Origin of the sequence: Psychrobacter sp. bablab_jr014, assembly GCF_016464015.1 — a bacterium.
GTDB lineage: Bacteria > Pseudomonadota > Gammaproteobacteria > Pseudomonadales > Moraxellaceae > Psychrobacter.
Genome location: NZ_JACDXT010000022.1, coordinates 1 through 46915, shown reverse-complemented (window position 1 = coordinate 46915; position 46915 = coordinate 1). Strand labels below are relative to the sequence as shown.

41 protein-coding genes and 1 pseudogene are annotated in these 46915 nt (G+C 47.7%); 23 read left to right on the top strand and 19 right to left on the bottom strand.

The window, feature by feature from the left end:
* Positions 1–187 precede the first annotated feature (187 nt).
* On the top strand, positions 188–1057 hold the full coding sequence (locus JIE71_RS06990; protein ID WP_199508019.1) for an SDR family oxidoreductase: 870 nt from the start codon (positions 188–190) through the stop codon (positions 1055–1057).
* A gap of 424 nt (positions 1058–1481) precedes the next feature.
* Entirely contained in the window at positions 1482–2432 is a 951-nt protein-coding gene (locus tag JIE71_RS06985) for a hypothetical protein (protein ID WP_199508018.1), read from the top strand.
* Between the two features lie 106 nt (positions 2433–2538).
* On the opposite strand, the gene JIE71_RS06980 is transcribed toward JIE71_RS06985, so the two are convergent.
* Positions 2539–3141: a cob(I)yrinic acid a,c-diamide adenosyltransferase gene (locus JIE71_RS06980; protein WP_199508017.1), complete on the bottom strand. Its 603-nt coding sequence runs from the start codon at positions 3139–3141 to the stop codon at positions 2539–2541.
* Positions 3142–3455: 314 nt separating this feature from the next.
* Here JIE71_RS06980 and cysS point away from each other — a divergent pair, with 314 nt between their 5' ends.
* From cysS to pdxH, 5 genes are all read left to right on the top strand, one after another.
* Positions 3456–4913, top strand: coding sequence for a cysteine--tRNA ligase (gene cysS, locus JIE71_RS06975; protein WP_199508016.1), 1458 nt, complete (start codon positions 3456–3458; stop codon positions 4911–4913).
* Between the two features lie 136 nt (positions 4914–5049).
* A complete protein-coding gene (locus JIE71_RS06970) occupies positions 5050–7011 on the top strand; it encodes a mechanosensitive ion channel family protein (protein ID WP_199508015.1) in 1962 nt (653 codons plus the stop codon).
* Positions 7012–7203: 192 nt separating this feature from the next.
* Entirely contained in the window at positions 7204–8676 is a 1473-nt protein-coding gene (gene guaB / locus JIE71_RS06965; RefSeq protein ID WP_199508014.1) for an IMP dehydrogenase, read from the top strand.
* A 335-nt stretch (positions 8677–9011) separates the two neighbouring features.
* Positions 9012–10376, top strand: coding sequence for a phosphoglucosamine mutase (gene glmM, locus JIE71_RS06960; RefSeq protein WP_199508013.1), 1365 nt, complete (start codon positions 9012–9014; stop codon positions 10374–10376).
* 90 nt (positions 10377–10466) lie between these two features.
* Complete coding sequence (gene pdxH / locus JIE71_RS06955) at positions 10467–11114, top strand: pyridoxamine 5'-phosphate oxidase (RefSeq protein WP_199508024.1); 648 nt, start codon at positions 10467–10469, stop codon at positions 11112–11114.
* An 87-nt stretch (positions 11115–11201) separates the two neighbouring features.
* Here the strand turns inward: pdxH and JIE71_RS06950 are convergent, their stop codons facing one another.
* The 8 genes from JIE71_RS06950 to JIE71_RS06915 all read right to left on the bottom strand — a co-directional run bounded on the left by JIE71_RS06950 (position 11202) and on the right by JIE71_RS06915 (position 19867).
* A complete protein-coding gene (locus tag JIE71_RS06950; RefSeq protein ID WP_199508012.1) occupies positions 11202–12506 on the bottom strand; it encodes an HlyD family secretion protein in 1305 nt (434 codons plus the stop codon).
* A gap of 99 nt (positions 12507–12605) precedes the next feature.
* Complete coding sequence (locus JIE71_RS06945; RefSeq protein WP_199508011.1) at positions 12606–14297, bottom strand: MFS transporter; 1692 nt, start codon at positions 14295–14297, stop codon at positions 12606–12608.
* Between the two features lie 198 nt (positions 14298–14495).
* Positions 14496–15131 carry a glutathione S-transferase gene (locus JIE71_RS06940; RefSeq protein ID WP_199508010.1) on the bottom strand — a complete coding sequence of 212 codons (636 nt, stop codon included), beginning with the start codon at positions 15129–15131 and terminating at the stop codon, positions 14496–14498.
* 40 nt (positions 15132–15171) lie between these two features.
* Positions 15172–15846 carry a type 1 glutamine amidotransferase domain-containing protein gene (locus JIE71_RS06935; RefSeq protein ID WP_199508009.1) on the bottom strand — a complete coding sequence of 225 codons (675 nt, stop codon included), beginning with the start codon at positions 15844–15846 and terminating at the stop codon, positions 15172–15174.
* Between the two features lie 177 nt (positions 15847–16023).
* Positions 16024–17073: an NADP-dependent oxidoreductase gene (locus JIE71_RS06930; RefSeq protein WP_199508008.1), complete on the bottom strand. Its 1050-nt coding sequence runs from the start codon at positions 17071–17073 to the stop codon at positions 16024–16026.
* A gap of 48 nt (positions 17074–17121) precedes the next feature.
* Positions 17122–18321 (bottom strand): iron-containing alcohol dehydrogenase, encoded by a 1200-nt coding sequence (locus JIE71_RS06925; RefSeq protein WP_199508007.1) that lies wholly within the window; start codon positions 18319–18321, stop codon positions 17122–17124.
* Between the two features lie 284 nt (positions 18322–18605).
* Entirely contained in the window at positions 18606–19208 is a 603-nt protein-coding gene (locus tag JIE71_RS06920) for a TetR/AcrR family transcriptional regulator (protein WP_199508006.1), read from the bottom strand.
* A 428-nt stretch (positions 19209–19636) separates the two neighbouring features.
* Entirely contained in the window at positions 19637–19867 is a 231-nt protein-coding gene (locus JIE71_RS06915) for a hypothetical protein (protein ID WP_199508005.1), read from the bottom strand.
* 436 nt (positions 19868–20303) lie between these two features.
* Here JIE71_RS06915 and JIE71_RS06910 point away from each other — a divergent pair, with 436 nt between their 5' ends.
* On the top strand, positions 20304–22349 hold the full coding sequence (locus JIE71_RS06910; protein WP_199508004.1) for a BCCT family transporter: 2046 nt from the start codon (positions 20304–20306) through the stop codon (positions 22347–22349).
* 136 nt (positions 22350–22485) lie between these two features.
* Complete coding sequence (gene dusB, locus JIE71_RS06905) at positions 22486–23505, top strand: tRNA dihydrouridine synthase DusB (protein WP_199508003.1); 1020 nt, start codon at positions 22486–22488, stop codon at positions 23503–23505.
* Between the two features lie 22 nt (positions 23506–23527).
* On the opposite strand, the gene JIE71_RS12495 is transcribed toward dusB, so the two are convergent.
* The 5 genes and pseudogenes from JIE71_RS12495 to lipB all read right to left on the bottom strand — a co-directional run bounded on the left by JIE71_RS12495 (position 23528) and on the right by lipB (position 26250).
* Positions 23528–23662 (bottom strand): hypothetical protein, encoded by a 135-nt coding sequence (locus tag JIE71_RS12495; protein WP_266095953.1) that lies wholly within the window; start codon positions 23660–23662, stop codon positions 23528–23530.
* A gap of 15 nt (positions 23663–23677) precedes the next feature.
* Positions 23678–23859: pseudogene (locus tag JIE71_RS12490) on the bottom strand (DUF1622 domain-containing protein); the annotation flags it as partial.
* A 213-nt stretch (positions 23860–24072) separates the two neighbouring features.
* Complete coding sequence (locus JIE71_RS06895; protein WP_199508002.1) at positions 24073–24537, bottom strand: hypothetical protein; 465 nt, start codon at positions 24535–24537, stop codon at positions 24073–24075.
* A gap of 226 nt (positions 24538–24763) precedes the next feature.
* Positions 24764–25294 (bottom strand): inorganic diphosphatase, encoded by a 531-nt coding sequence (locus JIE71_RS06890; RefSeq protein ID WP_199508001.1) that lies wholly within the window; start codon positions 25292–25294, stop codon positions 24764–24766.
* Between the two features lie 185 nt (positions 25295–25479).
* Complete coding sequence (gene lipB, locus JIE71_RS06885; RefSeq protein ID WP_199508000.1) at positions 25480–26250, bottom strand: lipoyl(octanoyl) transferase LipB; 771 nt, start codon at positions 26248–26250, stop codon at positions 25480–25482.
* 488 nt (positions 26251–26738) lie between these two features.
* On the opposite strand from lipB, the gene JIE71_RS06880 reads away from it, so the two are divergent.
* From JIE71_RS06880 to pncB, 3 genes are all read left to right on the top strand, one after another.
* Entirely contained in the window at positions 26739–28217 is a 1479-nt protein-coding gene (locus JIE71_RS06880; protein ID WP_199507999.1) for a coniferyl aldehyde dehydrogenase, read from the top strand.
* A 192-nt stretch (positions 28218–28409) separates the two neighbouring features.
* Positions 28410–30212 (top strand): bifunctional peptide-methionine (S)-S-oxide reductase MsrA/peptide-methionine (R)-S-oxide reductase MsrB, encoded by a 1803-nt coding sequence (gene msrAB / locus JIE71_RS06875; protein WP_228284577.1) that lies wholly within the window; start codon positions 28410–28412, stop codon positions 30210–30212.
* A 264-nt stretch (positions 30213–30476) separates the two neighbouring features.
* On the top strand, positions 30477–31694 hold the full coding sequence (gene pncB / locus JIE71_RS06870) for a nicotinate phosphoribosyltransferase (RefSeq protein WP_199507998.1): 1218 nt from the start codon (positions 30477–30479) through the stop codon (positions 31692–31694).
* An 89-nt stretch (positions 31695–31783) separates the two neighbouring features.
* On the opposite strand, the gene xseB is transcribed toward pncB, so the two are convergent.
* From xseB to JIE71_RS06855, 3 genes are all read right to left on the bottom strand, one after another.
* Positions 31784–32050 (bottom strand): exodeoxyribonuclease VII small subunit, encoded by a 267-nt coding sequence (gene xseB, locus JIE71_RS06865; RefSeq protein WP_199507997.1) that lies wholly within the window; start codon positions 32048–32050, stop codon positions 31784–31786.
* A 71-nt stretch (positions 32051–32121) separates the two neighbouring features.
* Positions 32122–33678: an exodeoxyribonuclease VII large subunit gene (xseA, locus tag JIE71_RS06860; RefSeq protein ID WP_199507996.1), complete on the bottom strand. Its 1557-nt coding sequence runs from the start codon at positions 33676–33678 to the stop codon at positions 32122–32124.
* Between the two features lie 213 nt (positions 33679–33891).
* Positions 33892–34272 carry a hypothetical protein gene (locus tag JIE71_RS06855; protein WP_199508022.1) on the bottom strand — a complete coding sequence of 127 codons (381 nt, stop codon included), beginning with the start codon at positions 34270–34272 and terminating at the stop codon, positions 33892–33894.
* 301 nt (positions 34273–34573) lie between these two features.
* On the opposite strand from JIE71_RS06855, the gene JIE71_RS06850 reads away from it, so the two are divergent.
* The 11 genes from JIE71_RS06850 (at position 34574) to purF (ending at position 45345) form a co-directional block, all read left to right on the top strand.
* Entirely contained in the window at positions 34574–35218 is a 645-nt protein-coding gene (locus JIE71_RS06850; RefSeq protein WP_199507995.1) for an alpha/beta hydrolase, read from the top strand.
* 113 nt (positions 35219–35331) lie between these two features.
* A complete protein-coding gene (gene zapE / locus JIE71_RS06845; protein ID WP_199507994.1) occupies positions 35332–36429 on the top strand; it encodes a cell division protein ZapE in 1098 nt (365 codons plus the stop codon).
* 201 nt (positions 36430–36630) lie between these two features.
* Positions 36631–37251 carry a nitroreductase family protein gene (locus JIE71_RS06840; protein WP_199507993.1) on the top strand — a complete coding sequence of 207 codons (621 nt, stop codon included), beginning with the start codon at positions 36631–36633 and terminating at the stop codon, positions 37249–37251.
* 96 nt (positions 37252–37347) lie between these two features.
* Positions 37348–38655 (top strand): NAD(P)H-dependent glycerol-3-phosphate dehydrogenase, encoded by a 1308-nt coding sequence (locus JIE71_RS06835; RefSeq protein WP_199507992.1) that lies wholly within the window; start codon positions 37348–37350, stop codon positions 38653–38655.
* Between the two features lie 127 nt (positions 38656–38782).
* Positions 38783–39244 carry a phosphohistidine phosphatase SixA gene (sixA, locus tag JIE71_RS06830; protein ID WP_199507991.1) on the top strand — a complete coding sequence of 154 codons (462 nt, stop codon included), beginning with the start codon at positions 38783–38785 and terminating at the stop codon, positions 39242–39244.
* A gap of 117 nt (positions 39245–39361) precedes the next feature.
* Positions 39362–40573, top strand: coding sequence for a type II secretion system protein GspL (gspL, locus tag JIE71_RS06825; RefSeq protein ID WP_199508021.1), 1212 nt, complete (start codon positions 39362–39364; stop codon positions 40571–40573).
* Positions 40570–41115, top strand: a complete 546-nt coding sequence (gene gspM / locus JIE71_RS06820; RefSeq protein WP_199507990.1) for a type II secretion system protein GspM — start codon at positions 40570–40572, stop codon at positions 41113–41115. Before gspL ends, gspM begins: the two co-directional genes overlap by 4 nt.
* A gap of 321 nt (positions 41116–41436) precedes the next feature.
* Positions 41437–41838 carry a DUF4870 family protein gene (locus JIE71_RS06815; protein WP_199507989.1) on the top strand — a complete coding sequence of 134 codons (402 nt, stop codon included), beginning with the start codon at positions 41437–41439 and terminating at the stop codon, positions 41836–41838.
* 177 nt (positions 41839–42015) lie between these two features.
* Complete coding sequence (locus tag JIE71_RS06810) at positions 42016–43050, top strand: quinone-dependent dihydroorotate dehydrogenase (RefSeq protein WP_199507988.1); 1035 nt, start codon at positions 42016–42018, stop codon at positions 43048–43050.
* A 100-nt stretch (positions 43051–43150) separates the two neighbouring features.
* The gene (locus tag JIE71_RS06805) at positions 43151–43648 is read left to right on the top strand and encodes a CvpA family protein (protein ID WP_199507987.1); all 498 of its coding nucleotides are present in this window, start codon (positions 43151–43153) and stop codon (positions 43646–43648) included.
* Positions 43649–43809: 161 nt separating this feature from the next.
* Positions 43810–45345 (top strand): amidophosphoribosyltransferase, encoded by a 1536-nt coding sequence (gene purF / locus JIE71_RS06800; RefSeq protein ID WP_199507986.1) that lies wholly within the window; start codon positions 43810–43812, stop codon positions 45343–45345.
* A gap of 74 nt (positions 45346–45419) precedes the next feature.
* On the opposite strand, the gene JIE71_RS06795 is transcribed toward purF, so the two are convergent.
* Positions 45420–45773 carry an AzlD domain-containing protein gene (locus JIE71_RS06795; protein WP_199507985.1) on the bottom strand — a complete coding sequence of 118 codons (354 nt, stop codon included), beginning with the start codon at positions 45771–45773 and terminating at the stop codon, positions 45420–45422.
* Positions 45763–46404: an AzlC family ABC transporter permease gene (locus tag JIE71_RS06790; protein WP_199508020.1), complete on the bottom strand. Its 642-nt coding sequence runs from the start codon at positions 46402–46404 to the stop codon at positions 45763–45765. The genes JIE71_RS06795 and JIE71_RS06790 overlap by 11 nt, the downstream gene beginning before the upstream one ends.
* Positions 46405–46915 lie beyond the last annotated feature (511 nt).

Genomic DNA, 46915 nt, shown 5'->3' with positions numbered 1-46915 from the left:
GTTGGGGCTGATGCTAAAATTGCCCCATACTGCGTTACAAATCTCGCTAAGACATCTGCATTATCGTCGCTTTGCGCCTTGTCTGGAACAATTTTAGCGATCAGCAGTGCCTATTTGCGAATGTTCAACACGCCCTAATAACAATACATCATAACAATCATTTTCAGACCAGTGATAGGACTGCTTTATGCGCAATACGTTAGTAAACTTGGTGGGCAAAACAGCAAAAAAAGGCAAGACGTATGCTTATAGCGCGCTACAGCCAGAGCGCTATTTGGCAGGACTAAAAAAGCAGCAAGCAGGCAAAAATAAAACGGTACTCATTACAGGCGCAAGTTCAGGTATCGGCGAAAACATGGCGCGTGTGTTTGCCAGTCTGGGTTATAACCTTGCGATTTGCGCACGTCGCGAGTCTCGTTTAGAGCAGTTAAAGGGCGACTTAAGCGCTCAGTATCCCGATATCCGTATTGAATATCGTACATTGGATGTGGCGGATTACGATGCAGTGTTTGAGGTTTTTCAGGCGTTTAATGAAGACTTTGGTTCGATTGAAAAAGTCGTGGTCAATGCAGGGGTGGGCGAGAGTCGCCGTATTGGTAAAGGGCGTTTTGAGACCAATCGCCGTACAGCCGAGATTAATTTTGTAGCGGCATTGGCACAATGCGAAGCTGCAATGCAGATTTTTCGTGCACAAAACAGCGGGCAGTTGGTAGTGATATCGAGCATGTCAGCGATGCGCGGGTTGCCGCGTCACATGACAACTTACGGCGCGTGTAAGGCAGGTTTGGCCTATTTGGCAGAAGGTATCCGCGCGGATATGATTTTGACCAACCTACCGATTAAAGTCAGTACCATTTATCCTGGCTATATCCGTACTGAAATCAATACCAATGCCAAGCCACTGCCATTTGAAGTTGATGCCGATACGGGCTCAAGAGCGATTGTCGCGGCGATTGAGGCAGAGGTAGATGAGGCGTGCGTGCCAAGTGTACCGTGGTCATTGGTGGGTCAGATGATGAAGCACTTGCCACTACCACTGGTAAATAAAATCAGCTAGCAGGTGCATGTAACGCATAAATAGACTGCTTTTGTTAATCATAAAAAAAGTGGATAGATAGAAAAACCTGACTTTGTTCAGGTTTTTTATTGTTTTTTTTTAAATAAAAAGCAGCTTATTTGTATCTGAAAACACGCTGTATCGCTGTGCGTTTGTTACTGTTTTGCAATCATAGCCTGATTTTTACGCAATAAGCGGTTTTTATGAGCATATCAACGTGCTGCGCTGATGACCCTTGTCTACAAACACCGTATAATAGACTGATTTTCTTATCCTTATCATCCGCCATATGGTGCGGAGTTTATTTTTTATTTATAGATGTGATATGGGCGCGCACCAATTTAAATGCGGTTCTGATACTTGGTTGAGATATATTCACGATAAGAACAGCAGTCGCCTATAAAAGAGCTTGGGAGTAAGCGGTATGAGTACAGTCAATCATCAGTGGAAAAAGTGGCAGCAGCTGGCAGGTATTACAGTAATGTGTGGTCTAGCGGTCGCAGGCTGTAACCGCTCAGAGGATAAACCTGAAGAGACGGCTGAAGAAGCCCCTGTGGTGGTCGAAGAGCCACAAGCGCCACTGATTGAATGTAATGATCCGATGATTGAAGATCGCCTAAAAAGTGCGCTTGAAAATGGCCTTAACCAGCAGGCACAGCGTGCTCTAGCAGATTATGCTGACCGTGCAGATATCAGCGTAGATAGTAATGCGCTGAGCACCAAAAGTAACCGCGTAATGATTGACATCAACCATGCCACTATGTTGTCAGACGCAAGCGATAGCAACACCACTACTTGTCGTGCCAGTGTTAGTATGACCCTATCTAGCGAAGACTTGTACCAAGCGAGTACATTTGGTGCGGCGAACAATCTGCCAAACTTGCCAAATCGCTTAGCAGAACAAAATATCAGCATCAATAACAACATGTTGATAGATGACGCCTTTACCTATGTGGTGGGTATGCAAAGCGGACAGCTACAGATGCGTATCGCAGGTCGTCCAGTCATCGTGAACAGCGTGGCCGATATCCTTGCGAGTGCGGTGGTTAAAGAGCGTATCGATGAGCTAAATGCTGAGCGTCAGGCAGCAGAGGCGACGCGCCGCAATGAACGCCGCGCTGATCAAGTCCAGCAAACCCCAACGCCACCACGTGTGGAGCCACTAGAGCCTATCGAGCCAACATCCGCGCCTGAACCAAGCAGCACAAATAGCGGTAATAGCAGTAATAACAGCAGCGCAAGTAATAGCAATGCAAACAGCAGCAATACCAGCAGCGCAAATAACAATAATGGCAACAAACCTGCACTGAGCCAAGTGCCAACGGACAAGCAAACCGAAATGGTCATTACTTATGACAATGAAGCCACGTACTAATCACTATCATGGTTAAGTGAGTTGACGCCTCACGTCTTTAATAAAATAAAACGCCCAGTAGGCTTGCTTGCTGGGCGTTTTGCTATTCGCGCTATTCGATAACGGGTTAGTCTGTTTCGTTAAATTCTGCTAAAACGGAAGCATTCCATAATACCTCTGTATGATCTGTATCAGTACAAAAGCGCGCTGCCACAAACAGCCAATCGGACAAGCGATTGATAAAGCTAAGCGCCGTCTGGCGAATGGCGTCATGACGCTCGGCGTGTAGAGCGACGGCTTGACGTTCAGCACGGCGGCAGACACTACGCGCAATGTGTAATTGGCTAACGAGCGCTGAGCCTGTTGGTAGGATAAAGTCTTTTAAAGGCGGTAAGGTGCTGTTTAAGCGGTCAATCTGCGTCTCTAGCCATGTGATGTGTTTGTCATTGACACCTTGGTATTCGGGCATGGCCAGCTCGCCGCCTAGGTTGAACAGCAAGTGCTGAATGATGGTTAAGGTGTGCATCAAATCATGGTTGGTCGTCTCGTCATGGTGCGTAGGCGCTTTGGTTAATAAAGTGCGCACCATACCAAGATGGGAGTTTAGCTCGTCAATATCACCCATGGTATTAAAGAGCGCATCGGCTTTACTGAGGCGCGAGCCATCTGCCATCCCTGTCGTGCCATCGTCGCCTGTACGTGTGTATATCTTGCTTAAGCGATTGCCCATAACTGTCCTTGCTTATAAATTTGAGTATTTGTGCGTCATTGTAGTATTTTATGCCCAAGTTCGCTAAGATAATCGGCGACTTGTTTGGCGGTCGCTGTTTTATAGTAAAACCTAAGTAAAACTGATATGGCATCAGAAACACGCTCGATTAAATGCTATTTCCCTCGCTTTCTGTGACTTCGTCTCCAGAGGCTGCGAAAAATAGCCTTTAATCTCGCTGTATCATTTCTAAGTTGACTTAACTATATCTTAGCTGAGCGCTGGCAAGGACTTTTTTGGCTTTACTTTGATTTTTACCAAAAGGCGATACCTTTATGACCACATCTCTTGCCGATGCTGCCAAGCAGCTCGCTATCTACGACTCATTGACTGGACAAAAACGTCAGTTTCAGCCGCTTGTTGCTGGGCAAGTGGGTATGTATGTCTGCGGCATGACGGTGTATGACTATTGTCATATTGGTCATGCGCGTGTAATGGTCGCCTTTGATATGGCGGTGCGCTGGATGCGTACGCTCGGCTATGACGTTAACTATGTGCGCAACATCACTGACATTGATGACAAAATTATCGCCCGCGCCGCAGAGAATAACGAAGACATCAGCAGCCTAACCGAGCGCTTTATCGAGGCGATGCATGAGGACGCCGCAAGACTTGGCTGTGAGCGCCCGAATGCTGAGCCACGCGCCACTGACCATATCGATGATATGCAGTCGATGATTCAAAACTTAGTAGACAATGACTACGCCTATAGCGCGGATAATGGCGATGTGTATTACGCGGTCGACAGTTTTGCCAATTATGGCAAGCTCTCAAAGCGCAACCTTGATGAGATGCAGGCAGGCTCACGCGTCGATGTGGACAATGACAAGCGCAATGCCTTTGATTTTGTGCTATGGAAAGCAGCAAAGCCAAACGAGCCGCATTGGGCATCACCGTGGGGTAAAGGGCGTCCTGGCTGGCATATCGAATGCTCGGCGATGTCGACTAAGTGCCTTGGACACACCTTTGATATTCATGGCGGCGGGCATGATCTGCAATTTCCGCATCATGAAAATGAGATTGCCCAATCTGAAGCCAGCACAGGCTGTGAGTATGCGCGCAACTGGATGCACGTGGGCTTTATCAATGTCGATGGCGAAAAAATGTCCAAGTCACTTGGCAACTTTTTTACCATTCGCGATGTGATGCAGCAGTATCTGCCTGAGACCATCCGCTTTTTCTTATTGTCCAGCCATTACCGCAGTCAGGTCAACTTCTCGGACAGTGCCTTGACCGAAGCGCACAATAGCCTAAGTCGTCTGTATCATGCACTTAAAATCGTTGAGCAGCAAGACAGCGACATTGTCATTGACGATGCGATTATTGCTGAAGCGTATGCCAGTGAAGCAGGTCAGCAATTTATCAGCGCGATGAATGATGACTTTAATAGCGCGGCGGCAATCAGTGTGTTGTTCGGCTTATCACGCGAGGTTAATCGCGGTATTAAGGCTGATGATATCGACAGCGCCCGCAAGGCTGCAAGCCACCTCAAAGCCTTGGCAGGCGCGTTAAATCTATTGCAGCAGCCTGTGGCGCAGTTTTTACAAGCGGTGGTCGGTGAGGATAAATCAGATGGCTTGAGTGACAGTGCCATTGATGACTTTATTGCTGAACGCGCCACTGCGAAAAAGGACAAAAACTTTGCGCGCGCAGACGAGATTCGTGAGCTGCTCAAAGAAGCAGGCATTGAGCTTGAAGACAGCCGTAGCGGCACCACATGGCGACGGGCGTAAGACCATATAGGTCACAGCCAGCGCGCTTGAATAAAGCTGCACTACCAACAACATATCAACAAAAAGAGCCTGCGATTGCAGGCTTTTTTTTGTACAGTGAGTACATTGTATTATTTCGTGACTTAGAGTAGATGTTATGCCTTTTTTTTCTTGCCACCAAAGCCCATCTACTGGATTATCTTTTATCAGAAAAGTATTGAGCGCTTGTGTCGTTGCCTCGGCGGTAACATTGGCATATGCCGCACCCGAAGATTCAGCCAGACAAGATACCAAGACCACACAAACGGCCGCGCCCGACAGTTTTACCGCTTATGCTGAGCAAAAGCTGCAAGAGATCGACAAGGCGTTAGATAACCCTGCCGACATCAAACAAGAAATCCTAAACCCTGTCAATAATGCTGCGCAGCAAGCAGGATATCTGCAAGGTGACACAGGGCTAAAGGGGGACTTTAATGAAAGCTATTATGAATTAGAGATGTTAAATAAAGGGCTGCCAGAGCTGCCAGAGCCGCCCAATTTAGCAACCCCGTTATCCACCTTAGAGTTTTTTCAGTCGGCAATGGTACAAAAGCGTTATGACTTAGCCGCCTATGCGCTCAATTTAAACCTGCTTGATGAAAGATTACAGCGTAATCGAGCGCTAGAGCTGACTAAGCGTTTGGATTTTTTATTAACCAAAAAAAAGCTCTATAACTTTGATGATATGCCTGATCGCTCCGATGGTTTGATTGAACCGCCGATTGGCGATACCAGTAGCGTGATGGGTGTGCCAAGACGCTCAATAAAGCTTGGCTACATTGATTATCGTGATCGCCGCTTGCCTATTTACTTGGAGCGGGTGCGCGTTGATGATGCGCAGCCTGTATGGGTATTTTCGGCACAAACTGTTGAAAATATCGATATCTTATATGAGCAATACCATCCTGCACAGTTTGAACGCTATCTACCCGATTGGATGGAGCTGCGTTTTTTTGGCATTGCGGTGTGGGAGTTCATCGCCTTACTGGTGTTTATCAGCTTGACGTTAGGGATTGGTTGGATACTTAGTAAAGGTGCAACCAAGCTGTTAAATTGGTATGTCATCGATGAAGAAAATACCTATCACGTACAGGGGCGTAAGGGTATTGTTGATTTATTGAGTAAATTAACCGTACCGCTGACCTTTACGATTAGTGCGTCTTTGGTATTCACGCTGGTCTCAGGCGGTTTTCCGTATATAGATGCAATGGCGTCTTCCTTACGTCCGATTGTGTGGATTGCTTTGGTCGTCAGTGCAATATGGCTGGGCGTCCGCGCGATTAACTTTTTTGCCAACCGCTACCAAGATTTGCAGATTGATATCTTAGGCTCAGAAAACTTTGATAAAGAGCGCCGCCGCCGTACCTATGTGTCGGTTTTTCGGCGGATATTTATCTTTGTCATGATACTGGGTGGGTTTTGGGTTGGACTCAGTGAATTTACCAATATTGAAGGGCTGGGCAAGACGCTTTTAACCTCGGCGGGGATTGCAGGGGCAGTGATTGGTATCGCAGCGCAGCCGATTTTAGGCAATATTATCGCAGGTATGCAGGTCGCTATTACGCAGCCTGTGCGTATTGGGGATAGTGTGATTTTGGATGGCAACTTTAGCACCATCGAGGATTTGCGCTACACCTATGCGGTACTTAAGACGTGGGATGAGCGGCGTCTGATTGTGCCGATGCGTAATTTTAGTACCGATGTGATTGAAAACTGGTCACATACAGAGGCACACCAAACCTGTCCTGTGTTTTTATACGTCGATTATGGCGCAGACATTGAGGTCATTCGCCAAAAATTCATTGAAGTCACCAAGAGCAGTGAATTGTGGGATGGCAAGACGGAACCTGAAGTATACGTGGTCGAAGTGACCGAGCGCACCATCAAGCTGCGTGGCGCGGTATCAGGTATTGGCCCTATTGAGGGCTGGACGCTCTCTTGTAATGTGCGTGAGGCGATGCTCAGCTATCTGTTCCGTGAACAAAATGCCTATCTGCCTATGGAACGTATCAGCTTAACCCGCGAAAAGAAGCCTGATGATGAGGATTATCATGATAATAGCGTTATCTTGGACAAATAATCTGACAAATTTAATGTGTCAGCACAGGGCTTATTTGTTATAATGTGGCGTTATTTTTATAGGATAACTGAGCAAAGACAGTTTGCACGCATAAAGAGGACTGTAATAGGTCTGCTGCTGTAATATGTCTTGATGAAGCCATTCACCACGCTTGGTTCCTGCCCACCAAAATAACCACCGCTAGGGGTATGTATGTTGCGAATTGTCGATGACGCGTTTACTTTCGATGACGTTTTATTGTTACCAGCTTATTCTGAAGTGTTGCCAAAGACGGCAGACCTCACGACACGTTTGACGAAAGATATCTCGCTAAACTTGCCACTTATTTCAGCGGCAATGGATACGGTCACAGAGTCTGAAATGGCCATTACCATGGCACAACTGGGTGGTATGGGTATTTTACATAAGAACATGGATATCGAGCAACAAGCGCGCCAAGTTCGCCGTGTGAAAAAATTTGAAGCAGGCACGGTTGTTGACCCAATCACGGTTACGCCAGAGACGACTATCGGTGAGTTGATTCAGTTGACCAAGGCCAATAATATCTCAGGCGTGCCTGTAGTGACGCCAGGCACCAATCATGTGGTCGGTATCGTGACGCATCGCGACTGGCGCTTTGAGACCAATCTGTCTCAGCCTGTCAGCAACATCATGACGCCAAAAGACCAGCTGGTTACCGTACAAGAAGGCGAGAGTAACGAAAACATCAAGCGCCTATTGCACGAGCATCGCATCGAAAAAGTTGTGGTCGTCAGCGACGACTTTAGCTTACGTGGTCTGATTACTGTCAATGACTTTGCGAAAGCAGAAAATAACCCAAATGCCTGTAAGGATGCCAAAGGCCGTCTACGCGTTGGCGCTGCGGTAGGTACGGGCGCAGACACCCAAGCTCGCGTTGAAGCGTTGGTTGCGGCGGATGTTGATGTTATCGTGGTTGATACCGCGCACGGTCATTCTCGCGGCGTGATTGAAAAAGTCTCTTGGGTGAAGAAAAACTTCCCGCATATCCAAGTTATCGGTGGCAACATTGCAACAGGCGATGCCGCAAAAGCGTTACGTGATGCTGGCGCAGATGCTGTAAAAGTAGGTATCGGCCCTGGCTCTATCTGTACCACACGTATCATCGCAGGTATCGGTGTGCCACAAATCTCAGCCATCGACAGCGTGGCCAGCGCGCTACAAGATACCATCCCATTAATCGCTGATGGTGGTATCCGCTTCTCAGGCGATATGGCAAAAGCCATTGCCGCAGGCGCCTCATGCATCATGGTTGGTTCACTGATGGCAGGTACAGAAGAAGCCCCAGGTGAAGTGGAGTTGTTCCAAGGTCGCTACTACAAAGCGTATCGCGGCATGGGTAGCCTTGGCGCAATGTCAGGTCAAAACGGCTCATCTGACCGTTATTTCCAAGACGCCAAAGACGGTGTTGAAAAATTAGTACCAGAAGGTATTGAAGGCCGTGTACCGTATAAAGGCCCTGTTGCAGGTATCGTCAACCAGTTGGTTGGTGGCTTACGCTCATCAATGGGTTATACGGGCTGTGCCACTGTTGAAGAAATGCGCACCAAGCCGCAGTTCATTAAAGTAACGTCAGCAGGTATGAAAGAGTCACACGTACACGACGTGCAAATCACTAAAGAAGCGCCAAACTACCGCGTGAACTAAGGGTTAGGGCGTGTGCCTAATTTAAACGTTTATGACTAAATGGGCTAAAAATGGCTAAATCTTTGGCAAACGGTGTCAAATAGCTGGTCAATATCTTGATATTGCCTGTGCTATTTTCCTTGTTTGCCTTTGATTTACCTCATTTTTATCACCATTTTTAAAATAGGCACACGCCCGAGTGACAATTTGTCTATAAAATAGCCAACAATGCAGGTTCATTGTTGGCTTTTTTTTTGTACAATACGCTATGGCATTATTCAGCGCCAGACGAATAACGATAAAGACGGACAAGCGTGTCCGCGATTGATGGTTTTTATAAAAAAGGAGTGTTTACGATGAGTTATTTTGGTACCGACGGTATTCGCGGTAAATTTGGTCAAGCACCAATCAGCCCTGATTTTATTTTAAAGTTAGGCTATGTGACAGGCCGTGTACTCATTGAAAACAATCAAAAATCTACCCGCAAGCCCAGTGTCGTTATTGGTAAAGACACACGTCTGTCAGGCTATGTGATTGAAGCGGCGCTGCAAGCTGGATTTAACGCGGCGGGCGTTGATGTGCATATGCTTGGGCCATTACCAACACCTGCTATTGCTCATTTGACCCGCAGTTTTCATGCAGATGCTGGCGTGGTTATCTCAGCCTCGCACAATCCTTATTATGACAATGGCGTAAAATTCTTCTCTGCTGAAGGCAAAAAGCTGAGCGATGAGATGCAAAATGCCATTAATGATAAGCTTGATGACATCATGAGCGCGGATAGCGATGCGGTTATTATGCCCATTATTGACCCTGCTGAACTGGGTAAAAACCATCGCACCGCCGATGCCAAAGGGCGCTATATTGAGTTTTGTAAGGGCAGCTTTCCCTATCAGTATGACTTAAGTCATTTAACCGTCGTTGTCGACTGTGCCAATGGCGCAGGCTATAGTGTTGCGCCGCGTGTATTGCGTGAACTTGGCGCAACGGTTATTGCGATTCATAATCAGCCAGACGGTATTAATATCAATGCTGATTGTGGTTCTACGCATCCTGAATCTCTACAACAAGCAGTCGTTGAGCACAATGCCGATGTGGGTATTGCGTTAGATGGTGATGGTGACCGCATTATTATGGTGGATGAGCTGGGTCAGTTGGTTGATGGCGATGGCATCCTATACATTCTTGCGACCAAAGGCGCGAACAAAGCGGCTGGCGTGGTAGGCACACTGATGAGTAATATGGGACTGGAGCTGGCGCTACAGCGTGAAGGTATTGCCTTTAAACGTGCCAAAGTTGGCGATCGTTATGTGATGCAAGACTTAGAAAAAGAGGGCTGGATATTGGGCGGTGAGCCGTCAGGACACATTCTTTGCTTGGACAAAAGTCGCACAGGCGACGCCATCATCGCGGGGTTACAAGTGCTTGCGATTATGCAGGCTTCGGGTAAGGCGCTCAGTGAGCTTACCGAAGGCTTCGACGTGTTGCCGCAAAAACTGGTCAATGTGCGTCTAGCTCAGATGCAAGACCCGTATGATAATGACGAGTTGGTCGCCGCCTTTGATAAAGCCCGCGTCAGTCTGGTCGGTCGCGGTCGTTTACTGATTCGTAAGTCAGGTACTGAGCCGATGATTCGTGTCATGGTTGAGTCAGATGACGAGATTGAATGCGATGTGCTCGCTAATGAGCTGGCGGACAAAATTAAAGCTGTATTGGCGTAATTATCGTGAATGGTGAATGCTTGAGCACTTGTTGCCAAGCATTTTTATAAAACAAAAAAGCGTACGCGTATAAAAGGAGCGGTGATGAGTTTGGATTTTACTGAGCAACGAATGTCATACGAAAAAGGCAGCCTTGAGCAGCAGTCTGTGCCTGAGTCGCCGTTTGCTCTGTTTGGGCAATGGATGAATGAAGCGGTCGCACAAAAAGTGCCTGAGCCGTATGCTATGAGCCTTGCCACCTGCGGCGCTGACAATCAGCCGAGCGTACGTATTGTACTGATGCGTGAGCTGACGGACGCAGGCGTGGTGTTTTATACCAATTATGAAAGCGACAAAGGTCAAGACGTCGCCGCCAATCCACACGCAGAAGTGTTGTTTTTTTGGCATCAATTAGAGCGTCAAGTGCGTATTAGCGGCCATATCCGAAAAATTGACGTACAAAAGTCTGCTAATTACTTTCATAAGCGTCCGCATGACAGCCAAGTTGGCGCATGGGTTAGCGAGCCACAAAGTGGCGTGGTGGAGAGCCGCGAGGTGATGGAAGCGCGTTTTGCAGAGCTACAAGCGCAATATCCTGAAGGCAGCGAAGTGCCCGCGCCTGAATTCTGGGGTGGTTACGAGATTGTTGCGACGCGTATTGAGTTTTGGCAAGGTCGCGCCAATCGCATGCATGACCGCATTGTCTACACCAAAGACGATGCGCAGGGCGACTGGCAAACGGCGCGCTTGTTGCCTTAGTTTTTAAGCGCTTAATAGATATCAATAAAAACCCACGGTACAAGCACTCAGCCTGTACCGTGGGTTTTTTTATGTCAAGCCATAGACTTATTTGGCGCGGGTATCCACACTGGCGGCAACCGACATCCCAGGTCGCATTTGTTCTAGCTGCGGCTGATTGGGATCAAGGTCGATACGCACAGGAATACGCTGGGTAATCTTAATATAGTTGCCCGTCGCAGGGTTGCTCGCACCAGCACTAAATTCGCTGCCTGTTGCAGGCGAAATATTGCTGATATGACCCGTAAATTCTGTACCACCAATGGCGTCTACGCGGATAGTGGCTGGCATGCCGATACGCATATCACTCACTTGCGTTTCTTTAAAGTTGGCAATGACCCACACACCTTTGGGCACAATATACATCAGTTGCGTGCCTGCGTTGACGAACTGACCTGCTTTGACGCTGACTTGGCTGAGCTGGCCTGATTCAGGCGCAGTAATCACGGTATTGTCTAAATTGATTTGCGCTTGCTTGGCAGCTGCTTCGGCATTTTTAATGTTGGCATCTAGTGACGCACGGCTACCACGTGTTTTGTCTTTGGCTTCACGCGCAGCTTGTAGATTGGCTTCGGCTTGTTGCACGGCAGCACGTGCCTTAGCGAGCTGTGCTTTGGTATGTGCTACTTCCGCTTTAGATACCGCGCCGATAGCGTCTAAACCTTCGTAGCGCTTAACATCTTCTGCCGCGCTTTGGACGCTCACTTGCGCGCTATATAAGTCGGCTTGACGTGCTTCAATCTGGGCACGGCTCGATTCAGTGTCTTGCTCATTGGATGAACGGTTGGTGGTCGCGACGTCAATATTGGCTTCGGCCTGTTCAAGCTGCTGAGTAAAGGTACGGTCATCAATTTTGACCAGTACGTCGCCTGCGTTGACGGTATCAAAGTCTTGTACCATGACGCTATCCACATAACCTGAGACCTGCGGGCTGATAATGGTGGTCTTACCTTTGATAAACGCATTGTCCGTCTTTTGCACGTTTGAGGTAAACGGCGGCAGCTGCCATGCGTACAAAATCAGCGCAATACCAATCAGAATCAGCGCGATAAAAAAGCCTAGACCCCAAAGGGATTTTTTCTTTGGTGACCAGCGAGCAGGGGTTGGGATGGGCTCTTTAGGCGGCATTGGCGTGTCGTTGTCCGCATCACTATCTACATTATCATTGTTTGTATTAGCCGTATCGTTTGCTGTGTTCGCTTGCGTGCTTTGCCCATCCGTAGGCGCTGTTGCTTTTGATGGTGTGGCGGCTGGTGTTGGCGCGTTTTGCTCAGCAGTCGATACTGCGGCGTCGCTATTATTTTGCGTCTTTTGTGGCGCGTTTGTGGCATCAGCACGGGAATCTTGGCTCATGGCGCACTCCTAAAGGTCATAAGTAAAAAGTATAAGGCGCTAAGGCTGTGTGATTGTCGCGAATCATCGGCAAATAAGGTCGATGACGCACTCACAGCACTAGCGGTTTTCGCGCATTTTAGCGAGCGTTGCCAGCTCTTTTTCTAATGGGTTGCGTTTATGGTAGCGATAATACAAATAGTTTAAAGACAATATCACCACCGTCAGGCTGGCCAAGCTGCCCATAATAAAGAATAAGTCATTATATGCTGCGACGACCGCTTGGCGCTGAATCTGGGCAAACACTTGCTGTGCGGCACTGCTGGTCACCATCGCGCTGTCGGTCATCTGACTGCCCAGTTGCGCGCTCGCAGCTTGCAGTTGCTGTACTAAAGCAGGATTGCCAAAATTGAGCGAATTGACCATATCACTATAGTGCGTCTGTGTGCGAATGGCGGTAAAGGCCTGAATACCCGCCGCTCCAGCCAAACCGCCAATGGTTTGTGAAATACTAAAAATCACCGAAAAACTAATAATGTAGGCAGGGCCATTGGCAATCGCACGCAGCATCCCTTCAAATACCATAGGGCCCATAAAGTACACTGCCGCAAAAGCAATCAAAAACTGACTGACATAAAACATATAGGGCGCAGAATCTACGGATACGCCTGTGTCCATCCACGCCCCAATCGCAATCAATAGCGCGGAAAAAATCACAGGGCGGCGTAAGTCCATCGCATTGGTAAGCCAAAAGCTGGCAATCAAAGCACAAATACTGGCAAGCAAGATCACCGCATAAAAGGTCACCAGCTGATCATTGCCATAACCGAGCTGTGCCAAGAGACCCGCCGCGCCCACCGTCTGTTCAGACAATAAAATCCGCATCAACGCACCCGTTATCATAAAGGCAATGATATTGCGACTGCGCATCCAGCGGACTTGGAGCATCGGGTTTTTGCGGTGCGTTTCAATCCATAAGGCGGTGCTGATAGCGAGTATCGCGATGAGTAGCGGATAACCAAGCCACGGCGTACTCCACCACAGTACGCGTCCTTGTACCAGAAAGACAGACAAGGCGGCAAGCCCGCTACCAAATAAGCCAAAGCTGACAATATCGAGCTTTTCAAAGACTTGCTGTACATTGCCTGGGGGCAGTTGCAGTAAGTTAATAAGACCAAAACAGATCAATGCCAGCCCAAACTCGAATAAAAACAGACTCTCTAACTGACCGCCTGCTGCCAAATAGGGCGAGATAATGCGCGATAGCGGAATACCAAATTGCACCACACCAAAGCCCAAAATTAGGCCACTAATACGCTTGGCGGTCGGCATCCCTTGCAAGCAATAAAACACCGATAAAATGGTCATGGCACTGGCGACCATGCCACTCATTGCCCGAGTGATAATCTCTAGGTAGTAGGGATTTAGCAACGTATTGATTGAACTGCTCAACACATCAGTACTGATAATCCACTGCATACTGGTTGCCAGTAACAAGACAAACAAGGTCAGCTTGCTAAAAGGCGCAATACCAAACTGCTGGCGTATTTTATACAAAAGCACCGTAATACAGGCATTGGTAATATTGTACGCCACCGATATCCAGCCGCCTTCCATCGGCGTTAGGTTCAGCGTGCCTTGAATCTGCGCAAGATTGGCAACGAGCAAGCCGTTCTGAAAGCTGGCGGTCAGGCCAACGAACAGCCCAATGAGCAAATAAAAGATTTTGCGCGGAACGGGATGGTCAGGATTGGCAGGGGAACCGACCATAAACGGCTGTTCATGCGGTTTAAATTGATATTCTTGAGTCATGAAATACGGCAACCTACAAAGGCAAAGAAGAACAGCGGGTAAGACAGGCAGCAACGTACCAAAACAGCAAAAGCCCAAGATAGGCTTGGGCTATTTTAACATAAGTGATAAACGGGTAATGCGTAAAGGCCAGACTAAGTGGTCATGTGCCGCCCGTTATTAGAGCCAGTAAACCTATAGCTTATTAAGCGCACTGACTTATTGAGAGCGGCTGTCGTCATAATTGGCCTCAAGACGCATGGTGCGCTGATAGCTGTCAAGCTTGGCCAGCTGTAGCGCGTATTGTTTAACGTTAGGATATTGCTCAAGCGCTTTGTCTTTAGCAAGCATAATCAAATCAAAAGACAGCATGATGTCCGCGCCGCTTAACTGATTATTAACGATATACAATTTATCAGTGACGGCATCATCTAAATAGCTGAGCACCTTATGCTTTTCCGCGGCAATATAACGATTTAAGGTTTCATTGTCATTCGCGCCCATTTTTTGCGTAAACATATCGAGCAATAAAGGCAGCATCAAAGAGCTTTCAGCAAAATGAATCCACGACAGATAATCGGCATACGCCGCGCTGTCAGGCGCAGGACGTAAACGCTCAGGTGCAAAACGCTCAATTAACAGTTCTGTAATGGCGCCCGACTCTGCAATCACTTGTCCATCCAGCTCAATCACAGGTGACTTACCGAGCGGATGGACTTGTTTTAAGCGATCAGGAGCAAGGTGTGTCTTGGCATCGCGCTGATAACTGACCACCTCATAAGGCTGTCCCAGCTCTTCTAGGAGCCATAAGATACGCAGTGAGCGCGATTGATTCAAATGATGCAAACGTATCACAATAATTTATCCTTAACGTTGATGCGGACATCCGCCAGTATTATTTAAAGCGCGCTAAAAGATGCTCGGCGGTGGCTTCTGATGAGGCTGGGTTTTGGCCTGTGATAAGTAAGCCGTCTTCGACCACGTATGACTGCCAGTCGTCCCCTTTGACATAGTTTGCGCCATTGTCTTGTAGCACGTCTTCTAATAAGAACGGTACAACGTCAGTAAGGCCAACGCCTTCTTCTTCGCTGTTACTAAAGCCTGTCAATTTTTTGCCTTTAACAAAATATTCGCCGTCGACTTTGACGTCTTTTAATACCGCAGGCGAGTGACAGACAAAGGCAACAGGCTTATCGGCATTTACAAAACTTTCAATCAAAGAGATAGAGTCATTGCTGCTTGCCAAGTCCCATAGGGGACCGTGACCGCCTGGATAGAATACGGCGTCAAAATTTTGCTGATTGACATCGCTTAATTTTTTCGTGCTGGCAAGGCGGGCTTGGGCGTCATTATCTTGTTTAAAGCGTTTGGTCGCGTCTGTCTGTGCGTCTTCATCGTCGCTTTTTGGGTCAAGTGGCGGCTGTCCGCCAGCAGGAGAGGCGAGGGTAATGTTCGCGCCAGCATCCAAAAAGGTGTAATACGGCGCAGCAAATTCTTCGAGCCAAAAGCCTGTTTTTTTGCCTGTGTCGCCAAGCTTATCGTGTGAGGTTAATACCACTAAAATATTCATAATCATCCTTATTTATTCGTGTTGTGGTTGCTTAAAATGCGATAGCCGCACAAAGCGATTAAAAGTAAAAAACGCGCTTTGATTCGCTTATTTACAGTAGCGTATTTTTTTGGGCGATATATAGCAAAAGTGTTATCGATTAACACTTATCCGTGACTGCCCATTTACGCTAAATGATTAACGCGCGTCCGCAACTTTGATAACCGTTTTACCGAAGTTTTGTCCATTTAACATATCGACAAAGGCGCTGGGCGCATTGCCCAAACCATCGACCATATGCTCAAGGGTTTTAATATCGCCTGCTTCGACCCATTCGCCCATGGTTTTTAAGAACTCAGGGAAATGTTCGCCGTATTCTTCAAAGATGATGAAGCCTTTGACGGTTAAGCGCTGTTTTAAAATAGTACCCATCAATAGACTTAAGCGGTCTTTGCCATCAGGGGTTTCTGTGGCGTTATACTGTGATACCAAGCCGCAGACAGGAATGCGTGCATGCGCATTGAGTAGTGGCAATACCGCATCAAACACTTTGCCGCCGACATTTTCATAATAGATGTCAATGCCATTGGGGCAAGCGTTCTCAAGCTGCTCGGCAAAGTCATCGGCGTAATGGTCAATACAGGCATCAAAACCCAGCTCATCAACGGCATAGGCACATTTTTCTGCGCCACCTGCCACGCCAACGACGTGTAGACCAAGGCGCTTACCCACTTGACCGACAGTTGCGCCTACAGGGCCTGTAGCTGCCGCGACGACCAAGGTTTCGCCCGCTTTTGGCTTACCGATATCGGTCAAGCCCATGTAGCCTGTAAAACCAGGCATACCGAGCACACCCAAACCATAAGAAGGATGCTTCATGTCATTATCAAGCTTGTGCACGCCTTCGCCTGTGCTCACGCTATAGTCTTGCCAGCCTGATTGCGATACCACGATATCGCCTGCGCTAAAGCCTTCAACATCAGACTCGACCACTTGCGCGACGGTGCCTGCGATCATGACATCGCCGATATTTAATGGGTCTGCATAGCTCTTTGCGGCGCTCATACGTCCGCGCATATACGGGTCAAGGGACAGATACAGTGTGCGCAGTAGCATTTCGCCTGCTTTTGGCGTTGGAATATCGCTGGTCGTCAGCTCAAAGTTCTCATCAGTTGGCTCGCCATGCGGACGGCTGGCAAGTTTAATCTGACGATTAATAGTGTCGGTTTGTTCTTTTGCAAAGCTCATCGTTATTTTCCTTGTCGTTGTCTTTATTGTTAGTCGTTCCAGTGACTGTTATGCGGCAGCACGTTGTAGGATGCGGCGTGATACGTCCAAGTCATTACTGTCATGCTCACCAAGTTGGGTCATATGGTGCGCTTCTAGCTGCTCAATGATTGGGTCAATAGCGCTGGCATCGAGTGCTACATCCGCAAGATTAACAGGTAAGCCGAGGCTGACAAAGAACTGTTCTGTATAAACAATTGCCGTTTCAATTACCTCATCATCACTCAATGTGTCGTCAGTAATGTTCCAGACATTACGTGCGTATCGCAGCAGTTTGTCTTTTTTACTGTCCTTTAGCTCGCGCATGACTGAGGGTAAGACGATAGTCAAGGTACGCGCGTGGTCGATACCGTGTAGTGAAGTCAGCTCATGACCAATCATGTGCGTTGTCCAGTCTTGCGGTACGCCTGTACCAATCAAGCCATTAAGCGCCATAGTCGCTGTCCACATGATGTTTTTACGCGTCTCTAGATTGTCTGGGTTTTCTTTAACCACCAACCCTTCATCAATCAAAATTTTCAGCAGACTTTCTGCAAAAGCGTCTTGCACTTTAGCATTGACAGGGTAGGTCAAGTATTGCTCCATAACGTGGACAAAGGCATCTGCCACGCCATTCATCACTTGGCGCTCTGGCAGCGTCAAGGTCTTTTTAGGGTCAAGAATAGAAAACTTTGGATACACCAATGGGTTGCCAAAAGGCAGCTTGGCTTGGCGTTCACTGTAGTTAATCACGCCGCCTGAGTTCATCTCTGAACCTGTCGCAGGGATGGTCAATACGGTCCCCAAATCAATCGCCGTATCGACTGATTTACAATAGCTGAGAAGTGCTTCCCAAGCGCGCTCACGTGAGACCGTGCCATCATCTTCGGTCATATGTGAGATGAGCGCAATAAATTTTGTACCGTCAAGCACTGAGCCACCGCCGACAGCCAATAAGAAGTCGATGTCATTTTCAACGACGCTATCTGCAGCTTTTAACAAGGTGGTAAATTCAGGATTGGCTTCGATACCGCCAAACTCAAATACCGTGCGTGCGCCGCTTTGTGCTAAAGCATTTTTGACTTCGTCTAATGTGCCCGTACGCTGTGCTGAGCCGCCACCATAAGTAATCAGTACGCGCGCATTTTTGGGTACTAAGCTGTCGAGCTGGCTGACTTGGTCATCACCAAAGACGATGCGTACAGGATTGTAATATTGAAAGTTATTCATAAGATTTCCTAGTTTTTATAGATAAAAATAAACACGTTATTGAATGCGTATGGCGCGTATTGTACAGCAATTAGACCAGTCGTCTAGAGATGGTTACAAAACAATCCTACAGCAATAACGCTTATGTTATGTTTTATAGTGTCTAATCAAGAAGCAACAAGCATCGTATGACACGCCGAGCATTCAATAATATATGGCCAATAGCGCGTGATAGATGGTGTAATAATGAGTAGGCGTTTTACAAAAAGAGCGTTTGTGACAAAAAGGCCGATATCAATAAAAAACTAACGGCCAAGCTGCACCGTCGTCATTTGCCATACTTCGGCCAGTGGCGTATTGGTATGGCTGATTTTGGCGACCAAACTTGCGCCAAGCCAGGCAAAATACCAACGCTTGGCCAAACTTTCAGCGGACAGTTGCCCCTCATTAGGAATAGAACCTTCAGCCCAGCCTGCTTTAATTTGTTGCGCAAGCCATGCAATGATGCACTGATAACCCGCATTAAGTGCTTCGCGCATCGGTTCGGAGATGTCGGCAACTTCGGCAGAGAGCTTTACCACAAGGCATTTTTCATCATCGCAGCCATTTTGCTGCGTGTCGTACCAACTCTGAAAATAGCGGTAGATACGTGCCTGCGCGTTGTCTTCCGCTACTGTAAGCGTTGCCAAACGCTGTTGATAGCGGGTGAAATAGCCTGCGATGATGGCTTCGCCAAAGGCTTCTTTTGAAGCAAAATAATGATAAAACGACCCTTTAGGCACGCCTGCGGTATCGAGAATCTGCTTAATGCCCACCGCAGTAAAGCCTTTTTGGGCAACCAATTGCGTCGCAACAGCCAATAGATGCGCTTTGGTATCTGACGCGGGCGTGGGGGTTGGCGTGGGCATGATAATCAGCAGCTCCTAGAAGGGTGAATAACAGTGTTAAATGATGCGTAAATGCGAAACGATGTGCAAATGCGAAAAATGAAATAATGGATAACACTTTATACGGTCATAGCAAAAAAGACGAAAATAAAGGCAAGTCATTGTATAGAATCGCGCATAGTGCAGCAACACATAGGCACAGGCGATATTAAAGAGAAGATATTCATATTTTTCATAAATCAATGACTTATAGTTTACCACTAGACCAGTCGTCTTGCAAATAAGGTGGATAACAGACAAAAAAATGCTGATAAATAGAGCATGTATTTATCAGCAGCCAAATACCATAAAAAATATCTATGAGCCTAAAATAACAAAGGCCAAAACAATCAAGAGAGACTACGGCGTGAAATGGTCATTCGTACCATCTACCAGCATATCCTCATACCTTAACGCTGTTTAAACCCTAGCAATGACTCAATTTCTTCGTTAGTAATCCCGCGCACGATGGCTTGCTCTTCGACACTTAGGCGATTGTTGTGCTCTTTAATCATCACATACAGCTGACGCGCCACCTCAGAGGTACTGGCGTAATACATTTGCGGATCATCTTTCATTAAGCGTGCTAAAAAGCGATTGACGATTTGGCGTTTGTTTACAGGGGCCTTTTCGGTAGTCATAAGAGTCTCCTAATAATATTTCAGTATAGCGATAACTGGCGGTGGCTTTGTCGATACAAAAGCGCAAATTCTAAGCAATTATCCAAACCAATACAATGAGCGCTCTTAACTAGCTAACAAGTTGTCTTTTTTATTTACAGGTAAGTTTTATGTAATTAGCGTTAATTTATTGTGGTGGATTGAACTGTTTTCTGGGGTTTGCTTAATAACTGTGTTACCTATAAGAGTACTTATCATTATACAACCAATAATGAATGCACCATACCAAAGCGTGCGTGTTGCTATGAATCAGTGGCTGTTTATAAAAAGTAAAAAGTGATATCAGTACGATATCCAATAAGACATCCAGCCGCTTTTATTGACATTGTTGATGCAATAATGCTGACAGTAAGCGCTTTTTTGTTTTTAAATTTTGGCTTTGAGGATACCACCACTTATGAGTAATGGTTCACGCTCTACGATTTTATTGCCCGTTTTTGTGCCCGCAGCGATTATTATGATTTTGCTGGTTATTGGCACGTCTATAGACCCCGAGGCGGCAGGGGCGTTGTTTAGCGATGTGCTGAGCTTTACCACTGAGACTTTCGGCTGGTTTTATATGCTGGCCGTGGCGCTGTTTTTACTGTTTATCACCGCATTGGCATTTTCGCCTTATGGCCGTATCAAGCTGGGTCCCGATCACGCCGAGGCCGAGTATCAGTTTGGCGAGTGGTTCGCCATGCTGTTTTCGGCAGGTTACGGCATTGCGCTACTGTTCTTTGGTGTGGCTGAGCCTGTGCTGCATTTTGCTAGCCCGCCGATGTCTGACCCGCAGACGATTGAGGCGGCGAAAGAGGCGATGCAGATTGCTTATTTTCATTGGGGCTTTCATATCTGGGCGATTTACGGCGTAGTTGGTTTGTCTTTGGCGTATTTTTCTTTTCGCCATGGCTTGCCGTTGTCCATGCGCTCAACCCTGTACCCACTGATTGGCGATAAGATTCATGGGCCTATTGGGCATACGGTCGATGTGTTTGCCATTTTGGGCACGTTGTTTGGCATTGCCACCAGTTTGGGTTTATCGGTATCGCAGATTAATGCAGGTCTTAATTATTTGCTGCCTGATTTGATTCCAGTAAGTACCAGCGTGCAGGTCATTGCGATTGTGCTGATTACGTCAGCAGCGCTGGTGTCGGTGCTGGCAGGTATGGATAAAGGGGTCAAGCGCTTATCTATTCTTAACATGGTGCTCGCCACAGCACTGATGATTTTTGTGTTTGTCGTTGGCCCGACGGTTTTTATTCTTAACGCCTTTATGGAAAATACGGGCAGCTACTTGGGCAATATTGTTGAGCGTACTTTTAGCTTACAGGCGTATCAATTAAGTGATTGGATCGGCAACTGGACGCTGTTTATCTTTGCATGGACGATTGCATGGGCGCCGTTCGTGGGGTTGTTTATTGCCAAAATCAGCCGTGGCCGTACCATACGTGAATTTGTGCTTGGTGTGATGCTCGTACCGACGTTCTTTACCTTTTTTTGGTTCGCCGTCTTTGGTGATACCGCGCTACATATGATTATGATGGAAGGTTATGAGTCGTTAATTGCGGAGGTGCAAAACAACCAAGCGATTGCCTTGTTTAAACTCCTCGAAAATCTGCCCTTTACGCAGTTTGTTTCGACACTTACAGTCCTCTTAATCATCACCTTTTTTGTGACGTCGTCGGATTCTGGTTCGTTGGTGATTGACTCCTTAGCGGCAGGCGGTCGTAGCGATACGCCGTGGTGGCAGCGCACCTTTTGGGTGGTGACCGAAGGTGCAGTGGCATCTGTCTTATTGCTGGCAGGTGGTTTGACCGCGCTACAGACGGCAGCGATTGTCAGTGCCTTACCTTTTGCGATTATTATGCTGATTTCGATGTTTGGCATGTGGCGCGCGCTACGTATCGAAGGACATCGTGACCAAAGCCTCGATAATAATAACCGTTTGCCGCCACATCTACTCAAGTCGTCTGCATGGCGCGATCGTATTGATTACATCACCAATCAGCCAACGCGTGACAAGGTGCTGAGTTACATTAAGGATGTGGTGATGCCATCGATGGAAGAGGTCTCTGAAAAATTCCTAGAGACAGGCTGGCAGCCTAAAGTGACTTATGATGATATCAATAACCGTGCTGTTTTAGAGCTTGGCCGTGGTGAGACGGTAGAGTTTTGGTACGAGGTGCGCTTATCGGAGCATGACGCGCCTGATTATTATACAGGAGCGGGGGTGGATAGCTTACCGCAAGAGCATCACTACCGTGCAGAGGTGTATTTGCGCCGTGGCGGTCAAACCTATGACTTGTATGGCTATCAGCCTGAATCGGTCATTAATGACATTATTGATCAGTTTGAAAAATATCTGCACTTTTTAAACGTCTCCCCAGACAGCTTACCATGGCGTATGGCGGAGCATGATGACAACTTGACGCTAGAGCAAGGCAGCACGTTTGATAAATAAGTGCGTCATCCGTTAGATGAACACGTCATGTTCATCTGACTGTGACGGTTTGGGTTAAATCCAGCGGGTCAAAGGCTTGCAATATCTCAAATAATACTTAGAATAACGGCTTGTTTTATAACGGTTTCGTCTTTTTATGTCTATCTTGTCCACTGATGTTCATCCACTGCTGCAACCCTTGTCTATTGGCGGCTTGCAGATTGAAAATCGCTTGATGGTTGCGCCAATGGCAGGCGTGACGGACAATCCGTTTCGCCGTCTGTGCAAATCCTTTGGCGCAGGGCACGCGGTCAGCGAGATGATTATTGCGGATACGGCGCTGTATGCGCGTAAAAAGTCACTGTATCGTGCCAACTTTGATGGCGAGATTGCACCGATTTCTGCGCAGATTGCAGGCGCAGAGCCTGACAAGTTGGCAGAGGCGGCGCGTTATCAGATCGACAATGGCGCACAGATTATCGATATCAATATGGGCTGTCCTGCCAAAAAAGTCTGCCGCAAGCTCGCGGGTTCAGCGCTGCTACAAGATGAAGACTTGGTCGCGCGTTTGCTTGATGCGGCGGTGGCAGCAGTCGATGCACCTGTGACCTTAAAGACGCGTCTTGGCTTTGAAAACGGACATGAAAACATTTTGCGCGTAGCAAAGCGTGCCGAGCAGGCGGGCATTAAAGCGATTGCTATTCATGGGCGCACACGTGAGGATATGTATACTGGCAATGCACGCTACGAGCTGATACGCGAGGTCAAGGACAGCATCAGCATTCCTGTGATTGCTAATGGCGATATTGACAGTCCCGAAAAGGCAAAAGCCGTGTATGAGATGACAGGCTGTGATGCGGTGATGATCGGGCGCGCGGCGCAAGGGCAGCCGTGGCTGTTTCGAGATATTGCCCATTATTTGCAGCATGGCGAGCTGCTTGATCCGCCGAGTATTAGTGAGATTCAGCAGATTGTGCTCGCGCATTTGCAGGAGCTGTACGCGTTTTATGGTGAGTATTCAGGCTGCCGTATCGCGCGCAAACACATCGCGTGGTACACCACAGGCATTCCCAACTCTAACGCCTTTCGTCAAGCCATGTATAGTGAAGAGAGCACCGCAGGGCAGTTTAAAGCGGTGGAGACATTTTTAAGTGACAGCATCGCGCAGCAGGCGTAAATGGTCGCAAATGAATAATAACTTATTTTGTAGGCGTGGTCGGTAATGGCGCGAGTTTGGCGGTATGTTCATCGTCAGGCTCGCGTTTTTTTTGCCAAGGAAAGCGCCCTTCTAGTTCGACTTGCAGGGATAAACTCAAAAAGGTACGAATCAACACGATAACGGCCAGTACCTGCACATCGCGCAAGGTCGGCTCAGTGACCACGGTCGCATAATGTCAGCGGCAATCAACACCTCAAGCCCTAACAAAATGGATTTGCCCACGGTTTGTCTGATAGCGACATACACGGCTTGGTTAAAACTGCCGAGCGCGCGCAGCGTCTGATACAGCGCAAACACCAGACCGAGTACCATAATCATCACGCCAATAAACTCAATCACTTTGGCAATCATATCAATATATTGCGTTAACATGGCTATCACACGCGTTATCCTTACTGCGCTGTTGGGCAGAGTGTTATTTTTATTCTTTAGTATTTTTATCGTTCGGTGCGTTTCTTATTAAATGCTCATGCATTCATTATTTTTATAGTGTTTTTAGCGGGCGCTAAAGCGCTAAAGCAGTAACTAACCAAAGATGCGCCATAAAATCCAAAATACACCAATCATCACAATCGCGATAATGAGCAAGCGGCGCGCCCAAAACGGCATAAGGGGCTTTTTGTAGCCCATATCGTTCAGCTGGCGGTTTAGACCATGTCTAAGCTGATGAAAATCTTGATCTTTTTCATTGGACTTACGATGGCTTCTGACCAAAGCATCGTCTTTTTCTGCCTGCGCGCTACCATTAAAGCTCATGGCTTTGGTATCGATGCCTTGCTTGTTGGCGATGGCGGTCAGTTTTTGTTGCTGCTTAACCTTGAGCGCATTTTCATACGCGTCAATACGTGCCTTTGCCTCATCCATACTGATATTTTCTTCGGCGGCAAGGGTTTTGATGGCCATCACCAAGTTATTTTTTTCGATCATCATCATGACGGCTTTAGGCAGCTTTGGTGTATTGGCTTTGTCGCTGGGGTCAGGATTAAACATGGCTGTCCTTGGTGAGCATTTTGGTAAATAAAAAGGTGAAAATAGAGGTAACAAGTATTGTGCCAAAGTATAGCAGTCGCCCGCGTCAAATGGCATAGCGGGCAGGGCGCTGGTTGCATACGCTAACCATCTTTTGGCAAAGCGCTGCAAAAAAACCACAAAAAAATACCGCCATCGGTCAGACAGCGGTATTTTTTATAACTTTAAAAAGCGGGGTAGGCGCGGATTATTTGTCTGCCCAACGCTTGATGGCTTCTTTAATCACTTCTTTGGCTTCAGCGGTGTCGTTCCAAGATTCAACCACAGTGGTGCCTGCTTTTTTCAAGTCTTTATAGTGGTTAAAGTGGAATTCGATTTGATTGATTAGCTGCTTTGGCAAGTCTTCTAGAGTGTTGATCGCGTTGCCGTTGTTGCGGTCATCAGCGGGAACCACGACGATTTTGTCGTCAACTTCGCCATCATCAACAAACTTCATCACGCCGATGACTTTTGCTTTTAGGAAAACGCCTGTGGTTAGTGGCTGCTCAGTGATGATAAGCGCGTCTAGCTCGTCGCCGTCTTCGTCTAGCGTTTGTGGGATAAAGCCGTAGTTACATGGCTTGGCAAAGATTTGTGGGTCAACGCGGTCTAGCTCAAATACCGCAAGGTCACGGTTCCACTCGATTTTATGGCTGCTGCCAGTAGGAATTTCAACGACTACGTTGATGATGCCGCCGTCTACGTCGCCTGCGTCCAAAATCTGATTAAAATCTGCCATACAGCGCTCCTGTGTGCTTTTGTTTGTTATGGATAAGGGTCATGATGAGTGCAAAAAAAGGGCAGTCACCACCTAAAAAATATCTGTACGCCAAGTGCGTCATGCGCCTCAACGTATACCGCTTGCGAGTATAGCAAGTTTATTCTGATTTTGCTCGCACTGCTTAATTCCAAGCAGGGAAGTGATTATGCAAAATCCGAATCAATCGCCCGCAGTATTATCTCGCCTGCGTGCCGTTTGGCAATATTCGCAAGTAGCTTTTGGGTGACGATATTGGTCGTTAGGTTGCTCGCGGCTGGCAAGTTCACAAAATCTGCCACACGCAGCATTTGCATACCCGCATAGCCGCAAGGATTGATGGCGTTAAAGGCAGCAAGATCGCAGTCGATATTGAGCGCCAAACCATGATAGCTAAAGCCATGCTTAATTTTAAAGCCTAAGGAGGCAATTTTGCCAAGCATAATCTCGCGCCCTTTATCATCATAAGCATACAGATATACGCCAGGCGCGTCACGGCGAGCGCGGGCAGTGAGCTTGGCAGCGTCTGTCGTTTCGGCCGCCAAAAGCTCGCGCAGCACATCTTCGATTGCTTGCTCAGCGTGTGAGACCAGATTGCGCACGCCCCAGCCCAAACTGTGCAAGTCAAACAGCCAATATAAGACCAGCTGTCCATGTCCGTGCCACGTTACCTGTCCGCCGCGGTCGGTCTTGATAATCGGCGTGTCGGTATGGGTCAAGATATGCTCTTCTTTGCCCGCTTGTCCTAGCGTATACACGTCATTGTGGTCAACTACCCACAGCTCATCAGGCGTGCGCGTACCGTGCTCTTTTTTGAGAGCAATACGCTCAAGCGTGCGTGCCAGCATCGCATCGTGCGTCTGGTTGTAATCGGCGTGGGTAAAAGATTTATAAATCAGCATATCGCCAAGCGGCGTGGCATCGGTATCAGGAGTCATGGGCGTTATCAGTGTGCTTCAGATAAAGGGGCGAAAAGGCTTGATTCAGTATGCTTGCACTAGGGCGTGTCTTCAATTCAAACGCTTATGGCTAAATGGGCTAAAAATGGCTAAATCTTTGGCAAACGGTGTCAAATAGCGGGTCAATATCTTGATATTATCTGCGCTATTTTCCTTGTTTGCCTTTAATTTATCTCATTTTTATCACCATTTTTAAAATGAAGACACGCCCTAACAAAAGCGGGATAGTGACAAAGAAAACAAACGGCTGAATCATCAAGGATTGCGTGCTGAGTGTAACAGTTTTTTTAAAAGACACCCAAGCGCTTATAGTGACTCATGTGCTTATCTTTATCCATTCAATAACGCTTTTTACTAAGCGTATACACCGCAAAGCAGGTAACGATACTCACACCAACTGCGCGCGTGCAGTGCTTTTCATTGCCTAAGCAATGGGCTACATTAGAAAGACAACATAAGGACGCATTATGATGGATGACTCTTCTAACACAGCTAACTTAAAAACCGCCAACACATCAATGTCAGCCTTGCCTGATAGCCAAAGCATCTTAACCACGACCGAAGCCTTACAGGCGCAATTTGCGCGCATGTATCAGCTCAGCCGACAGCAACCCATCAATAATTGGGCGACGCGCCTTGAACAGCTGGATAATTTAGAAGCCATGCTGCGTGACAAGCAATCAGATTTTGCGCTCGCCATCAGTGCCGATTTTAAGCATCGCAGCTATTCTGAGACTCAGCTCGCTGAGCTGTATCCAAGCTTCTCAGGCATTACTTATGCCAAAAAACACGGCAAAGCATGGATGAAAACACGCCGCGTAGGTATCTCCGCGCTGTATTTGCCTGCACACAATGAAGTACAGCCGCAGCCGCTTGGCGTGGTCGGTATCATGGTGCCTTGGAACTATCCACTGTATTTGGCGATTGGCCCCATGATTGATGCTTTATGCGCAGGCAATCGCGTTTTGGTGAAGATGAGCGAGTCGGCACCACAATTCGCCCAATGCTTTGCAGAAGCGGTCGCGCATTATTTTTCGCCCGACATGGTGGCGGTTGCAGTCGGTGACGTTGAGCTTGCCGAAGCCTTTAGTCGTCTGCCGCTCGACCATTTGTTATACACAGGCTCAACGGCGGTGGGCAAAAAGGTGATGCGCGCCGCAGCGGACAACTTAACGCCCGTCACCCTAGAGCTGGGCGGCAAGTCGCCTGTGATTGTCCTTGATAACGCACTGCTCGAAAATGTCGTCAATCGCGTGATGATGGGTAAGACACTAAACGCAGGACAGACCTGCATTGCCCCTGATTATGTGCTGCTGCCCAGACAGTATCATCAGCATTTTATTGCTTTAGCAAAAGAGTGGTTTGCCAAGCATTATCCTGATATTGGTAACAATACCGATTATTCACATATCATTAATGACGCGCATTTGCAGCGTGTGCAAAAGTATCTAGATGCTCAGCCTGACGATATTATTTATCCTGTTAGCGAGCTGCCAACCGATACAGAAACGCGCTTTATGCCGCCTGTCATTGTTGCTGACCCTGAGCTTGACAGCGACTTGATGCAAGAGGAGATATTTGCGCCCATTTTGCCGCTCGTGCATTACGATACGCTGGATGAGGCCATTGCCTTTGTTAATTCGCGTCCGCGTCCTTTGGCGCTGTATGTGTTTGGACAAAAAGAAAGCGCTCTTGAACGCGTACGTCTTGAGACCACTTCAGGCGGTATGTGTGTCAATGAAGTCCTCGTCCACGTTGCCCAGCACGAGCTGCCGTTTGGGGGCATCGGGCATTCTGGTATTGGGGCATATCATGGCAAGACAGGCTTTGAGCGCTTTAGTCATTTAAAACCTGTTTTTGTACAGTCCAAACTCAATGGTATGCGTCTACTACTGCCTCCGTATGGCGAGCTGTTTAAAAAGGGAATGGCGCTATTATTAAAATAGATATTTTAGTAAAATTTTATATAAATCAATAAATTATAAACAAATGGTGCTTTTAATTATTATCAATGGCCTTATATTAATAAACAATAAAGTATGATAATAGACGAGTTTAGCCAATGGCTATGTTGTCTAAGTTATCAGGATTTTAGACCACAAAGCGTGCAATTGGGCTTTTATAGAATAAGGTAGCTTATGCCAAATCATTTTAACAACCATTCGAACAATGCTTCTGGTATGTCCATGTTGCCTTTTAAAAACAAGATGCAACATGGGCGTGCACGGAAGTGGTTGTCTGCTTGTGTGCTCTCTAGCGCAGGTCTACTGATTGGTTGTCAGCCCAGCGAATCGGCCAGTCGAGTCAATACTACCGACAATAGCGGTGTGACCCGTTCTCGTGATATGTTGCCGTCTGACACCTTGCTGCGCCTCCAAGCGTTGCCTCAGTTGACCGCAGGCTTGGGCGACTCAGGAAAAGCAATCATCGATGAGGACAAGCCGACGCTGGTTAAGTTTTGGGCGAACTGGTGTCCCCTGTGTTTGGGTACGCTGGAGGAGGCGGAGCGCTGGCGCACTGATCCACGCTTTGCTAATGTCAACTTGGTAACGGTTGCAAGCCCTGGACATTTAAATGAGAAAAACACGGCCGAATTTACAACATGGTATAGCGGCGTACAAAAAGATTTTCCGAAGCTGCCAGTACTCATTGATGATACAGGCACACTGATTAAGCAGCTGGGCGTGCAAGTGTATCCGAGCTGGGCAATTTTGGATAAGCAAGGCAATTTGGTGCATTTGGTCAAAGGCAATCTCACGTCTGAGCAAGCCTATGCCTTGGCAGACAATGCCAGCAATGACTTTGCTGATTTAAAATCGGGCAAAGCCAAGCCAGAGAGTACACCGACCAATAGTGAAGTCAAAGAAATCAAGAAAAAAGGCGATGTCTATTATAATGCCAACGGCAAACCTATCAATACGCGCACCATTTACTTGGCGGGTGGCTGTTTTTGGGGGGTTGAAGCGTACATGGAGCGCGTGGCGGGTGTGGTCGATGCGGTCTCTGGTTATGCCAACGGCAATCCCAAAATTAAAGACCCAAGCTACGAGCAAGTGATCGATGGTTCAGGGCATGCAGAGACAGTCAAGGTGACTTATGATGCCGACAAGATTGATCTTGAGACGGTACTTGATTACTATTTTCGTGTGATTGATCCTACCAGTTTGAACAAACAAGGCAATGATCGCGGGGTACAGTATCGTACAGGTATTTATTACACTGATGCGGCGGATAAGGAGATTATTGATCAGGTTATTGCCAACAAACAGCAAGATTACAAAGAAAAAATCGTCGTTGAAGAGCAGCCGTTGGATAATTTTTACTTAGCGGAGATGTATCATCAAGACTATTTGGCTAAGAACCCCAATGGTTATTGTCATATTGATTTAAGCCTCGCTGATGACAAGCTGGGTGACGATAAACAGCCCCGTACGCTTGCGCCCGCAACGAGCATTACTGATACGCTAAAGGCTTCGCGCTACGCCAATTACAATAAAAACGCCTTAAAAGAAACGCTAACCGAAGCGCAGTACGACATCACGCAAAAGTCAGGCACAGAGCGCGCCTTTAGTCATGAGTATGATCATCTGTTTGCGCCAGGCATTTATGTTGATGTGGTCAGTGGCGAGCCGCTATTTTTGTCCACCGATAAATACGACTCAGGCTGCGGTTGGCCAAGCTTTACCAAGCCAATCGACCCGCAGGTGATTACTGAGCACAAAGACACCACCTTTAATATGACGCGTATCGAAGTGCGCTCACGGGTTGCCGATTCGCACTTGGGGCATGTGTTTAATGATGGGCCAAAAGACCGTGGCGGGCTGCGCTACTGCATTAATGGTGGGGCGCTACAGTTTATTCCTGTTTCTAGAATGTCGCAGACGGGTTATGCGCCGCTGATTCCTTTGATTAAAACAGACAGAAGCAGTACCAGTATGTAAGGCGTCCCAAAGCATCGCATCTTACCGATATTTGTTGTTATCAAAAAAGACAGCCACAGCGCTGTCTTTTTTTGTGGGCGCATAAGTGGTTAGTAAAGCTGCGTGACGTTTTGTACCGCTAGTGGGGAAAGCCTGCAAAACACAACAAACTTCGTTATACTAAACGCCTTGTGCTGGCTGGTCGTTTGCTTGGATTGGAGTTTGTGAACCAAAGACGCCCATACTCTCGTATTGATTTTTATTCTTGTGCTTTAAGGCTTTGGCATGACCATTACTCACGAACCTATCATTACCTCACTATTAGACAATGACTTGTACAAATTTACGATGCTACAGGCCATGTTGCACCAGTTTCCGCAGACGCATAGCGTCTACCGCTTCCGTTGCCGTAATAATAAAGAGACCGCTTATCCACTTGCAAATATTAAAGAGTCCTTAGAGCATCAGTTAGATAGCCTGTGCCAGCTGCGCTTTTTGCCTGATGAGCTGGAGTATTTGCGCCATCTGCGTTTTATTCGCTCTGATTTTGTGGATTACTTAGAGCTGTTTCAGCTCAAACGCCGTTTCATTACCGTCAGTATCGATAGCAAATCACGCCTTTGCATTGATATTGAAGGACCAATGATTCAGGCGATGTTTTTTGAAGTGTTCGTTTTGGCGATTGTCAATGAATTGTATTATAACGCTCTGACCACACCAGACGTCTTGGCAGAAGGTCAGCGCCGCCTTGACAGTAAAGCCGCGCAGCTAAAACATTATGCGCAGATTCAGCGTGACGATGTGCCGCCATTTATTGTGGCAGATTTTGGCACGCGTCGCCGTTTTAGTAAAAGCTGGCAAGCGCATGTGGTCGATACCTTACGTGAAGCATCGCCCAGTATCTTTGGTGGTACGTCCAATGTGTTATTGGCCAAAACATTAAACATGACGCCGATTGGCACGATGGCACATGAATTTATGCAGGCGTTTCAGGCGCTTGATGTGCGTCTGCGCAACTCGCAAACAGCCGCGCTTGAGGCGTGGGTGCGTGAGTATCGGGGTGATTTGGGCATTGCGCTCACAGATGTGGTGGGTATGGATGCGTTTTTACGCGATTTTGACCTTTATTTTGCCAAGCTCTTTGATGGTTTGCGCCATGACAGTGGCGACCCGTATGTGTGGGGCGATAAGGCGATTGCTCATTATGAGCAGCTAAAAATTGACCCAAAAACCAAGATTTTGACCTTTAGTGATGGCTTGGATTTAACCAAAGCGTGGCAGCTGCATCAATACTTTAAAGAGCGCATTCGCACGAGCTTTGGCATCGGTACCAATCTAACCAATGACATGGGGTTAACACAAATCAATATCGTGCTCAAATTGGTAGAATGTAATGGACAGCCAGTGGCAAAAATTTCTGACAGCCCAGGCAAAACCATGATTACCAATGACACCTATTTGGCGTATTTGCGTCAAGTGTTTGAGATTGATACGCCTGATTGAGAGGTTTGGTAACGACAGTCGTATAAACACCGCGAAGACAAAAAGGGCGCTTTATTGCTATAAAGCGCCTTTTTTTATTTAAAAATGCACTAGCTGTTTTGGCTGGCTGGCGTTTCATGGTCATGCACACTTGCATCTTGTTCAGCAAAGGCGGCGTCCAATGCCTCTTGTACCGCATTGATACGCGCTTCGCACACGCGGTAAGCAGCGATGGATTCTTCGACTGTGGTCATGAGATTATCAATATCAGGCGTATCTTGCTGCTGTAGCTCAGTGGCGTTACGCTGCAATATCTCATAGGCAGCCTTAAAGTTTTTTGGTGCGGCCTTTTTGCGTCTTTTTGGGGTGGTGCTCATACGATTTCCTTAAGTAAAGCAAAGTAAAAGGGTTTATAGACTGCTGTGGTCACTAAGCTGAGTGACCATTGTTAGCACTGCGTAATGTTTTGCGTATTCGTAAATGTGGGGTGTGTTACCTGTTCTGTCGTTTCACTTGTCGCCTCGGTTGCCGTCACGCGGGCATCAATGCGTCCGTTTTTGACGGTGATGCTAATAGTATCGCCCGTGCTTACCGCATCAATGCTACTGATATAGCGCGCCTCACTCTGTACGAGGGCGTAGCCTTGTTGCAATAAACGGGTTGGCTGCTGCACCATAATAATATCGCGCAGATGGCGACTGCTGGCATGGGCGCTGGCAAGCTGCTGATAGGCATATCCGCTAATACGCTGCTGGGTATCATGGACGTGCTGGCGGGTGCGGCGTAATTGCTGCTGACTTTGGTCGTGGATGCTCTGGTAGTGATTGCTTGAGGCCGTACGCGCACGTTTTAGCTGCTGGCGAGCGCTATGTTCGGTGGTTTGCCATGCGTATTGACAGTCTTTTTTGGCGGCGGTTAATGCGCCTTTGGTATTCGCTTGAATATTAGCAAGCGTACTGGTAGTGTGCTGGCGAGCGCTGGATAACTGCTGCTGCGCTGCTTGCCAAATGCGCGCTTGGTATTGTACGGTTTGATTGATAAGGGTCGATAAGTGAGTAATAATCGCGGCGATCACTTTTGATGGGGTATCAAAGCTGGTGTGCGCAACCTCATCGAGCATCACGCGGTCGCGCTCGTGCCCGATACCGACCCATACAGGCATCGGCAGTTCAGCGACCAACGCAGCAAGCTCATAATCGTTCAGATAAGCCAAATCGCCGACCGCGCCGCCACCACGAATGATGACCAGCAAATCAGGGGCGCGCTCATAAGTCGTGGCAAACTGCTGCTGCGCACTCACGATGGCTTGGCGTATCTCGGCGGGCGCATGATTGCCCTGAAACGTGGCGTGATGATAGTGAAACTGACACGCGCCATGTCGCATCAGTCTGTCCGCATCGGCGCGAAAGTCGCCCAAACCTGCCGCTTTTTCAGGGGCGATGACCAACACATGCTCAATATCAAAGGGCGCGGGCAGGGCTTTATTGCGCTCAAGCAAGCCTTCACCTGACAAGCGTTCAAAAATCGCCGCATACTGCTGCGCCAAATCGCCAAGCGTGTAGCTGGGGTCAATGTCTTCGATGTTTAAAGAAAAGCCATATTGCGGATGAAAGCGCGCTGACACCTTTAACAATACCGTTAAGTCTCGCGCCAAGGTCATACCCGCGCCGCGCTCAAACTTCTGTAATACACGCGGGGCAAGTGAGCGCCACAGTGTGCCACGGCAGCTGGCGACCACTTTACCTGCATCGTCCTTTTCTGCCAGCTCAAAGTAGTAATGTCCGCCCTTGCTCGATAAGTTACGAATCTCTGCCTTGACCCATACGCGGTGGTCAAAGGTCTGGCTGATGACCATATCGACCGCCGAGAGATAGTCGCTTAAGCGCAGTACCGTATCCTCAAGCGCATGATCCATCGCCGACAGCTCGCCTTCAAGCGTGGACATATCGGGCGCATCATGTTGTACTTTTGCTTCGGACAGACGGCTCAAATTGGGTTTTCGCATAGGGCTGGGTCTTTATTGATTAATAAAAAGCATAAGATAGCACAGCTACTCGCAAACGGCAGCCATTGGCGCACAATCCCTACCAAAACCAACATCAAAACAAAATGAAAAAGCGTAGCCCAATTGCTTTGACTTTTCAAATTGCCAAAAAAATACCGCGGCTTAATGTATAAGCGGCGGTATTGTTGTTAGTATTTAAATAACGTAACGAAATCACTGGCAACGGAAGCTGACAGTATATTCATAATCATCATCACGCGACAGCTGCGGCGAGCCTGTCCCAAAGATACTGCCAACCACCGCACCGACTTGTCCGACCACACGCCCTGCACGCTCATCCAACAGACCGTTGTATTTGACTTCATCATCAAGCACGATAACTTGACGTGAGCCGCAGGTTTTCTTAGCACTCTCTAACGCATTTTCTTGAGCGCGTACTTTGGTTGAGGCGATGCCTGTGGTTTCATAAGTCGAGTTGGCGCGCTGAATGACAGGTGATGAAGGCGTACTTTGACAGGCACTTAAAAATAATGCCCCCGTCAAAATGCTGGTGCTGGCAAGAAGCTTGTTCCCTAAGCGAGGCATTGTAATCATTGTCATAATGCAGTCCTAAATAATCGGTAAACAGAATAACTGGTAAAAAGATGATTTACTGTAGCGTATGCCCATTTGCAACGTCTACAGCGTTATTGTGTGCGCTGTTACAACAATGTTGCGAGTGTTTATCAGCAGCTTGATGGCTATAAAAGTGCTAAAACGCGAATGAAAGAAATAAGGGAGTGGGTGACAAAGGGCTTGGCATCTAACAAAACCCAAGCAATACACAGCAAATGACTTGAAATATAAACCATATCTAGGATAATTGGTCTATCCATTTTTAACAGATACCATACTTATGCCTTTAATTCCTGCCCCAGAGGGCGTACTCGAAGTCGATGCCCTTTGGCAAAATGACAATCCCAATGACCCTGCAACCGATACAGTCGCCTTGTTGTGTCATCCAAACCCGCTATTTGCAGGCACGATGAATAATAAAGTCGTGACTACTATGTACCGCTTTGCCCGTGACAACGGCATGCACGTGGTGCGTTTTAATTTCCGCGGGGTGGGGCAATCGACTGGCGAGCACGACTATGCCAATGGTGAAATCATTGATGCCATGACCGTGTTACAATGGATTGCAGGACAGACGAACGCGCGCAAATTGTGGCTCGGCGGCTTTTCGTTCGGCGGCTATGTGACCGCGCGGGTTGCAGAGCAGATGATTACCGTACCGCACATTTGGGGCTTAGATGATTTTGAGCTACAGCGTGTGGCGCTGATTGCCCCATCGATTGAAAAGAACAGCACCGATGACTTGACACTGCCGACGGCTGATACGTTCCAGATTTATGGCGATGCCGATAAAATCATTGAGCCTGACAATATGCGTGACTTTGCCGAGCGTATGGGTATTGATACTACAGTTATTGAAGGCGCAGGGCACTTTTTTCATGGACGCTTGCCTGAGTTAAAGCAGTTATTGGAGAAACACAGCTAGAAAAACACAGCGCCTAGTTTAAAAAGGTTTTAGCGCTCGACTCTTATTTCTGTCTTGAGCGCGCAACCTTGATATATTTTAATTCAATCCCTTGATTAACAATGAGTCACTGTATGAAACAATCCCCTTTGCAGCGTTATGAAGCCGCCATTGCGACCGATGAATTTAGCCGTGACGAGCAGCAATATCAAGCGATGGCCTATCTTGATAAGGTTTATCATGAGCTGCAACAAAACGCGCAGCAAAAAAAGGGATTTTTTAGCTTTTTAAAAGCCAAGCCGCAAGCGCCAAAGGGGTTATATATGTGGGGCGGGGTCGGCCGTGGTAAAACATGGATGATGGACATGTTTTACAACTCACTCGATATTGAGCGCAAGACGCGTCAGCATTTTCACCATTTTATGAAACGCGTGCATCACGAGCTTAATAAACTACAAGGACAAAGCGACCCCTTAGAAAAAGTTGCGGATATTATCCATCATGAAGCGGTGGTGATTTGTTTTGATGAGTTTTTTGTCTCTAACGTTTCAGATGCGATGATTTTGGGCGACCTCTTTACCATGCTCTTTGAGCGCGGCGTAACCTTGGTGGCGACTTCCAATATCGAGCCTGCGGGACTGTACAAAGATGGTCTGCATCGTGACCGCTTTTTGCCTGCGATTAAAGAGGTTGAGGCGCATACCACGGTGATGAATATTGATTCGGGCATTGATTATCGCTTGCGCGTGCTGCAACAAGCCGAGCTGTACAAATACCCGCTGACCAAAGAAAATCACCACTGGCTTGCCAATCGCTTTGCTACCTTAACCAACAATCTGACCATCAGCCGCGAGCCGATTGTGATTAATGGGCGAGAGATTAAAATCAATGCGCGCACCGAGACCATTTTATTTTGTGAGTTTCGTCATTTGTGTATGGATGCTCGCTCAGCAGCGGACTTTATTGAGATTGCGCATTGCTATAGCACCGTGTTGGTAGACAATGTGCCTGCGCTGAATGATGATATGCGCGACCCGACACGGCGTTTTATTTATTTGGTTGATGAGTTTTATGACCGCAAGGTAAAGCTGTTGGTGCGTGCAGAGCAGTCCATCCTTGAGCTGTATCAAGGCGAAAAACTTGCCTTTGAGATTGAGCGTACGCGCTCGCGTCTGCTAGAGATGCAATCGGAAGAGTATCTAAAAATGCCACATCACTTAGATGAAGCCTAGGGCATGTCTTCAATTCAAACGCTTACGGCTAAATGGGCTAAAAATGGCTAAATCTTTGGCAAACGGTGTCAAATAGCTAGTCAATATCTCGATATTGCCGGCGCTATTTTCCTTGTTTGCCTTTGATTTATCGCATTTTTATCACCATTTTTAAAATGAAGACACGCCCTAAATCACGCAGACAATAAAAAGGATATTATAATGAGCCAAGATGATACCCAAGCACTAAATATCAATGCAAAAGTAACCGACGAGCAGGTCATCAACTGGATTAAGTCCAGACGCAGTATTGGCAATCTTAATATTCCTGCGCCCAATCACGCACAGATTGCGGCTGCCATTGAATGCGCGGCCACCGCGCCCGATCACAAAAAATTGCAGCCTTGGCGCTTTATTGTGACGACAGGCAATGCGCGTCACCGCTTGGGGGATGCGCTACTTACTGCAGCCCAAGACAAAGCCAATGCCGAAGGTCGCGAACTATCGGACAAAGAACGTACCAAAACCCAAAATATGCCACTACGTGCGCCCGTTATTATTACTGTAGTGACACACATGCAAGAGCACGAAAAAGTACCACCGTTTGAGCAGCTGCTTAGCGCAGGCGCGGCAGTACAGAATTTAATTTTGGCACTCAAAGCACAAGGTTTTAGCACCGTATGGCGCACTGGTTTGTTATGTAATGAACCAGCGGTAAAAGCCTATTTTGGTGTTGGCGAGCAGGACTACGTGACGGCCTTTGTCTATACTGGCAGCAGCGTATGCGATATGCCCACACGTGGCGATATTGACATCAGTGCGCTCACACGTTTTGAGTCGTAAGTCTGCCTAAAATAGACCTGATTTAAATGGGCAGTGACATCATCGCCAAAGCGAATTTACATTATTATTAACAGCATATAATACGGATATATCAACATGACCAGCTCAAAAAAGGCCAATAAAGAGCCAGCCGATACCCCAAAAAGTACCAGTGCAGTGCGAAAGTTTAAAGCCGCGACCAAGGCAAATACGGACAAGCAAAACGGACTGCTGGCAGGTATCATCGGTCGTGCAGCAAAAACGGCACGACCACGCCGTAAGCTGGATCCAAGTACGGTCGAAGTTGATGTTGAAAAAAACATGCCACAACTGCCAAAAGACCCCACCAAACTGCGCCTTGCGGTATTGGGCGGCGGTAGTTTTGGGACAGCAATGGCCAACCTTGCTGCCCGTAATGGCTGCGATACCACACTATGGGTGCGTAACAAGCGCACGGTCAAATCCATGGCAAAGCTCAATATGAACAAAAAGTATTTACCGGGACATAAGCTCGATGAGCGCCTAAAATACAGTCATGACCTTGAGACAGCAGTCAAGGATAAGGACATTATCTTTTTGGCTGTGCCCAGCATGGCATTTCGCCAAACCCTCAAAAACATCAAGCCCTTTATCACAGGTCAAGCCTTGGTATCACTGACCAAAGGTATGGAAAAAGACACCTTTGCCTTGATGAGTGACATCATCCGCGAAGAGTTGCCTGAGGTAAATTTTGGCGTGATGTCAGGCCCTAATCTTGCGGTTGAGATTATGCAAAACATGCCGTCTGCGACTGTGATTGCCAGTGATTCTGAGCTACTCCGTCATGCGGTACAAGCCGCCTTGCACAGTGCCTTTTTCCGCGTCTTTGCCAGTGACGACATTCGCGGTGTGGAGCTGGGCGGCGCGCTAAAAAATATCTATGCCATCGCGATGGGCATGGCGGCGGCGTACGATGTGGGCGAGAATACCAAAGCGATGCTGCTCACGCGTGCCTTGGCAGAGATGAGCCGCTTTGGCGTTGAGACGGGCGCGAATCCATTGACGTTCTTGGGCTTATCAGGCGTGGGTGATTTATACGCCACCTGTGGTTCAGAGCTAAGCCGCAACTACCGCATTGGCAATATGCTTGGGCGCGGCATGAGCATTGACGCAGCCATTAAAAAGTTAGGGCAGACCGCTGAGGGCGTTAACACCATTCAGCAAGTCCATGAGAAGGCGAGCAAAGAGGGCATCTATATGCCCATCACGCACGCGCTGTATGCTGTGATTTATGAAGATAAAGGGGCGCTCGGTGTGGCGCTCAACTTAATGGAAGCGGGCTTTCGCAGCGATGTAGAATTTGTTATGCCGCACGACCACAGCAACGCCGATTTGCGCGCGCAGATGCAAGCGGCGCAAGAAGATAAAACCGTAGATAAAAAATAAGACAAGCGCGTAAAAGAAAGACGACACACGCCTGTCATACCGTGCTTGTATCGTTAGGTGCATAATAGTCAGGCGCGTATAAGCGTGGATGTGTCATTATATTTATTGCCAAGGTGTGGAGCAGTATATGAAAATTATCTTAATGCGTCATGGACAGGCAGAGAGCTACGCGAATGTCGATAGTGACAGCGCGCGTAAACTGACCGATTCCGGGCAAGCACAAGCGCTTGAAACGGCGAGTTATCTTGCCGAGCATTATCAGGCGGATATGCTGGTGGTCAGTCCATATCTACGCGCTCAGCAAACTGCCGCACAGGTTAATCGCTACTTTAATGCGCTAAGTCCTGTCACCCAAGACAACATCACGCCCGAAGACGATGCGCGCGAGGCGTTAAAGACATTGGGCGAACATGAAAGCGACTGTATGATTGTGGTCTGTCACATGTCGATTGTCGCGCACATTGCTGCGCTATTAACAGGTGATTATCCTGAGTCGTTTGCTTTGGCAGAGGCGCGCGTGTTTGAGACAGAATTTGTGATGATGGGTATGGCAACCGAGATTGACCGCTTTGTGCCCAAGCAGCCGTAACCATAAAATCCGTATCGCGATAAATATTGATCGTACAAAACAAGTGTTAATAAAAAACGCTAAGCCATACAGCGCATGTGCCGCACACAATAGACGATGACATAAGGACGATATTTGGTGTTACAAGTTTGGTTACGTGCGCAGCACAGCCCGCTACTCGTATGGCATATCGAGGATAAGGCATGGCATACGGTTGAAAACTGGCAAGCGCTGTACGACATCTACGGCGCACATGGACAAAAGGATGTCTGCCTGTATTTTCCCTCAGCGCACGCTTTGCATGTCAGTAGCGCATTAGACGCCGCACAGCTCAAGCAATTGGGCATAAGTGGTCAGCAATATCTGTTTGAAGAGCTGTCGATTACGCCGCCAACAGAACTGGTGGTGCGCCGCAGTGCTTTGGGCGTTGATACCTTGCAGCATCTGTACGCCATTGCCAGTCATGATATTGCCGCGTGGCAGCAGGCGTTGGCATTGGTCGGTATGACGCTGCATGCGCTGCTGCCTGATTTTGTCTTATTGCCTATGCCTGAAGTCAATAACGGTACAGCAATCATGCTGTATCAAGATACGGACAGCACCCTTTTTCGGCAGTCGTTGGCCGTCGGTGGCGCGCTCGGCTATGTGCCGCTGATGCTCGAAGCGATGCCGCTATTACAGACGGTCGCGCTGCTGCCAAACAGCGACAGTACGGTACGTGATGATGCGGTATTGCAAGACTTACAGCAGCTGCCCATTAATATCGAAGCGTATGATCACACGCCAGCGCCCATCACTGCGCCTGAACGTCATGCGCTGAATTTTTTTGCGAAAGAAACCAGCTCAGCACTGTCCCCTTATATTAAAGTTGCCCTGATGGTTGCGCTCGCGGCTTTGGTGCTGCAAATGGCGACCAATGCGGCTCAAATCTACCGCTACCAGCAAGCGACCGAAGCGACCAAAGAAGCCACCATTGCCCAATATCAAGCGTGGTTTCCTAACGAGCGTCTGAATCCAAAAACCAAACTGCAAGCCCAAGTGCAGCCCAAATTGCGCCAAGATACAGCGACCCAGTCGGCGCATATGGCGCTATTAGCACGCATCTCGCCTGTGTTAAAACAATCGCCTGTAACCGCGCAAACGCTGAACGTGCAGCCTGCTACCATTCAAATGCAGCTGCTGGCGCCCAATCGCCAAAGCCTTGATGACTTGGTGACGACGCTTGGCACGCAAGGCATCAACGCGCAGCTACAGCAGGTCAATAGCACTGAGACGGGCACAGTTAATGGTAATGTACAAATTATGGTAGACAGCGCGGATGCCACAGCAAATAACGGGAGCGGGGCATGAAGCGACTATCGCGCCGTGTAAGCGGCGATGTGGGCACAAGTAAAGTAAACGCCATTATTGTACCCATTCAGCAGACACGCCAGCAGTTGTTCGAACGCTGGCAAGCCTTGCCGCCGCGTGACCGATGGGCGCTTGTTATTTTGGGGCTGTTTTTGCTCTTTGTGGGGGGTGGCTATGGCGGCTATAGCTTGCATCAAGCTGCTAAAGACAGCAAAGAAGACTACCAAGAAGCGGTGGCGGATTATTTTTGGTTACGCGCTCAAGCCGACCAAATCGACCCGCAAACTGCCGTTCAAGACGATACTGCGGCGGTCGATGCTGCCAGTCAGGTGACGGCTCTACTCAGCCAATCGGGTATCAGTAGCCCGCAAGTGCTGGCAGTGGGCGATGGCGTGCAAATCAGCTTTAGCCAACCAAGCCAAGCGCAGGTCAGTAGCGCCTTGGTTACTCTCCAAGCCAAAGGCTGGCAGTTTAGCCAGCTGCTGATACAACAAGACCCCAACACCAAAATAATGCAAGTACAAGCGACACTTAATAAGTAGCGGTTGACAAACAACTGTTGAGATAAGATTTTAAATCCATAATACAGTCAATACTTAATAAAAAAGAGTCTTTATAATAAGTGCGTTCGATTTAACGGCGTTTTTCTGGCTTGCTGTGACTACGTCTTTCGATGCTACAAAAAATACCCTTAAATCTCGCTGCAGCCTTTCTACAATGAATCCACTCTACTTGGTAAATAATGATGAAAATTAAAGACAAAATGAATAGCCTGCTTATCGCTGCTTGACAGTCATCACTTGAAAACCGTTGCGCGCGCGCCCATAACAGTCACAAAACCAATAACAATATGAGCGTGTCTAATGACTGAACAAAAATACCGCGGGCTGGTAACCTATAACCACATTACCTACTTTTTATACATTATTAGCTATTTTACGGCGGGGCTGTTGTGGATTGTGCCCATTGTCATGAACTATGTGAAGCGCAACGATGCCAAAGGCACGTGGCTGGCGACCCATTTTGATTGGCAAATTAAGACTTTTTGGTACAGTATCTTGATGTTTATTGCAGGTATCTGGTGTATTGCCTCTTCAGTGGGCGGTATAGGCATCGGCATGATGGCAGATATGGGTGATATCGTCCAAGGCTCGGGCATCTTATTGGTTTTTGGCTTACTTATCATGGGTTTTTCGATTATTTGGCACTTGTACCGCATCATTCGTGGCTGGATTGCGCTGGCGGATAGCCGTCCTGTGCCATAATGGCAACCGTAACGTCACGATGAAAAGTATCGCTGGCATCAAAGATAGGGCAGAAGGTCGCTTTTGCCCGTTTTGCTGGCGAGAAGCCAATGAATCTTTGGTTTTCTGCCAGTGAAGCTGATATAATCGCAGCGCTTTGTCTCTCTCCCGCTATTATTATTAAGGTTGTCTCCCACTATGTCCTACGCCTTACTTCGCCCATTTTTATTTCAAATGGAGCCTGAGCAGGCTCATGATATGACCCTGTCATTGTTAGATAAGGCACATCGCGCGCATGCGCTGGGACTGATGTACGGACAGCCGATGCAGCCGACCGATTGTATGGGTTTGCAATTTGCCAATCCTGTGGGACTGGCAGCGGGACTGGATAAAAATGGCGACTATATTGATGCTTTAGCTGAGCTTGGTTTTGGCTTTATTGAAGTAGGCACCGTGACACCAAAGCCGCAAGCGGGCAATGACAAGCCGCGCCTGTTTCGCCTAAAGCAAGCGGATGCGATTATCAACCGTATGGGCTTTAACAACCACGGCGTTGATTATTTGATTGATAATGTCAAGCGCTGCAAATACAAAGGCAATATCGGTATCAATATCGGCAAAAATGCGGTAACCCCTGTTGAGCAAGCAGCAGATGATTATGTCTATTGCCTAGAGCGCGTCTATCCGCATGCCTCGTATATTACGGTGAATATCTCCTCACCAAACACCAAAAACTTACGCGATTTACAAAGTGGCGAAGCATTAACGGCACTATTAAGCACCATTAAAAACCGCCACAGCCAGTTGGCAACTAAATACGGCTTTTATGTGCCGCTTGTATTGAAAGTCGCGCCTGATCTTGAGCCAGAGCAGATTGATTATATCGCTCAGCAGTTGCTTGATTTTGAGATTGATGGCTTGATTGCGACCAATACCACGCTTAAGCGTACTGGCGTTGAAGACTTGCCTGATGGCGATCAAGCGGGCGGCTTGTCAGGGCGTCCTGTCAGCCACAGTAGCACCCAGATTTTACGTCAGTTTTCTGAGCAGCTTGAAGACAAGGTGACTTTGATTGGCGTGGGCGGTATCGATAGCGGCGAAAAAGCGGTTAAGAAAATAAAAGCAGGCGCGGACTTGGTACAGCTGTATACAGGCCTGATTTATCGCGGGCCAGGTTTGGTGCAGTCATGTGTCCAAGCGATTGGCGGCTATTATGACGCGATAGACGAATAAAGTATCTGTATCTAGGGCGTGTCCCCATTTAGTCATAAACGCTTGAATTAGGGACACGCCCTAGTAGGTATACGAAGGATAAGGACAAAGGGCGGTAACTATGAGCGGCTTAGATATCATGATTGCAGTGGTGGTGCTCATCGGATTGTGGCGCGGTTTTCAAGCAGGCTTGATTAAAACTGCCGTCGGTCTGTTTGGCTGGTTTATCGCACTCATTGCAGGTACGCAGCTGGCGAGTAGTGTTGCCCCTGCGATGGCGGGCTTTACCGAATCGCCTGCACTGCAATTGTCGCTTGCGTTTATTGCCGTTGCGGTCGTTGTACTGATAGCGATGCATTTGGCAGCGGCCTTATCTTCAGGCGTTATGAAAACACTGCGTTTGGGTATCCTTGATAAAATGGCAGGCGGCGTATTTGGTGCTGCTAAGAATACCTTGATTATCTTGGTCATCATGAGCGCGGGTGCGCCATTATTATTACAGATGCCGCAGTGGCAGAATTCTGTGATTGCGCCTGAGCTGTTGCCGTATGCACCAATGGCAAAAAGCTTAGCCGCCGATATGTTCGGCGCAGCGTGGGCGCAAATGAATGCCTCTTAATTATATTCGTTATATAAGAATACTGTCTGTGCGTCCGAGGCTGGGCGCGCAAGGGTTGTCCTTCGCTGTTATGGGCGAAGTAGTCAAATAAAGCAGCGTCAATCCTTGTACGCTGCTTTATTCTCGTAATACTAATGTATGGTCTAAAATAGGACATAGCTATGTGTGGAGTCGTTGGGGTTGCAGCTCATGAGCCAGTCAACCAAATTCTTTATGATGCCTTAACCATGTTACAGCATCGCGGTCAAGATGCGGCAGGCATTGTGACACTACAAGACGGTCGCTTGTATCTGCGTAAAGAAAACGGCATGGTGCGTGATGTGTTTATGACTCGTCACATGCTACGATTGGTCGGTAAGTTTGGTATCGGCCATGTGCGTTATCCTACTGCGGGCACCTCAAGCAGTGCTGAAGCGCAGCCTTTTTATGTCAACTCACCGTATGGCATTACCTTGGCACACAATGGTAACTTGACCAATGCTGAAAGCTTGGCAAAATCTTTGTACCAAGAAGACCGCCGTCACCTAAACACCGATTCAGATTCAGAAGTGCTGCTCAACGTGCTTGCGCATGAGATGCAAAACCTGAACAAAACCCACCCAACGGCTGCTGATATCTTTGAAGCGGTATCATCGGTTTATCAGCGTGTCGAGGGCGCTTATGGCGTGGTTGCATTGATTACAGGCCATGGCTTGCTTGCATTCCGTGATCCAAACGGCATCCGCCCGCTGATCTTTGGTAAGCGCATGTCAGAAAATGGCGGCACCGAATATATGGTAGCCTCTGAATCAGTCGCTTTGACAGGTTCAGGCTTTAGCATCGTGCGTGATGTTAAACCAGGTGAAGCCATCTTTATTGATCTGAACCACAACTTGCACACGCATCAGTGCGTGGAAGCAAAAGAATACACGCCATGTATTTTTGAATATGTGTATTTTGCGCGTCCAGACTCTATTATTGACAACATCTCAGTGTACAAAGCCCGTCTGCGCATGGGTGAGACCTTGGCACAAAAGATTTTGCGTGAATGGGGCGAAGATCACGACATCGACGTGGTGATTCCGATTCCAGACACCTCACGCACCTCAGCGATGGAGCTGGCGCTTAAGATGAACGTTAAATACCGTGAAGGGTTTATGAAAAACCGCTACATCGGTCGTACCTTTATCATGCCAGGGCAACAGCAGCGCAAAAAGTCAGTACGCCAAAAGCTCAGTGCCGTACCGTTAGAGTTCAAAGGCAAAAACGTCTTGCTCGTTGATGATTCTATCGTTCGTGGTACCACGTGCCATGAAATCATCCAAATGGCACGCGATGCAGGCGCGAAAAAAGTATTCTTCGCCAGCGCGTCACCACCAGTCAAATATCCAAACGTCTATGGCATCGATATGCCAGCGCGTACCGAGCTGATTGCCTCAGGTCACAGCGTGGAAGAAGTGCGTGATATCATCGGTGCGGATCGCTTGATTTTCCAAGACCTTGACGACATGATTGATGCGGTTAAAGACACCAAGCACAGCCGCGTAGAAGGCTTTGATTGTGCGGTATTTAATGGCTGCTATATCACAGGTCAGATCAACCAAGCGTACTTGGACTACCTACAAGAACGCCGTAGCGAAACCGCCAAAACAGGCAAAAAAGGCGTACAAGTCGTCGCCGATACCCCTGTAGATATGACGGGCGTTGACGCGTTTTAAGCCGTTATTGTACTTATAATAGAAAAGCTGAATCCTAAGGGGTTCAGCTTTTTTTATGGATGTTAATCAGCCTTTTATAACACGTTTGCAAACAGCCAAATAAAGCCATTAATTGCGGCAATACCCGCAACCATGCTGACCAGCAGCTGACGGCTGACATGATAAATCGCCAGTACCACAGCCAACGCGCCGATTTGTGACAGTAACAACTGAGTATCTTCAGCAGATGCCCGCACATCAGATAGCGTTGGAATTGCCAAACTGCCCAAAATGAGCAGCACCAATACGGACAGAGGCAAGCTCTCATTGAGTCGGTGCAGCCACGGCTTATCAAGTAAGGACTTAGGCAGTAATGCAGGTGAAGCGCGGGTCACAAAGGTCACTGCTGCCATGGCGAGTGTCGCAAAAATCAGATAACTACTGGTCATGATGACCCCCTTGTATCTCAGGCTGCACCATACCGCGCGCCAAAATCAATAACAGACAAATCCCAATGGCGAGAAGTAATACCCAATGCTCGGTCAATAGTGATGCGATGACAAAGGCGAATGCTGCAATCACTATCGGAAAATAGCGCTGAATATTGGCAAACTGCTCATACGCTAAAATGGCAAACAAACACAGTAAAGCAAAGTCTAAGTGCGGTATCAGCTCGCCCAATGCACCGCCGATACTGCTACCGATGAGCGTTGCGAGCACCCACCACATATGATTATAAAAACTAATCGGCACAAACAGCTGCTCACGCTCAGCGTGTGGTAGGCTGGTTAATACCGAAAAGGTCTCATCGGTCAAGGCAAATAGACAATATGTACGTGGCAGGCGCGCCTTGGGTAGCGCACTCATCAACGGCATGGCATAAAAAATATGACGCAAATTAATCGCCGCGATATTGGTTGCGATACTGCCAATCGGCATCCCCGCCGTGAGCATCGGTAAACACGCATACTGCGCTGCGCCTGCGTACAGCACTACACTCAGCATCATACTTGCCCATAAAGGGACACCTGCCACCTGTGCCAATACGCCAAAAGCAATACCTGCGGGTAGATAGCCCATGGCGACAGGCACGCTTTTTTTGAGTCCTGCTGCCCAGCGTTGCCGCGGCGAGTAGGTGACGGATGAGGCGCAAGTGGTCACAAAAATCTCCTTATAGACAGTATAAAATTTGACGAAGTAATTTTAACAATATGAATTAGGATAAAAATAAAATGAGCACATGTTTTATTTTATCGTATGCGCTAGCGTCACGGACAGGCGCAAAAACGCTGTAAATCAGTATAAATAAAGCTTACCAGCTCAATGATTAACAAAGCTGGCAACATATTTCTATGATAGGCATTTAAAACTAAATACAATAATATTGTATATACGAATATAGAGCGACACAAATATCGATCTACCCATCGTTATAATAGGGCGTGTTGAACATTCGACCATGGCACTGACAGCGACTATTTTTTAGACGATTCGAGGTTAAAAATAATAAGTTTAGTCACTCTAAGCGCTTATTTTTAACGATGAAGCGGCAAAAAAGAGTCCTGTCCCTGCGGGCTGATGCTAAAATTGC

Excerpts from the sequence above, each read along its gene's own strand:
- JIE71_RS06935 (WP_199508009.1), bottom strand. The coding sequence starts at position 15,846 with ATGAATATTTTAGTGGTATTAACCTCACACGATAAGCTTGGCGACACA.
- sixA (WP_199507991.1), top strand. The coding sequence starts at position 38,783 with ATGAAAATTATCTTAATGCGTCATGGACAGGCAGAGAGCTACGCGAAT.
- JIE71_RS06990 (WP_199508019.1), top strand. The coding sequence starts at position 188 with ATGCGCAATACGTTAGTAAACTTGGTGGGCAAAACAGCAAAAAAAGGC.
- JIE71_RS06890 (WP_199508001.1), bottom strand. The coding sequence starts at position 25,294 with ATGGCAGATTTTAATCAGATTTTGGACGCAGGCGACGTAGACGGCGGC.
- dusB (WP_199508003.1), top strand. The coding sequence starts at position 22,486 with ATGTCTATCTTGTCCACTGATGTTCATCCACTGCTGCAACCCTTGTCT.
- purF (WP_199507986.1), top strand. The coding sequence starts at position 43,810 with ATGTGTGGAGTCGTTGGGGTTGCAGCTCATGAGCCAGTCAACCAAATT.
- JIE71_RS06980 (WP_199508017.1), bottom strand. The coding sequence starts at position 3,141 with ATGGGCAATCGCTTAAGCAAGATATACACACGTACAGGCGACGATGGC.
- JIE71_RS06920 (WP_199508006.1), bottom strand. The coding sequence starts at position 19,208 with ATGCCCACGCCAACCCCCACGCCCGCGTCAGATACCAAAGCGCATCTA.
- zapE (WP_199507994.1), top strand. The coding sequence starts at position 35,332 with ATGAAACAATCCCCTTTGCAGCGTTATGAAGCCGCCATTGCGACCGAT.
- JIE71_RS06805 (WP_199507987.1), top strand. The coding sequence starts at position 43,151 with ATGAGCGGCTTAGATATCATGATTGCAGTGGTGGTGCTCATCGGATTG.
- xseA (WP_199507996.1), bottom strand. The coding sequence starts at position 33,678 with ATGCGAAAACCCAATTTGAGCCGTCTGTCCGAAGCAAAAGTACAACAT.
- JIE71_RS06925 (WP_199508007.1), bottom strand. The coding sequence starts at position 18,321 with ATGAATAACTTTCAATATTACAATCCTGTACGCATCGTCTTTGGTGAT.
- JIE71_RS06810 (WP_199507988.1), top strand. The coding sequence starts at position 42,016 with ATGTCCTACGCCTTACTTCGCCCATTTTTATTTCAAATGGAGCCTGAG.
- JIE71_RS06910 (WP_199508004.1), top strand. The coding sequence starts at position 20,304 with ATGAGTAATGGTTCACGCTCTACGATTTTATTGCCCGTTTTTGTGCCC.
- JIE71_RS06880 (WP_199507999.1), top strand. The coding sequence starts at position 26,739 with ATGATGGATGACTCTTCTAACACAGCTAACTTAAAAACCGCCAACACA.
- gspM (WP_199507990.1), top strand. The coding sequence starts at position 40,570 with ATGAAGCGACTATCGCGCCGTGTAAGCGGCGATGTGGGCACAAGTAAA.
- JIE71_RS06790 (WP_199508020.1), bottom strand. The coding sequence starts at position 46,404 with ATGGGCTATCTACCCGCAGGTATTGCTTTTGGCGTATTGGCACAGGTG.
- JIE71_RS06930 (WP_199508008.1), bottom strand. The coding sequence starts at position 17,073 with ATGAGCTTTGCAAAAGAACAAACCGACACTATTAATCGTCAGATTAAA.
- msrAB (WP_228284577.1), top strand. The coding sequence starts at position 28,410 with ATGCCAAATCATTTTAACAACCATTCGAACAATGCTTCTGGTATGTCC.
- JIE71_RS06835 (WP_199507992.1), top strand. The coding sequence starts at position 37,348 with ATGACCAGCTCAAAAAAGGCCAATAAAGAGCCAGCCGATACCCCAAAA.
- JIE71_RS06950 (WP_199508012.1), bottom strand. The coding sequence starts at position 12,506 with ATGAGCCAAGATTCCCGTGCTGATGCCACAAACGCGCCACAAAAGACG.
- xseB (WP_199507997.1), bottom strand. The coding sequence starts at position 32,050 with ATGAGCACCACCCCAAAAAGACGCAAAAAGGCCGCACCAAAAAACTTT.
- JIE71_RS06970 (WP_199508015.1), top strand. The coding sequence starts at position 5,050 with ATGCCTTTTTTTTCTTGCCACCAAAGCCCATCTACTGGATTATCTTTT.
- guaB (WP_199508014.1), top strand. The coding sequence starts at position 7,204 with ATGTTGCGAATTGTCGATGACGCGTTTACTTTCGATGACGTTTTATTG.
- cysS (WP_199508016.1), top strand. The coding sequence starts at position 3,456 with ATGACCACATCTCTTGCCGATGCTGCCAAGCAGCTCGCTATCTACGAC.
- JIE71_RS06855 (WP_199508022.1), bottom strand. The coding sequence starts at position 34,272 with ATGATTACAATGCCTCGCTTAGGGAACAAGCTTCTTGCCAGCACCAGC.
- JIE71_RS06815 (WP_199507989.1), top strand. The coding sequence starts at position 41,437 with ATGACTGAACAAAAATACCGCGGGCTGGTAACCTATAACCACATTACC.
- JIE71_RS06915 (WP_199508005.1), bottom strand. The coding sequence starts at position 19,867 with ATGACTACCGAAAAGGCCCCTGTAAACAAACGCCAAATCGTCAATCGC.
- JIE71_RS06795 (WP_199507985.1), bottom strand. The coding sequence starts at position 45,773 with ATGACCAGTAGTTATCTGATTTTTGCGACACTCGCCATGGCAGCAGTG.
- lipB (WP_199508000.1), bottom strand. The coding sequence starts at position 26,250 with ATGACTCCTGATACCGATGCCACGCCGCTTGGCGATATGCTGATTTAT.
- JIE71_RS06850 (WP_199507995.1), top strand. The coding sequence starts at position 34,574 with ATGCCTTTAATTCCTGCCCCAGAGGGCGTACTCGAAGTCGATGCCCTT.
- glmM (WP_199508013.1), top strand. The coding sequence starts at position 9,012 with ATGAGTTATTTTGGTACCGACGGTATTCGCGGTAAATTTGGTCAAGCA.
- JIE71_RS06985 (WP_199508018.1), top strand. The coding sequence starts at position 1,482 with ATGAGTACAGTCAATCATCAGTGGAAAAAGTGGCAGCAGCTGGCAGGT.
- JIE71_RS06895 (WP_199508002.1), bottom strand. The coding sequence starts at position 24,537 with ATGTTTAATCCTGACCCCAGCGACAAAGCCAATACACCAAAGCTGCCT.
- JIE71_RS06945 (WP_199508011.1), bottom strand. The coding sequence starts at position 14,297 with ATGACTCAAGAATATCAATTTAAACCGCATGAACAGCCGTTTATGGTC.
- pncB (WP_199507998.1), top strand. The coding sequence starts at position 30,477 with ATGACCATTACTCACGAACCTATCATTACCTCACTATTAGACAATGAC.
- JIE71_RS06840 (WP_199507993.1), top strand. The coding sequence starts at position 36,631 with ATGAGCCAAGATGATACCCAAGCACTAAATATCAATGCAAAAGTAACC.